This window comes from Planococcus halocryophilus (assembly GCF_022489025.1).
Classification (GTDB): Bacteria; Bacillota; Bacilli; order Bacillales_A; family Planococcaceae; genus Planococcus; species Planococcus halocryophilus_A.
The window spans coordinates 1-57105 of sequence record NZ_JAKVTG010000018.1 but is presented as its reverse complement, the minus strand read 5'-3'; the positions used below and the strand labels follow the sequence as shown (position 1 = coordinate 57105).

Sequence of the window (57105 nt, the reverse complement as noted above, 5' to 3'; positions counted from 1 at the left end):
GGTCATTCCAGGAGAAGATATGCATGTCGTGGTCATTAAAGACGGCAAAGAGCAAAATCAAGGTGTCGCTTATTTAGACGATGGGACAATGATTGTCATCGAGGGCGGTAAAGGATTTATTGGCCAAGCGATCAATGTTACCGTTACGAGTGTGTTGCAGACTTCTGCAGGCCGAATGATTTTTGCGAAACCGCGTGAAGGTAAATAAGGTGCAACATATGGATAAAGGATGTTTTTTATGAATTATACAGTCGTCTTGCCTGCTGCTGGCAGCGGGAAACGAATGAAAGCTGATAAAAATAAATTATTACTCGAACTTTTCGGTAAACCTATTTTTCTATATACATTAGAAGTTTTTCAACAAGATCCAAACTGTGATGCTATTTGGTTGGCGGTAAAAGAGCAGGAGCGGGAACTAATTGAAGGTTATGTAAAACGCTATAATCTGACAAAAGTACAAGGTTACGCTACAGGGGGAACGGAACGGCAAGATAGTGTAAGAGCTTGCCTTGAAGCGATTCCACCTTGTGGCGTTGTTTTGGTTCATGATGCAGCTCGGCCATTTATCGACAAAGAAGTCATTGTGAATTTAGTGGAAACAGCCCACACATCAGGTGCAGCAATAGCCGCTGTTCCGGTAAAAGATACCATTAAAAAAGCGGAAAACGGCATTATTTCAGAGACAGTAGACCGCGATCAATTGTGGATGATTCAAACGCCGCAAGCATTTCGCTATTCGTTAATTTTAGAAGCGGCTCAGAAAGCCCATAAAGATGGGTTTATGGGAACAGATGAAGCGATGCTTGTAGAACGTTTACATTACCCTGTCGCGATTGTTGAAAGTACATACGAAAATATTAAAATGACGACACCGGATGATTTGATTTATGGAAGAGCTATTCTGGAAAGTCGCTTACAGGAGGAACAAAAATGATTCGAATTGGACAAGGTTATGATGTGCATCAATTAGTAGAAGGACGCCCGTTTATTTTAGGTGGCGTTGAAATTGAACATGACCGGGGACTTCTTGGTCATTCAGATGCAGACGTATTATTGCATACCATTACAGATGCGGCACTTGGCGCAATTGGTGGAGGCGATATCGGTAAGCATTTCCCAGACACAGATCCGGAATTTAAAAATGCGGATTCTCGTAAATTATTGACGCATATTTGGCAGTACGTAAAAGAACAAGGCTATGAGCTTGGCAACGTGGATTGCACAGTGATTGCGCAAAAACCGAAATTGGCACCTTATATTGAACAAATGCGCGAATCAATTGCCAACTTGCTTGAAGCAGATATTTCGCAAGTTAGTGTCAAAGCAACAACTTCAGAACACCTTGGATTTGTTGGACGTGAAGAAGGAATTGCTGCGCTTGCAGTGATCCTACTAACGAAACACCCAGTTTCTCTTGATGTTCCAGAGTGATAGAATAGTAGAAGGATAAACGATATTTTAGGAGGAAATAAAATGACACAAGAAGTACGCGTACGTTACGCACCAAGCCCGACAGGACATTTGCATATCGGGGGCGCTCGTACAGCTTTATTTAATTATTTATTTGCACGCCATAACAACGGAAAATTCATTGTTCGCATTGAAGATACAGATACGGCTCGTAATATCGAAACAGGGATTATGTCTCAGTTGGATAACTTGAAATGGTTAGGCATTGAACATGACGAATCAATTGATGTTGGCGGAGAATACGGTCCTTATCGTCAAATGGAACGTTTGGATACGTACAAAAAACATTCAGACCAAATGCTTGAAAAAGGATTGGCTTTTAAATGTTTCTGTACACCTGAAGAGTTAGAAGTAGAACGTGATGCGCAAAAAGCAGCGGGTATTGCAGCTCCCCAATACAGCGGAATTTGCCGTAACTTGACGGCAGATGAAGTCGCTGAAAGAGAAGAGTCAGGTAAGACATTTAGTATTCGTGCAAAAGTTCCTACAAACGTAACTTATGAGTTTAATGATTTAGTACGTGGTCCAATTTCGTTTGAATCAAAAGATATTGGCGACTGGGTGATGGTTAAAACGACGGGTATTCCGACGTATAACTTTGCTGTTGTTATCGATGATTATTTGATGAAGATTTCTCATGTTTTCCGCGGAGAAGAGCATTTGTCGAACACACCAAGACAAATGATGATCTACGATGCATTTGGTTGGGATTACCCGAGCTATGGTCATATGACGCTAATCATTAACGAAGACCGCAAAAAATTATCGAAGCGTGACGAGTCGATCTTGCAATTTATTTCACAATATAAAGAATTAGGCTATATTCCTGAAGCATTGTTCAACTTCTTTGCGCTTCTTGGCTGGTCTCCAGAAGGAGAAGAAGAAATCTTCTCGAAAGAAGAATTTATTCGCATTTTTGATGTAGAACGTTTGTCTAAATCACCATCGATGTTCGATAAGCAAAAATTAATGTGGATGAACAACCAATACATTAAACAATTGCCGCTTGAAGAAGTCGTGAAATTATCACTTCCGCATTTGCAAAAAGCAGGGAAATTGCCAGAAGACATGACACTAGAACAAACAGAATGGGCGAACAAACTTGTTGCTTTGTATCACGATCAAATGAGCTATGGTGCTGAAATTACCGAGCTATCTGAACAGTTTTTCACTGATGACTTAACATACGGCGAAGCTGAAAAAGAAGTGTTAGCTGGAGAGCAAGTACCTGAAGTAATGGCTGCATTTAAAGAGCAATTAGCTGGATTAGAAAACTTTGAACCAGCTGAAATTAAAGCAGCAATCAAAGCTGTTCAAAAAGCAACAGGTCATAAAGGCAAAAACTTATTCATGCCAATCCGTGTTGTGATTACTGGACAAATGCACGGACCTGAATTGCCAGATGCGATTTCTTTATTAGGAAAAGACAAAGCAATTGCGCGCGTTGCACAATATGCAAGTGCGTAACGTTGACTTATTCGGCTGACGGTGTAAAATGAATTTACTATCATTAAAACGTTGACGAGAAGAAGTACATGCAGCAAGCTCTTTAGAGAAGATCCTCACCGGCTGAAAAGGATCTGTGCCGCTGTTACATGGAAATGCCTCTCCGAGTGCTGAGTCGAAATAAGTAGACCAGACGTTTTGCCTGCGTTATAGGCTTTCGAGAGAAAAGAACGTTTTGTTCTTTTAATCAGAGTGGAACCGCGCAATAATGCGTCTCTGTCATTTACATGACAGGGGCGCTTTTTATTTTGGAGCAGAAAGGAAGCGAGAAGAATGTTTAAGTTATTAAAAGACGATGTTGATGTTATTTTCGAACAAGATCCAGCAGCGCGCAATTATTGGGAAGTTATTCTCACGTATTCGGGTCTTCATGCCATTTGGTCGCACCGGCTGGCACATTTTTTCTTTAAGAATAAATTATTCTTTATTGCTCGTGTTATCTCACAGATTAGTCGTTTTTTTACCGGAATCGAAATTCATCCAGGTGCTGTAATTGGCAGTCGGTTCTTTATTGACCACGGCATGGGTGTTGTGATTGGAGAAACATGTGAAATCGGCGATAATGTGACGCTATACCAAGGCGTGACATTAGGTGGTACGGGAAAAGAACGAGGCAAACGTCATCCGACATTAGAAGACAATGTATTGGTTGCGACTGGAGCTAAAGTTTTAGGCTCTATCGTTATTGGTGCTAATTCAAAAGTTGGAGCGGGTTCGGTTGTTCTGAAAAATGTCCCAGTGAATTCCACAGTAGTTGGAATTCCAGGAAAAGTGGTTATGCAAAACGGCGTGAAAGTAAAGCAAGACTTAAATCACCAAAATATGCCCGATCCTGTCATGGACAAATGTGATGGCATGGAAGTGAAAATTGCTCAATTGCAGCAAGAAATAGAACAGTTAAAAACATCAACACAGAGAGAAGGGCGAGGTCTATGAGTATCCAAATTTTTAATTCGCTGTCACGACAAAAAGAAGAGTTTATTCCTTTAGAAGAAGGCAAAGTAAAAATGTATGTCTGCGGCCCGACGGTTTACAATTATATTCATATTGGCAATGCCCGTCCGGTTATCGTTTATGATACGGTGCGTCGTCATTTGCAATATCGCGGCTACGATGTGAAATATGTATCGAACTTTACAGACGTTGACGATAAATTGATCAAAGCGGCGAATGAACTTGGTCAAGAAGTGCCTGAAATTGCAGCGCGTTTTATCGCTGCATATTTTGAAAATACAAAAGCGCTTGGCTGCGCAGAAGCGGACGTCCATCCGTTAGTAACCGATCATATGGCACAAATTATTGAGTTTATCGTGGCATTGATTGAAAAAGGCTATGCCTATGAGTCGCAAGGCGATGTATACTACAGAACACGCAAATTTGAAGGCTACGGCAAATTGTCTCATCAATCCGTCGACGAATTAAAAGTGGGCGCGCGAGTTGAAACGGGCGATAAAAAAGAAGATGAGCTAGATTTCGTTTTATGGAAAACCGCAAAACCAAAAGAAATTTCTTGGGATAGCCCATGGGGCAAAGGACGTCCAGGTTGGCACATTGAATGCTCGGTGATGGCACGTGAGCATTTAGGTGATACGATTGATATTCACGCAGGCGGACAAGACCTAACGTTCCCGCATCACGAAAATGAAATTGCCCAATCCGAAGCGTTCACAGGAAAACCATTTGCGCATTATTGGATGCATAACGGGTATATTAATATTGATAACGAGAAAATGTCGAAGTCATTAAATAACTTTGTGTTAGTGAATGACATATTGAAAGAACTAGACCCACAAGTACTGCGCTTCTTCATGCTATCTGTTCATTACCGTCACCCAATTAATTACTCACAGCAATTGGTGGAAGATGCAGTGGCAGGGCTCGAGCGTTTACGTACAGCTTATGCAAACTTGAAACACCGTTTGAGTGCGTCTGCTGACTTAGGCGATCATTCGGATACTTGGGTTCATAAAATTGAAGAGATTAAAACAGCATTTATTGAGACAATGGACGATGACTTTAATACAGCAAATGCGATTTCAAGTTTATTCGATCTGTCTCGTTTGTCGAATACGTATTTACTCGAAAAACAAACGGCGACATCGGTTTTAGAAACGTTTATTGCCGTATTTGACGAATTATCAAGTATTTTAGGATTGCCGTTTAATCAACAAGAAGAATTATTGGATGAAGAAGTTGAAGCTTTAATGGCAGAACGCATTGAAGCACGGAAAAATCGTGACTTTGCTCGTGCTGATGAAATCCGTGATTTATTTAAAGAGAAAAACATAATTTTAGAAGATACAGCGCAAGGGACACGCTGGAAGCGAGGGCAATAAATTGAATGTTTTACGAAAAAATGATGTAGATCAATTAAATGCACTGGCTCTTGCTTATATGGGAGATGCGGTTTACGAGCAAGCGGTACGTGAGCATTTATTGCGTTCGGGACGTTCGAAACCGAATATTTTGCATCGCCAATCGACAACTTTTGTTTCAGCTAAAGCGCAAGCAGTGGTATTAAAGCGACTAACAGAAGAAGAATTTTTAACAGAAGCGGAACTGGCGATTATGAGACGCGGACGCAATGCCAAGTCGGGATCGGTTCCCAAAAATACGGATGTGCAAACCTATAATTTCAGTACTGCCTTTGAAGCGGTACTGGGATGGGTGTATTTAAAAGAAGAGCAAGCGCGTGTGGACGAAATCATTTCCTATGCGATTGAAATTATTGAAGAGCTGGGAGGCGTATTGAAATGACGGAAGAAGAGTTGGCACCAGAGATTATTGGCGGCAAAAATCCAGTACTCGAAGCATTAAGAGCAGACCGTGATATTAATAAAATCTGGATTGCTGAAGGCGTTCAGAAAAAAGGCATCACCGAGTTATTGCAATTAGCTAAAGACAAAGGCGTTATTGTTCAATCTGTTCCGAAGAAAAAAATTGATGGCTTAACTGACACCAATCACCAAGGCATCGCAGCAGCAGTAGCTGCTTATAACTACGCAAGCTTGGACGATTTGTTTGATGCAGCTTCGGCAAAGAGTGAAGATCCATTTTTCTTGATCTTAGATGAGCTAGAAGATCCGCATAACTTAGGTTCTATTATGAGAACTGCAGATGCAATTGGCGTACATGGATTAATTATTCCGAAGCGCCGAGCAGTTGGCTTAACGGGTGTTGTGGCAAAAGCTTCAACAGGCGCGATTGAACATGTGCCGGTTGTGCGTATTAATAACTTATCGCAAACTGTGGATGAACTGAAAAAACGCGGTGTATGGATTGCCGGTACTGATGCAAAAGAATCGGTCGATTACCGAAGAATGGATGCATCTTTGCCATTAGCCGTTATTATTGGCAGCGAAGGCAAAGGCATGAGTCGAATTTTACGTGAGAAATGTGATTTCTTGTATCAGTTGCCGATGATTGGACATGTGACGTCGCTCAATGCTTCAGTAGCAGCGAGCTTATTAATGTACGAAGTTTATAGAAAGCGCAATCCATTAGGTTGATGCGATGAATATTCTGCTAGTTGATGGATACAACATCATTGGAGACTGGGTAGAACTGCAAGAATTAAAAAAAGATAAATTGGCAAATGCTAGAGATCGCTTGATTGAGCGGATGGCTGAATACCGGAGCTACAAAGGATGGCGCGTTATTATTGTTTTTGATGCTCATCTTGTTCCGGGAATTGAAGCCAAAAATCTGCATCACGATGTGGAAGTCATTTACACAAAAGAAAGCGAAACAGCAGATGAACGGATTGAAAAACTGGTGTCAAGTTTACATACGCGCCGCGACCAGATTTATGTGGCGACTTCGGATTTAACCGAACAATGGGTCATTTTCGGCAAAGGAGCGTTGCGAATTTCAGCGCGTGAACTGGAAATTGAAATGGCTGAAATCCAGGAGAATATCACTAAAAAAGTAAAAGAAATCCAAGAGCAGCGCGGGATTTCTAAAATACCACTGTCTGGAGAAGTAGCGGAAATTTTCGAAAAATGGCGAAGAGGCTTAAAATGAACGGTTGACGCTCATTTTTTCCTTCATGTATACTGAGGATATCGAGGCTCACGCAATCGGAGGGATCACCCGTGGAAAATCATGAGCAAGTTCAGCTTCAACGATTCACCGACATGACAGATGAAGAACTTGTTAGTTTAGTCCACAGTGGAAACACGGAGGCACTGGATTTTTTGATAACGAAGTTCCGGCCTTTTGTTCGAATGAAAGCCCGGTCGTATTTTCTGATTGGTGCTGATAAAGAAGATATTATTCAAGAAGGCATGATTGGTTTATACAAGGCGATTCGGGATTTTAAGAGCGATAAATTATCTTCATTCCGTGCGTTCGCAGAATTATGCATTATCCGGCAAATCATTACCGCCATTAAAACGGCAACACGCCAAAAGCATATTCCGTTGAATTCATATATTTCCTTGGACAAGCCGATTTATGATGAAGAGTCTGACCGTACGTTAATGGATGTGTTAACTGGAAATGGCGTAGACGATCCGGAAGATTTAATTATTCATAATGAAGAGTTTCAGTATATGGAAGAGAAAATGGGCGAAGTACTCAGCGAATTAGAACGCGAGGTGTTAGCACTTTATCTCGATGGTCAATCCTATCAAGAAATCTCAGAAAAGCTTGAACGTCATGTGAAATCGATTGATAACGCCTTGCAGCGAGTCAAGCGAAAACTCGAACGTCACTTGCAGGTTAATGAGATGCCTAGCTCTTGATGCGCGGTTGACATGTCTGTTTTAAGGTGATAACCTTGAAAAAGCTGTAAACTTGAATAAGGTGATAAAATGGCTAAAAAAATTGCATTAAGCTGCTCAAAATGTGCAACTCGTAATTATACGGTTCCTGCGAAAGCAGAATCTAGCACACGTTTGGAACTCAAAAAATTCTGTGCTCATTGTAATGAGCATACCGTGCATAAACAAACGATATGAATTTTAACTGAATGCCGGACGATATAGAGTGATTTTGAAATTCGGAGGTTTTTTAAATAATGGGTAACATTGGCAGTTTCTTTAAAAACGTCGTTTCGGAAATGCGGAAAGTTAGCTGGCCAAAACGAAAAGAACTTACACGTTATACAATCGTTGTTCTTGCTACTTGTATTTTTATGGCTCTCTTTTTCACAGTAGTCGATGCAGGTATTTCTAAATTATTCCGTTGGTTCATAGCACTATAAGATCGATAAGAATAATGCATAAAAAATAGCCCGTTATTCTATGAGAACGGGTTTTTTCATTTGGTAAAAAAGGAGGGATGGACGTTTAGTCCGCACGATTATGGAGAAAAATTGGTATGTAGTCCACACCTATTCGGGATATGAAAACAAAGTTAAAGCAAACTTGGAAAAGCGAGTGGAAACAATGGGGATGGAAGATCTGATCTTCCGTGTCATCATTCCTGAAGAACAAGAAACAGATTTTAAAGACGGCAAGAAACGTACAGTGATGCGCAAAACTTTCCCGGGATATGTCCTGGTTGAGTTGATCATGACAGATGAGTCTTGGTATGTCGTTCGAAACACACCAGGAGTTACTGGATTTATCGGTTCATCGGGTGGAGGCGCAAAACCAACACCTTTGTTAGATGAAGAAGTTGAATTCATCTTGAAACAAATGGGAATGACAGAACGCAAAGTAGATATCGACTTTGCCGTTGCAGATACAGTTGAAGTAATGGAAGGACCGTTCGCTAACTTCCAAGGGAAAGTGGAAGAAATTGATGATACAAAAGGCAAAGTTAAAGTGTCGATTGACATCTTCGGACGCGAAACCAAAATGGAACTAGATTTCGAGCAAGTTCAAAAAGTATAAAAGCCACTTGCTATTCTAAATTATTAATGGTATTATTTCATAGGTCAGACTGTCATAGGACACTCTGTACAATTTAGCTAATTCTATCAACATCGTTGACAGACAGATATTGAGTGGGAGGGGAAACCCTATTACCACATCACGGACTTAAGGAGGTGTGTTTCGTGGCTAAAAAAGTTGTTAAAGTTGTAAAGTTGCAGATTCCTGCAGCAAAAGCTAATCCAGCGCCACCAGTTGGTCCAGCATTGGGTCAAGCAGGTGTTAACATCATGGGCTTCTGTAAAGAGTTCAACGCGCGTACGGCAGATCAAGCAGGACTGATCATTCCAGTTGAGATTTCAGTATTTGAAGATCGTTCATTTACATTCATTACGAAAACTCCACCCGCAGCTGTTCTATTAAAAGTAGCAGCCGGTATTGAATCAGGTTCAGGCGAACCGAACCGTAATAAAGTAGCGACTGTGAAACGCGACAAAGTTCGCGAAATCGCAGAAACTAAAATGCCAGATCTAAATGCTGCTTCAGTTGAAGCTGCAATGTTGATGGTTGAAGGTACTGCTCGCAGTATGGGAATCGTAATCGAAGACTAATTCGAGCAGTTGTTTTTGGATGGGTTGCGCAGTTCATCATGAACCGCGCAGCCTTTAATCGTGGGAGGTTCATTCCGTTATACCACAACAAGGAGGACGTTTAAAATGGCTAAAACAGGCAAAAAATTGCAAGACGCAGCAAAATTAATCGACCGTTCTAAACTATACGAAGCGAAAGAAGCTATCGAACTTGCTAAAAAAGCAAGCACAGTAAACTTCGACGCAACAGTAGAAGTGGCTTTCCGTCTAGGAATTGACACGCGTAAGAACGACCAGCAAATCCGTGGAGCAGTAGTACTTCCAAACGGAACTGGTAAAACTCAAAGCGTTTTAGTTTTCGCTAAAGGCGAAAAACTTAAAGAAGCTGAAGCAGCTGGTGCAGATTTCGTAGGCGACGCTGAATATATCCAAAAAATCCAACAAGGATGGTTTGACTTCGACGTGATCGTTGCAACTCCTGATATGATGGGTGAAGTTGGTAAACTTGGACGCGTTTTAGGACCAAAAGGCTTAATGCCAAACCCTAAAACAGGCACAGTTACATTTGATGTAACAAAAGCTGTTCAAGAAATCAAAGCTGGTAAAGTGGAATACCGTGCAGACAAAACAGGTATCATCCATGCGCCAATCGGGAAAGTTTCTTTTGATGACAGCAAACTTGCTGAAAACTTAGAAGCAATCTATGACGTAGTATTAAAAGCGAAGCCATCTTCTGCTAAAGGTACTTACATCAAATCATTAAACGTTACTACTACAATGGGACCTGCTGTTAAAGTAGATCCAACTAAAGTAGTTGCTAAATAAAATATTGACATCGCATTTTTGCTCTGCTATACTTGCGGAGTTGTGAAATACCCATTTGTACCGCAGACAGTAGGGGCGCTAGTCGCTTAATTTATCCCTGCCGAGGACATGATGAATTCAGTAAACATCTTTTTGATGCTGATTTTATGCCTCTGTGTCTGTAATGGACCAGAGGCTTTTCTTATGGACGGTATAAATGAAAAATCTATAGGAGGTGCCAAAATGAGCAAAGCAGTTGAAACGAAAAAAGTTGTCGTGCAAACAATCGCTGATAAATTCAATGCTGCAGCGTCAGTTGTAGTTGTTGATTACCGTGGATTGAACGTTGCACAATTAACAGAACTTCGTAAACAGCTTCGTGAAGCAGGCGTTGAGTTTAAAGTTTACAAAAACTCAATGACTCGTCGTGCGACTGAAATGCACGGACTTGAAGCAATCAACGAACACTTTACAGGACCAAACGCAATTGCATTTTCTAACGAAGATGTAGTAGCACCAGCACGTATCATCAATAACTTCGCTAAAGCGAATGAAGCGCTTGAAATTAAAGCGGGCGTTATTGAAGGTGTAGTCGCATCTGCTGAAGATATGAAAGCATTGGCAGAACTTCCATCACGCGATGGCTTGCTATCTATGCTACTCAGCGTACTACAAGCTCCAATACGCAACTTTGCAGCTACAACAAAAGCAGTTGCAGATCAAAAAGAAGAACAAGGCGCTTAATAAGTTAGCCGGCTAAGCACGACAAAAAAATTACCTATCAATAGGAGGAAACTATAATGACACAAGAACAAATCTTAGAATCAATCAAAGAAATGACAGTTCTTCAACTTAACGACCTAGTAAAAGCAATCGAAGAAGAGTTCGGCGTAACTGCTGCTGCTCCTGTTGCTGCAGCTGCTGCTGGCGGTGCTGCTGAAGAAGAACAAACTGAATTTGACGTTGTCCTTACTTCTGCAGGCGATTCAAAAATCAAAGTAATCAAAGCAGTACGCGAAGTAACTGGTCTTGGTCTTAAAGAAGCGAAAGCACTTGTAGACGAAGCTCCTAAAGCAATCAAAGAAGGCGTTTCTAAAGAAGACGCTGAAGAAATCAAAGGCAAACTTGAAGAAGTTGGCGCGTCAGTAGAAGTTAAGTAATTTCATGACTTTATAAAAAAAGGAGGAAAGTTCGTCAGTGTATACCGGCGGGCTTTTCTTCTTTTTAATTTATTTAGAAGACGAACAACTGTCTATAATAAGGTGAATGCAAGGAGGACTCTATATGTCTCAACATTATTATTCCAAAAATCCTCAAACAAAAAGCAATCCTCGAGAGTGGACAGACATACTACGAGGCGAGAAATTCCGATTCCAGACTGATGCGGGAGTTTTCAGCAAAAGTGAAGTCGATTTTGGATCACGGTTATTGATCGAGGCATTCCAAGATTCTACTATAGATGGACCGGTGCTGGATGTCGGCTGCGGTTATGGACCGATTGGAATGACGGTCGCAAAAATATCTCCTCAAAAACAAGTTCATATGGTCGATGTTAATACACGGGCTATTGAATTGGCCAAAACAAACGTAGAGAAAAATGATATTTCCAACGTTCAAATCTACGAAAGTGATGGATTGAGTGCGGTGGAGGCTAGTGGTTTTTCTGCGATTTTAACAAACCCGCCGATTCGAGCAGGTAAAGAAACTGTATTTCGCTTTTACGAAGAAGCTGCTAAGAAATTAGCGGATGGTGGATCGTTGTGGGTTGTTATCCAGAAAAAGCAGGGTGCTCCTTCTACACAGGTGAAATTAGAAGAACTTTTCGGTGAAGTAAAAGTGGTAGATAAGAAAAAAGGTTACTTTATTTTTGAAGCTCGAAAAGTTTGACTTGACAAAATGGCTGTGTTATTATAATGAAATGCAAAATTTATTATTTTGAGGTCGTTTGCCCTTTTTCGGGCTACGCATGGCGACATAGCTAATCAAGTGTAAACCGAAAATGAGCTGATTTTAGTCTCGTTTTCTTTTTGTCTTTTCGATATCATACACTATTTTGTATAAATCGCAAAGACCTATAATCGTTTTATTGAGGGGTGAATAAGTTGGTAGGTCAACTAGTTCAGTACGGTCAACATCGTCAACGCAGAAGTTTTTCGAGAATCAGTGAAGTGCTGGATCTTCCGAACTTGATTGAAATTCAATCATCATCTTATGAATGGTTTCTCGAAGAAGGACTTCGCGAAATGTTCCGAGATATCTCGCCGATTGAAGATTTCACAGGAAATCTATCGCTCGAGTTTGTTGATTACAGTCTCGCGGAACCGAAGTATCCAGTCGATGAATCGAAAGAGCGCGACGTAACTTATGCAGCACCTTTGCGTGTTAAAGTACGTCTGCACAACAAAGAAACAGATGAAGTAAAAGAACAAGATGTCTTCATGGGTGATTTCCCGTTAATGACAGAAACAGGTACTTTTGTTATCAACGGCGCAGAACGCGTTATTGTTTCTCAGCTAGTTCGTTCGCCGAGTGTTTATTTCCATGACAAGACAGATAAAAATGGTAAAAAAGGCTTTGGAGCAACTGTTATTCCAAACCGTGGAGCATGGTTAGAATACGAAACAGATGCAAAAGATGTTGTGTATGTCAGAATTGATCGCACACGTAAATTACCGGTAACGGTTCTTTTAAGAGCGCTTGGTTTCGGATCTGATCAAGAAATCATCGATCTACTTGGAGATAACGAGTATCTTCAAAATACACTTGAAAAAGATAACACAGAGAGCACAGAAAAAGCGCTTCTTGAAATTTATGAACGCCTGCGCCCTGGTGAGCCACCAACAGTTGAAAGTGCGAAGAGCTTACTATACTCACGCTTTTTCGACCCAAAACGCTATGACTTAGCAAATGTTGGTCGTTATAAAATGAATAAAAAGCTTCATATTAAAAACCGTCTTTTCAATCAGACAATTGCAGAAACATTAGCTGATCCTGAAACAGGCGAAATTTTAGTTGAAGCGGGTACATTAATTGATCGTCGTGTATTGGATCGCTTAATTCCAAACTTAGAAAATGGTGTTGGTTTCCACACTGTTTCTCAAGTAGGTGGCGTTCTAGAAGGTGAAGTTACTTTACAGTCGATCAAAATTTATGCGCCAAACAACGAAGATCAAAAAGAAATCACTGTTATTAGTAATGCCTATATAGAAGATAAGATTAAGCATGTAACACCAGCTGACATTATTTCTTCTATTAGTTACTTCTTTAACCTCCTTTACGGTGTCGGAAATACGGATGATATTGATCATCTTGGTAACCGTCGTCTACGTTCAGTAGGTGAGCTTTTACAGAACCAATTCCGTATCGGTTTATCACGTATGGAACGTGTAGTGCGTGAACGTATGTCGATTAACGATACACAGGCAATCGTACCTCAGCAATTGATCAATATCCGTCCGGTTATTGCATCAATTAAAGAGTTCTTTGGTAGTTCTCAGCTTTCTCAGTTTATGGATCAAACCAATCCACTTGCTGAATTGACACATAAACGTCGTCTATCGGCGCTTGGACCCGGTGGTTTAACACGTGAACGTGCAGGCTTTGAAGTACGTGACGTTCACTATTCACATTACGGTCGTATGTGTCCGATTGAAACGCCTGAGGGCCCGAACATTGGATTGATCAATACACTCTCAACATTTGCGAAAGTGAATAAGTTCGGTTTCATCGAAACTCCTTATCGTCGCGTTGATGCTGAATCAGGTGTTGTTACAAAACATATCGATTATTTGACTGCAGATGAAGAAGATAACTATGTAGTGGCTCAAGCCAATTCGAAATTGAATGATGATGGTTCATTTGTTGAAGAAGGCATTGTGGCACGTTTCCGCGGGGAAAACACGATTTATAAACGCGGCAGCATTGACTACATGGACGTTTCTCCAAAACAGGTTGTTTCTGTAGCAACAGCTTGTATCCCGTTCCTTGAAAACGATGACTCCAACCGAGCATTAATGGGAGCGAACATGCAACGTCAAGCAGTTCCGTTATTAAATCCGGAAGCTCCTTTTGTAGGAACTGGAATGGAACATTTGGCAGCGCGTGATTCTGGTGCAGCTGTTGTAGCAAAAAATGATGGTATTGTAGAATTAGTGGAAGCTAAAGAAATCGCAGTCCGCCGCATTGAAGTTGTGGATGGCAATGAAGTCCGAGGCGACCTTGATACTTACAAATTGCAGAAATTCGTTCGTTCTAACCAAGGAACAAGTTATAACCAACGCCCAATCGTTAAAGTTGGAGACCGGGTTTCTAAACGCGATATTCTAGCCGATGGACCTTCAATGGAACGCGGAGAGATGGCATTAGGAAGAAACGTATTGGTTGCCTTCATGACATGGGACGGCTTTAACTACGAAGATGCGATTATCATGAGTGAACGTTTAGTTAAAGACGATGTTTATACATCTGTTCATATTGAAGAGTACGAATCTGATTCACGTGATACAAAACTAGGACCAGAAGAAATTACGCGCGACATCCCGAACGTTGGGGAAGACGCATTACGTAACTTGGATGACCGTGGAATTATCCGTGTCGGAGCTGAAGTGAAAGATGGAGATATTCTTGTTGGTAAAGTAACACCTAAAGGCGTTACGGAACTAACTGCTGAAGAACGTCTTTTACATGCTATTTTCGGCGAAAAAGCACGCGAAGTTCGCGATACTTCATTGCGAGTGCCTCACGGTGCTGGCGGTATTGTATTGGATGTTAAAATCTTCAACCGTGAAGATGGAGACGAACTACCACCAGGTGTTAATCAGCTAGTCCGTGCATATATCGTTCAGAAACGTAAAATTTCTGTTGGTGATAAAATGGCCGGACGTCACGGAAACAAAGGTGTTATTTCAAGAATACTACCTGAAGAGGATATGCCATTTATGCCTGATGGCACGCCAGTCGACATTATGTTGAACCCACTTGGTGTACCTTCTCGTATGAATATCGGTCAGGTACTTGAATTACACCTTGGAATGGCTTCTCGTTCACTTGGAATTCATATGGCTTCGTCTGTATTTGATGGAGCAAATGAAGAAGATGTGTTGGAGACAATGGAAGAATCAGGTATGCCGCGCGATGGTAAAACGATTCTCTATGATGGCCGTTCTGGTGAAGCATTCGATAACCGTGTGTCTGTAGGAATCATGTATATGATCAAACTTGCCCACATGGTTGACGATAAATTGCACGCCCGTTCTACTGGACCTTACTCATTGGTTACTCAACAGCCATTGGGTGGTAAAGCACAATTCGGCGGACAGCGTTTTGGTGAGATGGAAGTATGGGCACTTGAAGCATATGGTGCTGCTCATACATTACAAGAAATCTTAACGGTGAAGTCGGATGATGTCGTAGGTCGCGTAAAAACTTATGAAGCAATTGTTAAAGGTGAAAGTGTACCGGAACCAAGTGTGCCGGAATCATTCAAAGTTTTAATTAAAGAGCTTCAAAGTTTAGGTATGGACGTTAAAATGTTAACGATTGATGATGAAGAAATTGAGTTGCGTGATTTGGATGAAGAAGAAGATCTTCAACCAGCTGACTCATTAAATATCTTACCGATTGCAGATACAGAAGCACCGGTTGGAACAATTGATTAATAATACTTGGAATCGAACGGCTTTAACCGGCCGTTCTCCAGTTATTCATTCAGCCATTACCGAGGAAGAGCCGTACAGAAACTCGAGACAAAAGGGAGGTAGGCTCCTTGATAGATGTTAATAATTTTGAGTATATGAAAATCGGATTAGCGTCACCCGATAAAATTCGCTCATGGTCTTATGGAGAAGTCAAAAAGCCAGAAACAATCAATTACCGTACACTAAAACCTGAAAAAGATGGTTTGTTCTGCGAACGTATTTTCGGTCCTACAAAGGATTGGGAATGTCATTGTGGTAAATACAAACGTGTTCGTTATAAAGGTGTTGTCTGTGATCGTTGTGGCGTTGAAGTTACACGTTCGAAAGTTCGCCGTGAGCGCATGGGACACATTGAATTAGCAGCTCCTGTTTCACACATTTGGTATTTCAAAGGAATTCCAAGCCGTATGGGACTTATCTTAGATATGTCTCCACGTTCACTTGAAGAAGTTATTTACTTCGCATCTTATGTAGTAATTGACCCTGCGGATACACCACTTGAAAAGAAACAGCTTCTATCTGAAAAAGAATACCGCGCTTACCGTGATAAGTTTGGTAAGAAATTCCAAGCCGCTATGGGAGCAGAAGCAATCAAACGTCTATTGCAAGAAATTGACCTTGAGCGCGAAACGGATTCTTTAAAAGAAGAGTTGAAAACAGCTCAAGGCCAACGCCGCACTCGTGCGATTAAACGCCTTGAAGTCGTTGAGTCATTCCGTAACTCAGGAAACAATCCTGATTGGATGATTTTAGATGTTTTACCTGTTATTCCACCTGAACTACGTCCGATGGTTCAATTAGATGGCGGTCGCTTTGCGACTTCTGATTTAAATGACTTGTATCGTCGTGTAATCAACCGGAATAATCGTTTGAAACGTCTTTTGGATCTTGGTGCGCCAAGCATTATTGTTCAAAACGAAAAACGCATGCTTCAAGAAGCTGTTGATGCTTTAATCGATAACGGTCGTCGTGGTCGTCCGGTTACCGGACCAGGTAACCGTCCATTGAAATCTCTTTCTCATATGCTAAAAGGTAAGCAAGGACGTTTCCGTCAAAACCTTCTTGGTAAACGAGTTGATTACTCAGGCCGTTCAGTAATTGTAGTTGGACCTAACCTGAAAATGTATCAATGTGGTTTGCCGAAAGGAATGGCAATCGAATTGTTCAAACCTTTTGTTATGAAGGAATTGGTTGAACGTGGATTGGCTCATAACATCAAGAGTGCAAAACGCAAAATCGAACGTCTTCATTCTGAAGTTTGGGATGTATTAGAAGATGTAATCAAGGAGCATCCGGTTCTATTGAACCGAGCACCAACTCTTCACAGATTAGGTATCCAGGCATTTGAGCCGACACTAGTTGAAGGTAAAGCGATCCGTCTACATCCACTTGTATGTACTGCATATAATGCCGATTTCGATGGTGACCAAATGGCTGTTCACGTACCTTTATCATCTGAAGCGCAAGCTGAAGCAAGATTATTGATGCTTGCAGCTCAAAACATTTTGAATCCAAAAGACGGAAAACCTGTTGTAACACCATCTCAGGATATGGTTTTAGGGAACTATTACTTAACACTTGAGCGTAAAGGTGCTACAGGAGAAGGCGCTACTTTCTCAGGACCTGAAGAAGTCATGATCGCTTATCAAACAGGCCATGTGCATTTGCATACACGTATTGCGATTCAAGCTGGAGCTGTAAACAACCCGACATTCACAGAAGAACAAAACAAAATGCTTTTATTAACAACTGTTGGTAAAATTATTTTCAATGAAATTCTGCCGAAGTCATTCCCGTATATTAATGAACCGACTGATTTCAACTTGCAGGTGGAGACGCCAGCGAAATATTTCGTTCCAACAACGACTAATATTCGTAAGCATATTGAAGAATCGGAACTTGTAACACCGTTTAAAAAGAAAATACTTGGTGAAATCATTGCGGAAGTGTTCAAACGTTTCCATATTACGGAAACTTCGAAAATGCTAGATCGCATGAAGAGCCTTGGATTTAAATATTCAACACAAGCCGGCATTACTGTTGGTGTGTCTGATATCGTAGTTCTTCCTGACAAGGGAGAAATTTTAATCAGTGCACAAGAAAATGTTGATAAAGTAATGAAACAATTCCGTCGCGGATTGATTACAGAAGAAGAACGATATGCTCGTGTCATTTCTTATTGGAGTAATGCAAAAGATATCATTCAGGGCAAACTGATGGCATCTCTTGATAACTTAAATCCAATCTTTATGATGAGTGATTCCGGAGCTCGTGGTAATGCTTCCAACTTTACACAGCTTGCTGGTATGCGAGGATTGATGGCCAACCCGGCTGGGCGAATTATCGAACTTCCGATTAAATCTTCCTTCCGTGAAGGTTTGACAGTACTTGAATACTTCATCTCTACTCACGGTGCTCGTAAAGGTCTTGCCGACACAGCACTGAAAACAGCCGATTCTGGTTACTTAACTCGTCGTTTAGTAGACGTTGCACAAGATGCAATTGTCCGCGAAAATGATTGTGGAACAGATAGAGGCTTATTGGTTGGAGCGTTGATGGAAGGCACAGAAGTAATTGAAGAGCTTGATGAGCGTATCGTTGGTCGTCATGCGAAGAAAACAATTCGCCATCCTGAAACAAAAGAAATTATTGTAGCAAAAGATGAATTAATCACACAAGATTTAACTCGTCTGATTGTAGAGGCTGGTATTAAAGAAGTTACAATCCGCTCTGCATTTACATGTAATACAAAACACGGTATTTGTAAGAAATGTTACGGCACGAACTTAGCAACTGGAGACGAAGTTGAAGTGGGCGAAGCAGTAGGTATTATTGCAGCTCAATCAATCGGTGAGCCAGGAACTCAGCTTACAATGCGTACATTCCATACAGGTGGGGTTGCAGGAGACGATATTACTCAAGGTCTTCCGCGTATCCAAGAAATATTTGAATCGCGTAATCCTAAAGGACAAGCAGTTATTTCTGAAATTACAGGTACAGTTACTGAAGTTGAAGAAATTCGCGAAGGTCAGAAGGAAGTAACGATTCAAGGTGATGTTGAAACACGTAAATATTTAGCTCCTTACAATGCACGTATCAAAGTTCAAGTAGATGATGCGATTGTACGAGGCGAAGTATTGACAGACGGTTCAATTGATCCGAAACAATTGCTTCAAGTAAAAGACGTTCAAGCTGTTCAAGTGTATCTATTGAAAGAAGTTCAAAAAGTATACCGTATGCAAGGCGTAGAAATCGGCGATAAGCACGTAGAAGTTATGGTTCGTCAAATGTTCCGTAAAGTTCGCGTAATTGAAGCCGGAGATACAGAATTGCTACCAGGTTCACTATTGGATATTCACCAATTTACTGAAGCTAATGTTAAAGCGGTTCTAGAAGGTAACTTACCAGCTACAAGCCGTCCTGTAATTCTAGGTATTACAAAAGCTTCTCTTGAAACAGAATCATTCTTATCAGCCGCATCTTTCCAAGAAACGACTCGCGTCTTAACAGATGCAGCGATTAAAGGAAAACGTGATGAGCTTCTAGGATTGAAAGAGAACGTTATTATCGGCAAACTTGTTCCGGCTGGAACAGGAATGCAGCGTTACCGTCAAATCAAAATTGCTCAAAGCGAAAAAGCAGCACAGCAAGAAATTGTCGGTACAGAATCATAAAATAGATTTCTTGGATTCCGGGGAGCTTGTAAAATCTCCCCGGGATTTTTCAAGAACTTTGTTGACAGCATTATCATAGGATGATAGTATGTTAAGGGTTGATGGTTAAAGGTTTGATGCTTTGGAGGATATGCAAATGTCTAATGAAAAAGTAGAACAGACAAGTAAAATAATCATCGGTACAAAGCAGACAGTAAAAGCATTAAAAAGCGGTATTGTCCAAGAAGTAATAGTGGCAAAAGACGCGAACGATCGAATGACCGAACAGATCGTCCATCTAGCTTTAGAAAAAGGTATTCGGATCGAACTTGCAGATTCACGATTAAAGCTTGGCAAAGCATATGGCATTAATGTCGGTGCAGCTGCAGTAGCTATTACTGGATAACAGTTTTTGTGTAAATCACAAAGACTTTGTTTTTTACCCAAAAATGAACCACCTGGATATGTGGTATTAGAACACCTTTTGAGAGGAGGAAAAATCGATGCCTACAATTAACCAATTAGTTAACAAGCCTCGTAAACCAAAGAGCACTAAATCAGGTTCACCAGCCCTAAACAAAGGGTACAACAGCTTTAAAAAGTCTCAAACTAACGTGACGTCACCACAAAAACGTGGAGTATGTACTCGTGTTGGTACGATGACACCTAAAAAACCAAACTCGGCATTGCGTAAATATGCGCGTGTACGTTTGACGAACCAAATTGAGGTTAATGCTTACATCGGCGGCGAAGGTCACAACCTTCAAGAGCACAGTGTAGTTCTTCTTCGCGGCGGACGCGTAAAAGATTTACCGGGTGTACGTTACCATATCGTACGTGGAGCACTTGATACAGCTGGAGTAACTGGCCGTATGCAAAGCCGTTCTAAATACGGAACTAAACGTCCTAAAGTAAAAAAATAATATCTTAAATTAACGAAGTGACTTCGTTGAAAGGAGGAACATACATGCCTCGTAAAGGTCCTGTAGCTAAACGTGATGTGTTGCCAGATCCAATTTATAATTCGAAATTGGTGACACGCTTAATTAATAAAATGATGGTTGACGGAAAAAGAGGTACTTCACAAAAAATCCTATACGGAGCGTTTGAGCTAGTTAAAGAACGCAGCGGTAAGGATCCAATTGAAGTATACGAACAAGCACTGACTAACATTATGCCAGTTCTTGAAGTTCGCTCTCGCCGTGTTGGTGGAGCTAACTACCAAGTGCCGGTTGAAGTTCGTCCTGAACGCCGTACAACTTTAGGTCTTCGCTTCCTTGTGAACTATTCACGTCTTCGTGGAGAGAAAACAATGGAAGAACGTTTGGCTAATGAAATTTTAGATGCAGCCAACAATACTGGTTCATCAGTTAAGAAACGTGAAGATTTGCATAAAATGGCAGAAGCTAACAAAGCATTCGCTCACTATCGCTGGTAATTTCTTTCGAGATGTTTTTAACATCTTAATCAGAAACGGAAGGAGAAAAACAACATGGCTAGAGAATTCTCCTTAGACAAAACACGTAATATCGGTATTATGGCACACATTGATGCCGGTAAAACGACTACTACGGAGCGTATTTTATACTACACTGGTAGAATCCACAAAATTGGTGAAACACATGAAGGTGCTTCTCAAATGGACTGGATGGAGCAAGAGCAAGAACGTGGAATCACAATCACTTCTGCTGCAACAACTGCTTCATGGAAAAACCACCGTGTTAACATCATCGATACTCCAGGACACGTAGACTTCACTGTTGAAGTTGAACGTTCATTGCGCGTACTTGATGGTGCAGTTACAGTTCTTGATGCTCAATCAGGTGTTGAGCCTCAAACTGAAACAGTTTGGCGTCAAGCTACAACATACGGAGTTCCACGTATCGTATTTATCAACAAAATGGATAAAATCGGTGCTGATTTCCTTTACTCTGTAGGTACATTACATGATCGCCTACAAGCAAATGCTCAACCGATCCAGTTGCCAATCGGCGCAGAAGATGAGTTCTCAGCTATCATCGATTTAGTTGAAATGAACGCACGTTTCTATGCAAACGATTTGGGAACTGAAATTACTGAAGGTGAAATTCCTGAAGAATATAAAGAACTTGCTGAGGAATGGCACACTAAATTAGTGGAAGCTGTTGCTGAGCTTGACGAAGACTTAATGGAAAAATACCTTAGTGGCGAAGAAATTACTGTTGAAGAACTTAAAGCTGGTATCCGCCAAGGAACGCTAGACGTTGAGTTTTACCCAGTAGTTTGTGGATCTGCATTCAAAAATAAAGGGGTTCAATTAATGCTTGATGCAGTAATTGATTACCTACCATCTCCATTGGATGTACCACCAATGACTGGTGTTCTTCCAGACTCAGATGAACAAGTAATACGTAAACCTAGCGAAGATGAACCGTTTTCTGCGTTGGCGTTTAAAGTAATGACGGATCCATACGTTGGGAAATTGACTTTCTTCCGTGTATATTCAGGTTCTCTTAAATCTGGTTCATATGTTCAGAACTCTTCTAAAGGCAAGCGTGAGCGCGTTGGACGTATCCTTCAAATGCACGCAAACTCTCGTGAAGAAATCGCTGAAGTATATTGCGGAGATATCGCTGCTGCTATCGGACTTAAAGATACATCAACAGGTGATACTTTAAGTGACGAGAAACATCAGGTAATTCTTGAGCGTATGGTATTCCCAGAACCAGTTATCTCTCTTTCTGTGGAACCTAAGTCTAAAGCAGATCAAGATAAAATGGGTCAAGCCCTTGCTAAATTGCAAGAAGAAGATCCAACTTTCCGTGCGCACACTGACCAGGAAACTGGCCAAACAATCATCGCGGGTATGGGTGAACTTCACCTTGATATCCTAGTTGACCGTATGCGCCGTGAATTCAACGTAGAAGCTAACGTGGGTGCACCTCAGGTATCTTACCGTGAGACATTCCGTGAGTCTGCTAAAGTTGAAGGTAAATTCGTACGTCAGTCTGGTGGACGTGGACAATTCGGACACGTTTGGATTGAATTCTCTCCAAACGAAGAAGGAGCAGGTTTTGAATTTGAAAATGGTATCGTCGGTGGTGTTGTTCCTCGTGAATACATCCCAGCAGTTGAAGCGGGTCTTCGTGACTCACTAGACAATGGTGTTATTGCCGGATATCCTTTGATTGATATCAAAGCTCGTTTGTTCGACGGATCTTACCATGATGTTGACTCGAATGAGATGGCATTTAAAGTTGCTGCTTCTATGGCACTTAAAAATGCGATTTCTAAAGTTCGACCGGTTCTTCTTGAACCAATTATGCGTGTTGAGGTTGTTATCCCTGAGGAATACCTTGGAGATATCATGGGTGACATTACGTCACGCCGAGGCCGCGTAGAAGGTATGGACGCTCGCGGAAACGCGCAAGTTGTTCGTTCTATGGTACCTCTTGCACAAATGTTTGGTTATGCAACTTCATTGCGTTCAAATACGCAAGGTCGTGGTGTGTTCTCAATGCACTTTGATCACTATGAAGAAGTACCGAAATCAATTTCTGAAGAAATCATCAAAAAAAATAAAGGTCAATAATTGAATTTTGATCTTTAATCAAGTATAAATAGTTTGTATGCCTGGAATAATAGGGCCCTATTATTCCGGCACTTCAAATGAACAATCACTTACATTTCGAGGAGGATTTTTCTAATGGGAAAAGCTAAATTTGATCGCTCTAAAACACACGCGAATATTGGTACAATTGGTCACGTCGATCACGGTAAAACTACTTTGACTGCAGCAATCGCTACAGTTCTTGCAAAACAATCAGGTGGGGAAGCTCGTTCGTACGCACAAATCGACAACGCTCCTGAAGAAAAAGAACGCGGAATCACTATCAACACTTCACACGTTGAATATGAAACTGCAAGTCGTCACTATGCACACGTTGATTGCCCTGGACACGCCGATTATGTTAAAAACATGATTACTGGTGCTGCTCAAATGGACGGCGGGATTTTAGTAGTATCTGCTGCTGATGGCCCAATGCCACAAACTCGTGAGCACATCCTTCTTTCACGTCAAGTTGGTGTTCCTTACTTAGTAGTATTTATGAACAAATGCGATATGGTAGATGACGAAGAACTTCTTGAACTAGTTGAAATGGAAGTTCGCGACCTTCTTTCTGAATATGACTTCCCTGGCGATGACATTCCTGTCATCAAAGGATCTGCTCTTAAAGCTCTTGAAGGAGAAGCTGAGTGGGAAGAAAAAATCGTTGAATTAATGAACGCTGTTGATGAGTATATTCCTACTCCACCACGTGACACTGACAAGCCATTCATGATGCCTGTTGAGGATGTATTCTCAATCACTGGACGTGGAACTGTTGCTACTGGACGTGTTGAACGTGGACAAATCAAAATCGGTGATAACGTTGATATCATTGGTCTTACTGAAGAACCAAAATCTACAACTGTAACTGGTGTAGAAATGTTCCGTAAATTACTTGACTATGCTGAAGCTGGCGACAACATTGGCGCACTTCTACGCGGAGTTTCTCGTGATGACGTACAACGTGGACAAGTATTGGCTAAACCAGGCACAATTACTCCACACACTGAGTTCAAAGCTGAAGTTTATGTTCTTTCAAAAGAAGAGGGTGGACGTCACACTCCATTCTTCACAAACTACCGTCCGCAGTTTTACTTCCGTACAACTGACGTAACTGGTGTTTGTAACCTTCCTGAAGGTGTAGAAATGGTTATGCCTGGAGATAACATCGAAATGATCGTTTCTCTAATCTCTCCTATCGCACTTGAAGAAGGAACTAAGTTCTCTATCCGTGAGGGTGGACGTACTGTAGGCGCTGGCGTTGTTGCTACAATCACGAAGTAAGAATTGCTAAGTGTTAATTTAAGACCCTGACTCATTATTTAATGAGTCAGGGTCTTTTTTGCGTTGTTTTCAATGATTCAGAAGGAAAAACGACGAAAGTATACTTCGTTCATAAAATATTCAAACTTTTTGAAAATTCTTTTAAACCTAGTGGTAGCAACAATGAAAACGGATACATGATTCTTGAATGTTCAAAATTGATAAAAAACTTGATGAAACTTGATTGACACGGTTCCCAATAGGCGATATGATAGCAACAATTTACAAAACAAATACAGAATTCGATATATTGCATATTATAAAACTTTCGAGAAAGAAGTGGACATCATGAGTGAACAAGTAATTTATATGAATGGTGAATTCGTGAAAAAAGAAGACGCTAAGATTTCAGTTTATGATCACGGTTTTTTATACGGTGATGGAGTGTTTGAAGGAATACGTTCTTATAACGGTAATGTCTTTCGACTGGAAGAACACCTTGAGCGACTTTACGATTCAGCAAAATCTGTGATGCTCGAGATTCCACATACTTTTGATGAAATGGTTGAAATTGTTGTCCGCACACTTAGAGAAAATAAGTTTAAAGATGCATATATCCGACTTATTGTTTCAAGAGGCGTAGGAAACCTTGGGCTAGATCCTTACAGCTGCTCACACCCAAGTGTGATTGTAATAGCCGAACCTTTATCATTGTTTCCAAAATCTATGTATGAAACGGGATTAGAGATTGTTTCTGTAGCTACAAGAAGAAGCAGATCGGACGTATTAAGCCCGAAAGTTAAATCATTAAATTATATGAACAATATTTTAGTGAAGCTTGAAGCTAATTTAGCAGGTGTTTCTGAAGCTCTTATGCTAAATGATCAAGGCTATGTAGCTGAAGGTTCAGCAGACAACATCTTCATTGTTCGTAAAAATAAAATAGTAACACCTCCAGGCTATGTAGGAGCGCTTGAAGGAATTACGCGTAATGCCATTATAGATATAGCGACTCAAAAAGGTTACGACATTCAAGAAGGTGTTTTCACAAGACACGATGTGTATGTAGCTGATGAAGTTTTCTTAACAGGAACTGCTGCTGAAGTCATTTCAGTAGTGAAAGTAGATGGCCGAGTGATAGGCGAAGGAAAGCCAGGACCGGTTACGAACGATTTGCTTGCATCATTTAGAGAGCTTGTTCAAAACGATGGTGTAAAAGTTTACTCAGATCAGTTAAATGTGGTTTAAGAAAACCGAATATTAGTTCAACTCAATGACGAGGTTAAAGTAAATGGAAGCTGTATTCACAGAGAGCCGGTATAGGTGGAAGCCGGCAATACAACCATTTGCGACATCCCCTCTGAGTGGATTGCTGAAAGGCTTAGGCCGTTTAGGTAGTCCCGGTGACTTGCAAGTTAAAAGTTATCGTTATCAGCGGATAAGCATTGCTTATCTATGAGGCTGCGGTTGCGCAGTAAAGTAGGGTGGTACCATGAAACTTTTTCATCCCTATGCAAAGAACAAGTTTCTTTGTGTAGGGATGGAAAAGTTTTTTTGTTTCAAAAGAGTTTTAGAAAAGGAGGCGGAAAGATTGGGAGTAGACGTAAAAGTTAGAGAAGAAGTTAAACAAGAGTTAACAGGCAGTGGGGCTGATGTACTAATTCAATCTTTGAAAAATCAAGGAGTAGAAATCATTTTCGGATATCCCGGAGGCGCGGTGCTACCAATTTACGATGCCTTGCACCAAAATCCGATACGCCACATATTGGCAAGGCATGAGCAAGGTGCGATTCATGCAGCTGAAGGATATGCAAGAGTGTCCGGTAAAACAGGTGTTGTGCTCGCTACATCGGGACCAGGAGCAACAAATTTGGTGACAGGTATAGCTGATGCCATGCTGGATTCTTTACCATTAGTCATCTTTACAGGACAAGTTGCAACTTCAGTAATTGGAACTGATGCGTTTCAAGAAGCGGACATCGTCGGAATCACTCAGCCGATTACAAAGCATAACTACCAAGTGAAGAAAGTTTCGGATCTACCAAGAATCGTGAAAGAAGCATTCTACATCGCTTCTACCGGACGCCCGGGGCCAGTTCTAGTAGACATCCCTAAAAATATTGCTACAGAATTATTTTTAACTACAAAAGACGAAGAGGAAGTTAATTTACCTGGTTATCAACCAACTACCAAACCGAATTTCCTGCAAATCCAAAAAGCTGCTCAACTATTATCGCAATCGAAAAAGCCGTTAATCTTAGCGGGAGCAGGAGTATTAGCGGCACAAGCGACAGAAGAGCTTAAAACCTTTTCGGAACGTCATCAAATTCCAATTACCAATACGCTACTCGGATTGGGCAGTATCGCTGGCGAACACGAACTATTCTTAGGAATGGCCGGCATGCATGGAACTTACACGGCGAATACGGCAATATGTGATTGTGATGTGCTGTTAAATATCGGTGCCCGGTTTGATGACCGGTTAACTGGAAATTTAGCTCACTTTGCACCTAATGCTCAAGTAATCCATATCGATATTGATCCAGCAGAAATTGGAAAGAATGTTCCAACTGCAATTCCGATTGTTGCAGATGCGAAAGAAGCATTGATTCAATTGTTAAATCAACCATTTAAAAGCCCTAATACAACAGAGTGGATAGCAAAATTATCTGGCGATAAAGCAGAATATCCACTTCAGTATCACGTGAAAGGTCGAGAAGGAATTCTTCCTCAACAAGCAGTTGAGCTGATTCACCGTTTGACTAAGGGAGATGCTGTTGTAACGACGGATGTCGGGCAACACCAGATGTGGGCGGCTCAATATTACCGTTTTAACAACCCGCATAATTGGGTGACTTCAGGCGGCTTAGGCACGATGGGCTTTGGTTTCCCAGCAGCTATCGGAGCACAACTAGCAAAACCTGATGAGAAGGTTATTTCCATCGTAGGAGATGCTGGTTTCCAAATGACGTTGCAGGAATTGTCACTACTTCAAGAGCTACGACTTCCAGTGAAAATCGTTATTTTAAACAATCAAAGTCTAGGAATGGTAAGACAGTGGCAAGAAACATTTTATGAATCGCGATATTCCCAATCATTAATGCCTGTTCAACCTGATTTTGTTAAATTGGCAGAAGCTTATAACGTTAAAGGTTATAAAGTAGAAACGATGGAAGAAGCAGAAGCTGTTTTTACAGAAGCATTTAATTCAAACGAGCCGGTTTTGATCGATTGTCGCGTAGTGCAATTGGAATGTGTGTATCCAATGGTTGCGCCTGGTAAAGGCTTGAATGAAATGATCGGAGTGAAAGGCGAATGAAACGAGTCATTACAACAACGGTGATCAATCAAAGCGGGGTGTTGAACCGAGTTACAGGATTACTGATGAAGCGACAGTTCAACATCGAAAGCATCTCAGTAGGTCACACAGAGCAGCCGGGAATGTCTAAAATGACTTTTGTCGTTAATGTAGAAGATAAAGGCAAATTGGAACAATTATTAAAACAATTACAAAAGCAAATTGATGTAATTAAAGTAAATGATATTACAGATAAAGCAATGGTGATGAGAGAGTTGGCATTGGTTAAAGTGGTCGTCCCACCAGCAATCAGAAGTGAAGTTCTCAGTATCGTTGAACCGTTCCGAGCAACAGTTGTTGATATGAGCAAAAATGTAACAACATTCCAAGTTACTGGCGATCCAGAGAAAATTGAAGCATTTATTGATCTGATGAGACCTTATGGTGTGAAAGAGTTGACCCGAACCGGTGTATCAGCTTTTGTCAGAGAAACACAAAAAACTCAAGTACCACAATTAAACATCCTATAAAAACCCAAACTCGAGGAGGAAATTAAAAATGGCAAAAATGTATTATAACCAAGACGTAAACGAACAGGTACTTAAAGGAAAGACAATCGCGGTAATCGGATATGGTTCTCAGGGTCACGCACACGCACAAAACTTAAAGGAATCTGGCTTTGATGTAGTAGTTGGCGTACGTCCAGGTAAATCATTCGAGCAAGCAGAAAATGACGGTATGAAAGTAATGACGGCTAAAGAAGCGGCAGAAGCGGCAGACGTGATCATGCTTTTAGTACCGGATGAAAAACAAACACAAATCTATAATGCAGATATCAAACCTTCATTAAAAGCAGGCAAGTCACTTGTTTTTGCTCATGGTTTTAATGTTCACTTTAATCAAATTGTTGCACCTACAGATGTAGATGTATTCTTAGTAGCTCCTAAAGGACCGGGACACCTTGTGCGTCGCACATACGAAGCGGGCGCTGGCGTACCGGGGTTAATTGCTATCCACCAAGATGTGTCAGGTCAAGCGAAAGAAGTAGCACTTGCATATGCAAAAGGAATTGGCGCGACACGTGCTGGCGTTTTGGAAACAACATTTAAAGAAGAAACAGAAACGGATCTATTTGGAGAACAAGCTGTTCTTTGTGGTGGTGTGACGTCTCTAGTAAAAGCTGGATTTGAAACGCTTGTCGAAGCTGGATACCAGCCTGAACTTGCATACTTCGAATGCATGCACGAATTAAAACTAATCGTTGACCTAATGTATGAAGGTGGCTTGTCAGGAATGCGTTATTCAATTTCAGACACAGCGCAGTGGGGAGATTTTGTATCAGGACCACGCATTGTTGATGCAGATACGAAAGCACGTATGAAAGACGTCCTTACGGATATCCAAACAGGGAAATTTGCAAAAGGCTGGTTGCTTGAAAACCAATTAAACCGTCCAGAATTTACCGCAATTGAAAAAGCGGAAGAATCACATCAAATCGAACAAGTTGGACGCGAATTGCGTGCGATGATGCCATTCGTTAATGAAGGCAAAAAGGCAAAACAAAAAGAGGTGGCTGCTAATGTCACAAATTGATATTTTCGATACGACATTGCGAGACGGAGAACAGTCGGCCGGGATCAACTTGAATACAGCAGAGAAAATCGAAATCGCCCGCCAGCTTGAACGTTTGGGAGTGACGATTATCGAATCAGGATTTCCTGCTTCATCCCCAGGAGATTTTGATGCTGTGCAACGAATTGCAGGCACAGTAAAGAATTCAATTGTAACGGGCCTTGCTCGTTCGATCCAAAGTGACATTGACAGAACGTGGGAAGCATTAAAAGGAGCGGAACAACCGCATATTCATATCTTTTTAGCAACATCCCCTATTCATATGGAAACAAAATTATTCAAAACGCCAGAGCAAGTGGTTGAACTTGCTGTGGAATCGGTAAAATATGCGCGTAAGTTCTTTCCGTTAGTCCAGTGGTCAGCGGAAGATGCTTCCCGTTCGGACCCTGAGTTCCTAGCACATATTATTCGTAAAGTAATTGAAGCAGGAGCAACAACCATTAACCTTCCAGATACAGTTGGTTATGCGACACCTCATGAATACGGTGCGATGTTCAAATACATGACCGACAATGTCGCAGGAATTGAAAAAGTAAAACTGTCTGCACATTGCCATAATGATTTGGGAATGGCGACAGCTAATACGCTAGCTGCCATCGAGAACGGCGCAACGCAAATTGAAGGAACGATCAATGGAATCGGAGAACGTGCTGGTAACGTTGCACTTGAAGAAATTGCAGTTGCCTTGCATATCCGCAAACAAATTTTCAATATCGAAACAGGCATCAAACTAAATGAAATTAAACGTACAAGCCAATTGGTGAGTCAATTGACAGGTAGTTTGATTCAACCTAACAAAGCTGTAGTTGGCAAAAATGCTTTTGCTCATGAATCGGGCATTCACCAAGACGGCATGCTGAAAAATCCGTTAACATACGAAATCATTACACCAGAATTGATCGGTGACGCAGCAACTGAATTGGTACTAGGTAAACATTCAGGGCGTCATGCTTTTAAAGACCGTGCTGTGAAAATGGGCTTTGATTTAACAGAAGAGAAGTTGAATAAAGCATTTGTTGAATTTAAGAAACTAGCCGACAGCAAAAAAGAAATCGTAGAAGCTGATTTGTATGTATTGCTAACAGATCAACAAATTCACGATAACGAAACACCGGTTTATAAACTGGAAAGTGTTCAAGTGCAATACGGTACAGCGAACATTCCGACGGCTACAGCTTCTGCTTATCATCCAAATGGAGAGTTAATCAATGAAGCGGCGACGGGAGCGGGATCGGTTGAAGCGATTTTCAACACGCTAGAGCGAATTGTAGAAGGCGAAGTTCATATATTAGATTACCGTGTGACGTCTATTGGCAAAGGACGCGACGCGCTAGGCGAAGCGGTTATCAATATGAGCTATAACGGAGAAACAGTTACGGGTCGAGACGTTGCACAAGATGTATTAGAAGCAACAGCAAAAGCATACTTAAATGCAGTCAACCGTCAAATTGTTCAAGTAGGTAAGAAGGTCAGAATCCCAGCCATTTAAAAGAACAGATCGAAAGAGGAGGAATTTAAAATGAAAAAAACAATAGCGGTATTGCCAGGAGACGGAATCGGACCGGAAGTAACAGATGCAGCGGTAAAAGTGCTGCAATCCATTGCAATGCGTTATGGACATACTTTTCATTTAAAGCACGCGGTAATCGGAGGTGAAGCGGTTGATCAATTTGGGAATCCGCTTCCCGAGCAAACGATTGAAGTTTGTGAAGCGAGTGACGCGATTCTCCTTGGTGCGGTCGGGGGAACAAAATGGGATAATAACCCAGCTCACTTGCGTCCTGAAAAAGGGCTTTTGAACATCCGGAAGCATTTCGATTTGTTTGCAAATATTCGTCCAGTAAAAGCCATCCCGGCATTGCTAGCATCTTCGCCGCTAAAAGAAGAAGTAGCGAAAGATGTAGATATGGTCATCGTGCGCGAATTGACAAGTGGTTTGTATTTTGGTGAACCGAAACGTCGCTCTGAAAAATCAGCTGTCGATACGTTGGTTTACACAAGGGAAGAAATTGAACGCATTGTAAATCAGGCGTTTGAAATCGCTCGTACTCGAAGAGGCAAAGTAACGTCGGTTGATAAAGCCAATGTATTGGAAACGAGTAAGCTATGGCGTGAAGTGGTAGAAGAACGTAAAGCTGCATATCCAGATATCGAAGTGGAACATATGCTAGTGGATTCAGCTGCGATGAAGTTGATCACAAACCCACGCACTTTCGATGTTGTCGTAACGGAGAATATGTTTGGAGATATCTTGAGTGATGAAGCTTCTGTTATTACCGGGTCACTTGGCATGTTGCCATCTGCTAGCGTGCGTTCAGACGGTTTTGGTCTTTACGAACCCGTACATGGTTCGGCTCCTGACATCGCTGGACAAAACAAAGCGAATCCATCGGCTGCTATTTTGTCAGCAGCGATGATGTTGAAGCATTCGTTTGGTCTGCATACAGAAGCTGCGGCGATTGAACAAGCTGTAATGGGTGTTCTAGAAGATGGTTATTGCACAGGAGACTTGGCTGGTAGCGGGAAACGTGTGGTTTCAACAGAGCAATATGTAACAAAAGTGATAGAAGAACTAGAAAGAGAATTTGTATCGGAACACATTATGTATTCTTATGTGTAAGTAAAAGGAGCGGTTCGCATGGCAAAAACAATCATAGAGAAAATTTGGGAACAACATGTCGTCTTCGAAGAGCAAGGGAAGCCGGACCTGCTATATATTGACCTCCACTTATTGCATGAGGTGACATCTCCACAAGCATTTGAAGGACTTCGGTTAAACGGACGCAAAGTTCGCCGACCAGATCTTTGTTTTGCGACAATGGATCATAACGTGCCTACGCGAAATCGGGATACCATTACAGATCCGATTTCGCGTAAGCAAATCAAAACTTTGCAAGACAATTGTGATGAGTTTGGGGTTCCACTTGCGGGCATCAACCACCCGGACCAAGGAATTGTACACGTCATTGGGCCAGAACTTGGATTGACTCAACCAGGTAAGACGATTGTTTGTGGTGACAGCCATACTTCGACGCATGGTGCGTTTGGTGCTTTGGCGTTCGGTATTGGTACAAGTGAAGTCGAGCACGTTCTATCAACGCAAACGCTATGGCAATCAACACCTAAAACGATGGAAGTTCGCATTGAAGGCAACTTGGGCTTTGGTGTTACCGCTAAAGATGTCATCCTGGCGATTATTTCGAAATTCGGTATCGATATGGGGACAGGATTTATTATGGAGTATACGGGCGAAGCAGTTCGTAACTTAACGATGGAAGAGCGTATGACCATTTGTAATATGTCAATTGAAGCTGGTGCGCGTGCAGGTTTAATTAGCCCAGATCAAACGACAATCGAATATTTGAGAGGGCGTAGAAACGTCCCTGAAGGAGACGCGTTTGAACAAGAAGCTAACCGTTGGCTAGCTCTTGCAACAGATGAAGGCGCAAAGTATGATGCGACCGTTTCAATTCATGCAGATGAAATTTCGCCATTCGTCACATGGGGTACGAACCCATCAATGGGTTCAGGTATTGCTGAACGTGTTCCGTCTGCGGCTGATTACGAGAAGCAGTCAGATAAAGACGCATTAAAACAAGCTTTAGCTTATATGCATCTAGAAGAAGGAATGCCGCTTTCTTCGATTTCGATTCAACATGTTTTTATCGGTTCTTGCACAAATGCGCGTCTTAGTGATTTGCGTGCAGCAAGTGAAATCATTAAAGGGAAAAAAGTGCATCCGTCTGTAACGGCAATTGTTGTTCCTGGATCTGAAACGGTAAAACGTGCTGCTGAACAAGAAGGATTGGATCAAGTATTCCTTGCGGCTGGCTTTGAGTGGCGCGAGACAGGTTGCAGTATGTGCTTAGCGATGAACGAAGACTCGGTTCCGGCTGGTGAACGTTGTGCGTCTACTTCTAACCGGAATTTCGAAGGTCGACAAGGAGCGGGCTCGATGACGCACCTAGTAAGCCCTGTAATGGCAGCTGCCGCTGCGATTGAAGGTCATTTAACAGATGTCCGTAACTACATGGAAGAACCTGTAGCATCTGTATGACAAACGAAAGTGAGGAGAGCCTTCGATGAAACCGATTAATAAAATTTCAAGCGTTCTGACGCCGTTAGAACGAAAAAATGTAGATACGGACCAAATCATTTCAAAAGAATTTCTAAAACGTATTGAACGAACGGGATTCGGCAAGTATTTATTTTATCATTGGCGCTTTCATGCAGATGGTACACCAATAGAAGACTTTGTTTTGAATAACCCTCGATTCGAAAACTCCGAAATTCTAGTCGCACAAGAAAATTTCGGCTGCGGTTCTTCTCGGGAACATGCTCCGTGGGCAATTTTAGATTATGGATTTCGTGTAGTGATTGCACCTAGTTATGCAGACATCTTCTATAATAACTGTGTTAAAAATGGTATTTTGCCAATCCGCTTGAAAGACCAAGAAGTAGATGAGTTGATTAGCAAAGGTCAACAACAAAACTTTAAGTTAGAGATCAACTTGGAAGACCAGTCTGTTACCGGACAAGATGGTACGCGTTATGAATTTGAAATTGATCCTTATTGGAAAGAAATGCTGTTAAAGGGCTGGGATGAAATTGCGTTGACAGTCCAGTATGATTCGTATATTGCGGCTTACGAAGAAAAACAGCGCGCTTAATATGTAGGTAAGACCTTTTACGTAACTGTAAAAGGTCTTTTTTCATTTTAAGTAAATTAATCATCAGCTGTTGACAACTATTTTTTATTTTGTTAATTTAAAAAAGGTACTTTAACGCTTTAGCAAACTAAAGGAGAGTTTATTTATGAATGCAGTTATTATTGCCGTCTTAGTCATGCTCGTATTGAGCTTATTGCGGGTGAATGTCGTATTTGCTTTATTGATCGGCGCGCTTGCAGGTGGACTAAGTGGCGGATTATCTTTTTCTGATACAATCACCTCATTTACAGATGGTTTAGGAGCAGGGGCGACCATTGCATTGAGTTATGCCATGCTTGGTGGATTTGCCGTAGCCATATCGCGTACAGGGATTCCGGAGTTACTTGTCTCAGGAGTGCTTAAGTTAGTAAATAAAGATGGCAAAGCAACGCGACAAAATTTAGCGAAGGCTCTTATTGTTCTTGCTTTGTTGGCAATGGCCATCTTCTCGCAAAACTTAATTCCGATTCACATTGCGTTTATTCCATTATTGGTTCCACCGATTTTGCATATTTTAAACGAACTACGAATTGATCGCCGCTTGATCGCTGCTGTCTTGACATTTGGTTTGACAGCGCCATATATTTTGCTACCATATGGCTTTGGATTGATTTTCCACGAAATTGTTTTTACACAAATGGAACTGGCGGGATTGACGATTGACATGGCGGATATTCCAAAAGCAATGGCGATTCCAGTATTGGGCTTATTAGTAGGTCTAATCATTGCTGTGTTCTTTTCTTACCGAAAGCCACGTGATTACAAAACAGTTCGTTCTTCTTCTATAGAAGGAACGTTGAAAAAGACAGCTTCTGCAAAAGACGTAATCGTGACGATTGTTGCGTTAGTTGCGGCACTGTTTGCCCAAGTGCAAACAGGTTCGATGATCATCGGTGCGCTTGCTGGTATTTTAGTGCTTTACATCTTCGGCGCAATGAAATGGCGTGAAGCTGACGAAGTCTTAACAGAAGGAATGCGCATGATGGCGTTTATCGGTTTTGTTATGATCACGGCAAACGGTTTTGCTTCGGTCATACAAGCGACAGGAGCGATTGCACCACTAGTCGACAGCGTATCAGATTTATTTGCAGGCAATAAAGGCATTGCTGCGCTAGCGATGTTAATTGTCGGTTTGTTTGTAACGATGGGCATCGGTTCATCATTTGCAACGATTCCGATTATTGCTGCGATCTTTGTTCCATTAAGTCTTGAGTTCGGCTTCTCGACGATGGCTATCATTGCTTTAATAGGAACTGCGGGTGCGTTAGGTGACGCTGGTTCGCCAGCTTCTGACTCAACACTCGGACCAACAGCTGGACTGAACGTAGATGGACAGCACAATCACATCTGGGATACATGTGTTCCGACCTTCCTTCACTACAATATTCCATTAGTGATTTTCGGTTGGGTTGCTGTTATGTTCTTGGGATAAGCGTGAAGTGTTCCGACTATTATCATCTGGCTTGAAGTTCTAAAATATCCTGTTATACTAATAAAAGCGAATTAAAAAGAATTTCGTGGAACCACTTGCGGAATTCTTTTTTATTGTGTATAATATCTAATGTTGGTCTTTTGACTGCGATGAAGCGAGAGGTTACCGATACACCCGGCCGCTTTGCCATGGCGAGTGATTGGAAAATTTTCGTGGAGAATGTCTATCAAAAATAGGCGAAAAGGAGGGAAAATAATGGCAAAACAAAAAATTCGTATCCGTTTAAAAGCATATGATCATAGAATTCTTGATCAGTCTGCTGAGAAAATTGTTGAAACTGCTAAACGTTCAGGTGCAAGCGTATCGGGTCCGATACCGTTACCAACTGAAAGATCGGTTTACACAATCTTGCGTGCTGTTCATAAATACAAAGATGCTCGTGAGCAATTTGAAATGCGCACACACAAACGTCTAATCGATATCGTTAACCCAACACCACAAACTGTTGATGCGTTAATGAAACTTGATTTACCGTCAGGCGTTGACATTGAAATTAAACTTTAATCGGCAACGAAATAGAAAAACACAAATAACCACAGGAGGTGTGACAACATGACCAAAGGAATCTTAGGTAGAAAAATCGGTATGACGCAAGTTTTTGCTGAGAACGGTGATTTAATCCCTGTAACTGTTATTGAAGCTTCTCCAAACGTAGTTCTTCAAAAGAAAACAGTTGAGGTTGACGGCTACGAAGCTATCCAATTAGGTTTTGAAGACAAGCGCGATAAGCTTTCTAACAAACCTTCTAAAGGACACGTAGCAAAAGCTAACACTGCTCCTAAGCGCTTCATTCGCGAACTTCGCAATGTAAACTTAGCTGATTACGAGATTGGTCAAGAAGTCAAAGTAGATGTATTCGCAGAAGGCGATGTAGTAGATGTCACAGGAACAACAAAAGGTAAAGGTTTCCAAGGTGTTATTAAACGCCACGGACAATCTCGCGGACCAATGACACACGGTTCACGTTACCACCGTCGTCCTGGTTCAATGGGTCCGGTTGCTCCTAACCGCGTATTCAAACAGAAGAAATTACCTGGTCAAATGGGTGGAACAACAATTACGATTCAAAACCTTTCAATCGTGAAAGTAGATCTTGAACGTAACTTGCTACTTGTTAAAGGTAATGTTCCTGGTTCTCGCAAAGCGTTGATCCGTGTTAAATCGGCAACTAAAGCGAAATAATATATTTTTAGAGAAAGGAGGAAACAAGAATGACTAAAGTAGCTTTATTAAATCAAACAGGTTCACAAGTTGGCGAAATCGAATTGAACGACCATGTATTCGGTATCCAACCAAACGAATCAGTGTTATTCGACGCAGTAGTGTCTCAACGCGCTTCACTTCGTCAAGGTAACCATAAAGTAAAAAATCGTTCTGAAGTTGCTGGTGGTGGTAAAAAGCCATGGCGTCAAAAAGGAACTGGACGTGCTCGTCAAGGGTCGATCCGTTCACCACAATGGCGCGGAGGCGGTATCGTATTCGGACCAACTCCACGTAGCTACAGCTACAAACTTCCTAAGAAAGTACGTCGTTTAGCTCTACGCTCTGCACTTTCATCTGCAGTAGTTGGAGAAAACTTGATGGTACTTGAAGGATTAACATTTGATGCGCCAAAAACAAAATCTTTCAACCAGTTGATCGCAGATCTTTCAATTGGCAAAAAAGCTTTGTTCGTAACTGCTGACCTTGATGAGAACGTTGCAAAATCCGCACGTAACCTTAAAGGCATGACAGTAGTAGCAGCAGATGGTATTAACGTATTAGACTTGCTTGGACATGACAAAATTGTTATGACTAAAGCAGCTGTCGAGAAAATTGAGGAGGTGCTTAGTTAATGGAAGCACGTGATGTAATTAAACGTCCGGTCATTACTGAGCAATCGTCTGAAGTAATGGCAGAGAAAAAGTACACTTTTGAAGTGGACACTCGCGCAAATAAAACACAAGTTAAACAAGCCGTACAAGAAATCTTTGGCGTGAAGGTTGAGAAAGTCAACATCATGAACTACAAAGGCAAATTCAAACGTATGGGCAAACACGCAGGATACACTAACAAACGCCGTAAAGCGATTGTGAAATTGACTGCTGAATCTAAAGACATCGAGTTATTCGAAATTTAATTTTCTATAAGTTCTTATAGGACTGTTAAAGAAGGAGGGAACTAACGTGGGGATCAGAAAATACAAACCTACCACTAACGGTCGTCGTAATATGACGAGTTCAGATTTCGCTGAAATCACTACGAACAAGCCTGAAAAATCGCTTCTACAACCTGTAAAGCGCAAAGGCGGCCGTAATAACCAAGGTAAAATTACTGTACGCCATCACGGTGGTGGACATAAACGTCAATACCGCGTGATCGATTTCAAACGTAACAAAGACGGCATTCCAGGACGCGTTGCTACAATCGAGTACGATCCTAACCGTTCTGCAAACATCGCATTGATTAATTATGCTGATGGTGAAAAACGTTACATCTTAGCTCCTAAAGGAGTAGAAGTTGGAACTCAAATCATGTCAGGTATCGAAGCAGATATTAAAGCAGGTAACGCATTGCCATTATCTAACATCCCAATGGGTTCTACAATCCATAACATTGAATTGAAGCCAGGTGGCGGCGGACAACTAGTTCGTTCTGCAGGAACTTCAGCTCAAGTATTGGGTAAAGAAGGTAAATACGTAACAGTTCGTTTGCAATCAGGCGAAGTTCGCATGATCCTTGCTACTTGCCGCGCAACTATCGGCGCAGTAGGGAATGAGCAACACGAATTAATCAATATTGGTAAAGCAGGTCGTAACCGTTGGAAGGGCAATCGCCCAACTGTACGTGGATCTGTAATGAACCCTAACGATCACCCACACGGTGGTGGTGAAGGACGTTCGCCAATCGGACGTAAATCACCAATGTCTCCATGGGGCAAACCAACTCTTGGATACAAGACACGTAAGAAAACGAATAAATCCGATAAATTTATCGTGCGTCGTCGTAAAAAATAATTTGATTCCGCTACGGTTCGCCAAAAGAACCGTGGTGCAATCACGAAGGGAGGATCCCACATGGGCCGCAGCTTGAAAAAAGGACCTTTTGTTGATGATCATCTTATGAAAAAAGTTGAAGCACAAAAGGACTCTGAGAAAAAACAAGTGATCAAAACTTGGTCTCGCCGTTCTACAATTTTCCCGACATTCATCGGACAAACAATCGCAGTATATGATGGTCGCAAGCACATTCCTGTATACGTGACTGAAGACATGGTGGGCCATAAACTAGGCGAATTCGCTCCAACGCGTAAATACGCTAGTCATGGTGCAGACGATAAGAAAACAAGACGTTAATTGAGAGGAGGATTTCCCTATGCAAGCAAAAGCTGTCGCTAGAACAGTACGTATTGCTCCTCGTAAAGTCCGTTTAGTAGTAGATTTGATCCGAGGCAAGCAAATTGGCGAAGCTGTTGCGATTTTGAACCATACTCCAAAAGCAGCAACTGTTGTTATTGAGAAGTTATTGAAATCTGCAGCTGCTAACGCTGAACACAACTACGAAATGGACCTGAATGACTTAGTCATCAGCGAAGTATTCGTTGACGAAGGACCAACACTTAAACGTTTCCGTCCCCGTGCAATGGGACGCGCAAGCGCAATTAATAAACGCACAAGCCACATCACACTAGTGGTATCTGACCAGAAGGAGGGATAATTCGTGGGACAAAAAATACATCCAATTGGGATGCGTATCGGAATCATTCGTGATTGGGAATCTAAATGGTACGCTGAGAAAGATTATGCTACGCTTCTTCACGAAGATATTAAAATCCGTGAATATGTTGAAGCACGTTTGAAAGAAGCATCAGTTTCTAAAATTGAAATTGAGCGCGCTGCAAACCGTGTTAACGTAACTATTCATACTGCGAAACCAGGTATGGTAATTGGTAAAGGTGGATCTGAAGTAGAAGTACTTCGCAAACAGCTTAACTCTATGACTGGCAAGCGTGTACACATCAACATTATTGAAATCAAAAGAGCTGATCTTGATGCAAGATTAGTAGCTGAAAGTGTTGCGCGTCAATTGGAAAACCGAGTGTCTTTCCGTCGTGCACAAAAACAAGCGATCCAACGCACTATGCGTTCTGGCGCTAAAGGAATCAAAACTCAAGTATCTGGACGTCTAGGCGGCGCTGACATTGCGCGTGCTGAACACTACAGTGAAGGTACTGTTCCGCTCCATACGCTCCGCGCTGATATCGATTATGCGCATGCTGAAGCAGACACAACTTATGGTAAGCTTGGCGTAAAGGTATGGATCTACCGCGGTGAAGTCCTTCCAACTAAGAAGAAATCTGAGGAAGGAGGCAAATAATATGTTAATGCCTAAACGCGTTAAATATCGTAGAGAGCACCGTGGCAAGATGCGCGGAGAAGCTAAAGGCGGTAAAGAAATCGCATTCGGCGAATTTGGTCTCCAAGCATTAGAATCATCTTGGATCACTAACCGTCAAATCGAAGCAGCACGTATTTCCATGACTCGTTACATGAAACGTGGCGGTAAAGTCTGGATTAAAATTTTCCCGCATAAACCATATACGAAAAAGCCTCTAGAGGTTCGTATGGGATCTGGTAAAGGTTCACCTGAAGGCTGGGTAGCCGTTGTCAAAACTGGTAAAATCATGTTCGAACTTGGTGGAGTATCTGAAGAAGTGGCGCGTGAAGCATTACGCCTTGCATCTCACAAACTTCCGATTAAAACGAAGTTCGTAAAACGAGAAGAAATTGGTGGTGAATCGAATGAAAGCTAATGAAATCCGTGACTTAACCACTGCTGAGATAGAACAAAAAGTGAAATCACTGAAAGAAGAGCTTTTCAACCTTCGCTTCCAATTGGCTACTGGTCAATTAGAAAATACTGCTCGCATCCGCGAAGTACGTAAAGCGATTGCCCGTATGAAAACTGTGATTCACGAAAGAGTACTCAGTGGCAATAACTGATAAATCGAGAGGAGGTTTGCAAGTATGACTGAGCGTAACCAACGCAAAGTATACACAGGCCGTGTTGTGTCTGACAAAATGGACAAAACCGTTACAGTAATGGTTGAAACTCAAAAGAAGCACGCATTCTATGGCAAACGTGTAAAATACTCTAAGAAATATAAAGCTCATGATGAGCTAAACGAAGCGAAAATGGGCGACGTAGTTCGCATCATGGAAACTCGTCCGCTATCAGCTACTAAACGTTTCCGCGTATTGGAAATTGTACAAAAAGCGGTTATCATTTAATTTAAATAATTTCGGAATCTAAGAAATTCCGAAGGGAGGTTACCTAAGTGATCCAACAGGAAAGTCGTTTAAAAGTTGCAGACAACTCGGGTGCTCGTGAAGTACTAACGATTAAAGTGCTTGGTGGTTCTGGTCGTAAGACTGCAAACATCGGTGACGTAATCGTTTGTACCGTGAAAAAAGCAACACCAGGTGGCGTTGTTAAGAAGGGTGAAGTCGTTAAGGCTGTCATCGTTCGCACGAAAAGCGGAGCTCGCCGTAAAGACGGTACTTATATCAAATTTGATGAAAATGCATGTGTCATTATCCGTGACGACAAAGGTCCACGCGGAACTCGTATTTTCGGACCTGTTGCGCGCGAACTTCGCGATAACAGCTTCATGAAAATCGTATCACTTGCTCCTGAAGTTCTTTAATAAATCAATGTGCCATACCAAGGAGGTGCGACAGAATGCATGTTAAAAAAGGCGATACAGTTAAGGTAATCTCAGGTAAAGACAAAGGCAAAACAGGTGTTGTTTTGACAGCTTTACCTAAGAAAGACCGTGTGCTTGTTGAAGGTGTAAACATCGTGAAAAAGCATACAAAACCGAACCAGGCAAATCCACAAGGTGGAATTGTCAGCCAAGAAGCAGCAATTCACGTTTCTAACGTAATGTTACTTGACCCTAAATCAGGCGAGCCGACTCGTGTAGGTTATAAGGTTGAAGATGGTAAAAAAGTTCGTGTTGCAAAAAAATCCGGCGAAAAATTAGATAAATAAAATTCCTGAATGAAGGGAGGTACACACATGAACCGCCTAAAAGAAAAATATGTCAATGAAATCACTCCTGCTCTAGTGAGCAAGTTTGAATATAAATCGGTAATGCAGGCACCTGAAGTAAACAAAATCGTCATCAACATGGGTGTAGGCGAAGCTGTTCAAAACACTAAGTCACTTGACTCTGCTGTTGAAGAATTACAAACTATCACTGGTCAAAAACCAGTTATTACTAAAGCTAAGAAATCTATCGCTGGCTTCCGTCTTCGTGAAGGTATGCCAATCGGATGTAAAGTTACACTACGCGGAGAGCGTATGTACGACTTCCTGGATAAATTGATTGCTATCTCACTTCCACGTGTACGTGACTTCCGTGGCGTATCGAACAAATCGTTCGACGGACGCGGTAACTACACACTTGGCGTGAAAGAACAATTGATCTTCCCTGAAATCGATTATGATAAAGTTACAAAAGTACGCGGTATGGACATCGTGATTGTAACAACTGCGAACTCTGATGAAGAAGCTCGTGAGTTATTAACACAATTCGGAATGCCGTTCCAAAAGTAAACGTGAGGGAGGCGTAAACGTGGCTAAAAAATCTATGATCGCAAAACAAAAACGCACGCCAAAGTTTAAAGTACAAGAGTACACACGCTGTGAACGATGCGGACGTCCGCATTCAGTATTACGCAAATTTAAACTTTGCCGTATTTGTTTCCGTGAACTTGCATATGTGGGACAAATTCCTGGCGTCAAAAAAGCCAGCTGGTAATCCCCTAATTTGGGAAGGAGGTAAAAGTAATGACAATGACAGATCCGATTGCAGATATGCTGACACGCATTCGTAATGCAAACATGGTTCGTCACGAAAAATTAGAGCTTCCGGCTTCTAATGTGAAAAAAGACATCGCTGAAATCCTTAAGCGTGAAGGTTTCGTTCGTGACGTAGAATATGTTGAAGATGATAAACAAGGCATGATCCGGATTTTCCTTAAATACGGAGCTAACAACGAACGCGTTATTACTGGATTGAAACGTATTTCAAAACCAGGATTACGTGTTTACGCTAAAACTAACGAGGTGCCACGTGTACTAAACGGTCTTGGAATCGCTTTAGTCTCAACATCACAAGGTTTAGTAACTGATAAAGAAGCCCGCGCGAAACAAATCGGCGGAGAAATCATAGCATACGTTTGGTAATAAGCAACAAACGAATGGAGGTGCAAAAGAATGTCACGTGTAGGTAAAAAACCAATTGAGGTTCCTGCAGACGTTACAATTACTCTTGGAGACAAGAATGCTGTAACTGTTAAAGGACCTAAAGGCGAGTTAACTCGCGAATTCCATAAAGATATTACAATCGCTCTAGAAGATAACGTGCTAACATTGACACGTCCTTCAGATTCTAAAGACCACCGCACAAACCACGGTACAACTCGTGCTTTGCTTGCAAACATGGTTACTGGAGTTTCAGAAGGATTCTCACGCACACTTGAATTAGTGGGTGTAGGTTACCGTGCTCAGTTGCAAGGTGAAAAATTGGTTCTTAACGTAGGCTACTCTCACCCGGTTGAATTCATACCGGAAAACGGAGTTACAGTTGAAGTTCCAGCTAACACTAAAGTTATTGTTAAAGGTATCGATAAAGAACGTGTTGGAGCTCTTGCTTCGAACATTCGCCAAGTACGTCCACCAGAGCCATATAAAGGCAAAGGTATCCGTTACGAAGGAGAAGCAGTTCGTCGTAAAGAAGGTAAAACAGGTAAATAATGCTGCTTAGGCAGGCTGAAAGGAGTGACCTCAGTGATTACGAAACTCGATAAAAACGCATCTCGTAAAAAACGTCATGCACGCGTACGTTCTAAAATTTCGGGTACAGCACAACGCCCACGTTTAAACGTATTCCGTTCAAATAAATACATTTACGCTCAATTGATCGACGATATGAATGGCGTTACACTTGCAAGTGCATCATCTATGGAGAAAGATTTTTCTGTAGAATCTACTGGCAACGTGGAAGCAGCAACTAAAGTCGGCGAAACAATCGCAAAACGCGCTACTGAAAACGGCTTGAAATCGGTTGTATTCGACCGCGGTGGTTATTTATATCATGGACGTGTAAAAGCGTTAGCAGAAGCTGCACGTGAAAATGGTTTACAATTTTAAAAGAAGGAGGGACACATTTCATGCGTCGTATTGATCCAAACAAACTTGAACTTGAAGAACGCGTAGTTACGATTAACCGCGTAGCGAAAGTTGTAAAAGGTGGACGTCGTTTCCGTTTCTCCGCATTAGTTGTTGTAGGCGACAAAAATGGTAATGTTGGTTTTGGTACTGGTAAAGCTCAAGAAGTTCCAGATGCTATCCGCAAAGCTATTGAAGATGCGAAGAAAAACCTTATTGAAGTACCAATGGTTAAGGGTACAACTCCACACTTAGTAATCGGTCGTTTTGGTGCAGGCCAAATCTTAATCAAACCTGCTTCTCCGGGTACTGGTGTAATTGCTGGCGGACCTGTTCGTGCGGTACTTGAATTAGCTGGGGTACAAGATATTTTATCTAAATCTCTAGGTTCAAGCACACCAATCAACATGGTACGTGCAACTATTAACGGTTTAACTCAATTGAAAAGTGCTGACCAAGTTGCAAAACTTCGCGGTAAATCAATAGAAGAACTGTTAGGATAGGAGGGAAAATCACATGGCAACTAAATTGGAAATTACCCTCACAAAATCTGTGATTGGCGCTAAACCGTCACAACGTAAAACTGTTCAGTCATTAGGATTGCGCAAAATGCATCAAACTGTTGAGCACCAAGACAATGCAGCCGTTCGCGGAATGATTGATAAAGTCGCTCACTTAGTAACTATTAAAGAAGTTTAATTACGGATTTCTATAGAAGGAGGTGCCAACCAAATGAAACTTCATGAATTAAAACCGGCAGAAGGTTCACGCAGCTCGAGAAAGCGTATCGGACGCGGTATCGGTTCAGGTACTGGTAAAACAGCAGGTAAAGGTCATAAAGGTCAAAACGCACGTTCAGGCGGCGGTGTTCGTCCTGGATTTGAGGGTGGTCAAAACCCATTATTCCGTCGTTTACCAAAACGTGGATTTACCAACATTAACCGTAAAGACTATGCAGTCGTGAATGTGGAAGTGTTAAATCGTTTCGACGAAGGCACAGAAGTAACACCTGCATTGTTGATTGAAACAGGTGTTGTGAGCAACGAACGTTCTGGAATCAAAATTCTCGGCAATGGTAGCTTAGAAAAGAAATTGACAGTAAAAGCTCACAAATTCTCTGGATCAGCTAAAGAAGCGATCGAAGCTGCCGGCGGACAAACCGAGGTGGTTTAATGTTTCAGACAATCTCTAATTTTATGCGCGTGACTGATATTCGAAATAAAATATTCTTTACATTATTGATGCTCATCATTTTCCGTATTGGAACTTTTGTTCCAGTACCGAATGTTGACGCTTCGGTTTTGCAAGCTACTGACCAGATGGGTCTGGTTGGATTCTTAAATACTTTCGGTGGAGGTGCCCTTGCTAACTTTTCGATTTTAGCGATGGGAATTATGCCATACATTACCGCATCAATCATCGTGCAATTATTGCAGATGGATGTTGTACCGAAATTTGCAGAGTGGGCGAAACAAGGAGAAGTCGGAAGACGGAAACTTGCTCAATTCACTCGCTACTTCACAATCGTTCTTGCCTTTATTCAAGCAATCGGTATGTCTTATGGGTTTAACCAAATGTACGGAGGTTCTTTAATCCAGAACGACACGATTTCAACTTACGTTGTCATCGCCATTGTATTGACTGGGGGTACAGCGTTTCTACTGTGGCTTGGTGAGCAGATTACGGCAAAAGGTGTGGGGAACGGTATTTCGATTATCATCTTCGCAGGGATTGTCGCTGCAATACCAGGTGCTATTAACCAATTATATGCACAGCAGATTCAAGGGGCTGGAGATCAGCTTCCAATCAATATTGCCATCATGGCATTGCTTGCATTAGCAGTTGTTGCCATTACGGTTTTGGTCATTTACGTTCAACAAGCGTTGCGTAAAATACCAATTCAGTATGCAAAACGAGTTGCTGGCCGTGGCCAGACAACAAGTGGGCAGCAAACGCATTTACCTTTGAAAGTGAACGCGGCCGGAGTTATACCGGTAATCTTTGCAGTAGCGTTTATTATTACGCCACAAACTATTGCTTCTTTCTTTGGTGCCAACGCGTTTACAGAAGCGATTCAGAATACGTTTGATTATACGCGCCCAGTCGGCATGATTATTTATGTCGCTTTGATCGTAGCATTTACGTATTTCTACGCATTTATTCAGGTTAATCCTGAAAACGTGTCGGATAACTTGAAAAAGCAGGGTGCATATATTCCGGGAATCCGTCCGGGTAAAAATACGCAGGATTATTTAACAAGTGTGTTATATCGATTGACATTCGTTGGCGCTATCTTCCTGGCAATTATTGCTGTTCTTCCGATTTTCTTCATTAACGTAGCTAATTTACCGCAATCGGCGCAAATCGGTGGAACAAGTCTTTTGATTGTTGTAGGTGTAGCACTAGAAACGATGAAACAATTAGAATCACAACTTGTAAAACGTCATTACAAAGGCTTTATGAAATAATCAGTGGGATATTAAGGGACGTGAAAGCGTCTCTTGTCCAATTGTTTGAGGGGGAAAACGTATGAATATCGTATTAATGGGTCTACCGGGTGCCGGAAAAGGTACTCAAGCAGACGAAATTGTTAAGAAGTACGACATCCCTCATATTTCTACAGGTGATATGTTTCGCGCTGCTATAAAAGGCGGAACGGAACTGGGCTTGAAAGCAAAGTCATTCATGGATCAAGGTGCTTTAGTGCCTGATGAAGTGACAATCGGCATTGTCCGAGAGCGACTAAGTGAGAAGGACACGGAGAAAGGCTTCTTATTAGATGGCTTTCCACGTACTGTCCCTCAAGCTGAAGCGTTAGAATCTCTTCTGGCCGATCTTGATAAGCGAATCGAGCATGTCGTAAATATCCAAGTCGAACAAGACGAATTGATTGCACGTTTAACAGGCCGATGGATCTGTAAAGTTTGTGGAACTGCTTACCATACTGTGTTTAACCCACCAGCAACAGCTGGAGTGTGCGACAAAGATGGTGGAGAACTCTACCAGCGCGAAGATGATAAGCCTGAAACGGTCACTAAGCGTCTAGAAGTAAATATGCAACAAACACAGCCGCTTCTTGATTTCTATGAAAGCAAAAACGTGCTGGAAAATATAGATGGACAGCAGGATATCAAAAAAGTATTTGCTGACATTGATGCTCTTCTAAAGGGCGACCGAGGATAATCCCCGGCGCCGGGCGCAGTTAGTTGCCTCCATGTGGCTTTAAGGAGCACCGGAGATATGAATTTTCGAGAGCTGCAAAAGCATACAAGGCTCAGGATATGAACGTCGATGTAAACGCACTTTAGTGCAATTATTTATCGAAACTAGTATAATGGGTTTCGTGGAAGCATCTGTGTAACGGGTTTGGAACTCATCCAAGGCAGTCCGGGCAGTCGAGGATACATGAGACAGACTGGCTTTGCTGGATTAATGCCGCCCCGCTAATCTGCGGAGCTCGGATAATGTCTTTCAAATGTCACTCATGCATTTCTCGTGAATGAATGTACTACTACTATTCAATCAGCAAATACTGTTTGAAGATGAGATCCTGATTTGTATACAGAAGGGAGACTGGGTCGATGGCGAAAGACGATGTAATCGAAATCGAAGGAACTGTCGTTGAGACTTTGCCTAACGCGATGTTTAAAGTGGAATTGGAAAACGGTCATACGATTCTTGCGCACGTATCAGGCAAGATTCGCATGCATTTCATCCGCATTCTGCCAGGAGATAAAGTGACAGTGGAACTTTCTCCTTATGATTTAACACGCGGTCGTATCACATACCGTTTTAAATAATCTTTTGCACTCCGGACTACTAAGGAGGTTGGGTTAGATGAAAGTGAGACCATCTGTAAAACCGATCTGTGAAAAATGTAAAGTTATTCGCAGAAACGGTAAAGTAATGGTAATCTGTGAAAATCCGAAACACAAACAAAGACAAGGCTAATATGAAGGAGGTGCATCGCACACATGGCACGTATTGCTGGTGTTGACATTCCGCGCGATAAACGCGTTGTTATTTCATTAACATATATTTTCGGTGTTGGTAAAACAACTGCTCAGAAAGTTCTTTCTGCTGCTAGTATCTCTGAAGAAACACGAGTTCGTGATCTTACAGAAGATGAGTTGAACAATATCCGTGAACAATTAGATCAATACAAAATCGAAGGTGACCTTCGCCGTGAAGTTTCAATGAACATCAAACGCTTGATGGAAATTGCTAGCTTCCGAGGAATTCGCCATCGTCGTGGACTACCTGTTCGCGGACAAAATACGAAGAATAATGCGCGTACGCGTAAAGGTCCTCGTAAAACTGTAGCTAACAAGAAAAAATAATCAGTAAAGGAGGTTTCTTCTTAACATGGCACGTAAACAACAAACTCGTAAGCGTCGTGTGAAAAAGAATATCGAATCTGGTATTGCTCACATCCGCTCAACATTTAATAACACAATCGTTACTATCACTGATATGCAGGGTAACGCTGTTTCATGGTCAAGTGCAGGTGCATTAGGATTTAGAGGTTCACGTAAATCTACTCCTTTCGCTGCTCAAATGGCTGCTGAAGCTGCTGCTAAAACATCAATCGAACACGGTCTTAAAACTCTAGAAGTTACAGTTAAAGGTCCTGGTTCAGGACGTGAAGCTGCTATCCGTGCGCTTCAAGCTGCTGGACTAGAAGTTACAGCGATTAAAGATGTAACTCCAGTACCTCATAACGGTTGCCGTCCGCCAAAACGCCGTCGCGTATAATCGTTAATCTGAATAGGATTTTTGAACATCACGACTTACTGGATGGGTTCTGAATCGTAGCGAAAGTCTGTGACTATCGAATTCTTGATGAAACGAAAAAAAACCGACGTTTTGAAGGAGGGTAAAATGAATGCTTGAAATAGAAAAACCAAAGATTGAAACGGTTGAGATCGATAATAATGCCAAGTTTGGTAAATTTGTTATTGAACCTCTTGAGCGTGGATATGGAACCACTTTAGGAAACTCCTTACGTCGAATCTTACTTTCATCTTTACCTGGCGCAGCTGTTACTTCTATTCAAATTGATGGCGTACTACACGAATTCTCCACTGTTGAAGGTGTAGAAGAAGATGTAGCAACAATTATTTTGAATATCAAGAAGCTTGCTTTGAAAATTTACTCTGACGAAGAAAAAGTCATTGAAATTGATGTAAAAGGTGATGGAACGGTTACGGCTGCAGATATCACGCACGATAGTGACGTGGAAATTCTGAATCCGGATCTATATATTGCAACAATCGCTAAAAATGGTCACTTACGTATGCGTATGTATGCGAACAGAGGCCGTGGATATGCTCGTGCAGATCAGAACAAACGTGAAGATCTTCCGATTGGCGTTATCCCGATTGACTCTATTTACACTCCAGTTTCACGCGTTAATTTCCAAGTGGAAAACACTCGTGTGGGTCAACTAGCTCATTTTGACAAATTATCTCTTGATGTTTGGACAGATGGCAGCATTGGTCCAAAAGAGGCAATTGCACTAGGGGCAAAGATTTTTACTGAGCATTTAAATATCTTCGTAGGATTAACTGATGAGGCACAAACGGCTGAAATCATGGTTGAAAAAGAAGAAGACCAAAAAGAGAAAGTATTAGAGATGACTATCGAAGAACTTGATCTTTCGGTTCGATCTTACAACTGTTTAAAACGTGCGGGTATCAACACGGTACACGAACTGGCAAGCAAGTCGGAAGACGACATGATGAAAGTACGCAACCTCGGACGCAAATCACTTGAAGAAGTTAAAGTGAAGTTGGAAGATTTAGGCCTTGGCCTTCGTAAAGAAGACTGAGAGTTAAGATCGGATCCGAACTATTGAACAAAGGAGGGAAACTTCAATGAGAAAGCTTCAACGTACAAGTTCTCAACGTAAAGCACTATTACGTGACCTTACAACAGACTTAATCGTACATGAACGCATTCAAACGACTGAAGCTCGTGCGAAAGAAGTGCGTTCGACTGTAGAAAAAATGATTACACTTGGTAAACGTGGAGATCTTCACGCTCGCCGTAAAGCAGCAGCATGGATGCGCCGTGAGTTGGTAACAACTGCAGACGCTGAAGGCAACGAAACTACAACTTATGCATTGCAAAAATTGTTTGATGATGTTGCACCACGTTACGCTGACCGTCAAGGCGGTTACACACGCATTATGAAAATGGGGCCTCGTCGCGGAGATGGCGCACCTATCGTTATTATCGAATTGGTTTAATCACTTGAAGGGGGTTAATAGCCCTCTTCTTTTAACATTATGATTTATACGACAATATGAAAAGCTGAGTGTTATGATGAGCGAGCCGAAAGGCGGCGTCTCGTCTAGCTCTACGCACCTCATTCAACCCTGGCTTAAGCAACCGGGGAAGCCATAGAGACAGAAAAGCGCATTTCTCTGAATGAGGTGCGCGCTTTTTTTATTTATTTACCGTTTTACAAACGCGCATAAAAACCAGTAGAGTAGAGATGAGAAGAGCAAAGCACGTGTTAGAGGAGGTCAGTTTAGATGAATTCGATTATTTTGTCATTCGAAAATGTGACATTTACATATATGCAAGAAGACGAGTCGGTAAAACCGGCCGTAAAAGATTTGTCGTTTTCCATTCAAGATGGAGAGTGGATTGCCTTAGTGGGCCATAATGGTTCAGGGAAATCGACTATCGCCAAATTAATGAATGGCTTATTGTTTCCACAGATTGGTAAAGTGGAAGCGATGGGGAAATTAATGACAGAAGAAAGTTTATGGGATATCCGTTCTCAGATGGGCATGGTATTTCAAAATCCAGACAATCAATTTGTAGGAGCGACGGTTCAAGATGATGTAGCTTTTGCGTTAGAAAATAATGGTGTACCACATGAAGAAATGGTGGTTCGTGTAAAAGAGGCTCTGCAACAAGTAAAAATGGCAGATTACCTCGATCATGAACCCCATCATTTATCAGGTGGCCAAAAGCAACGTGTGGCAATCGCAGGTGCGCTTGCGATGCGCCCGCGGCTGTTGATATTAGATGAGGCAACATCTATGCTCGACCCTCAAGGCCGTATGGAAGTGATTGAGACCATTCGTGAACTTCGAAAAGCAACAGGGTTGACGGTCATCTCCATTACGCATGATTTAGAAGAAGCGGCGCTCGCTGATCGTATTTTGGTAATGAATGCAGGCGAGAAACAATTAGAAGGCAAGCCGGAAGCTGTATTTCGTTCAGGTAACGAATTAACGAACTTAGGATTAGATTTGCCATTTTCAATGCGCATGACACATTTATTGCGCGAAGTTGGTGTTGAGCTACAAGGGGAACATATGACAGAAGACGAATTGGTGGATGAACTATGGACATTTTACTCCAGGAAGTAGGATATAGTTACGCAAAAGATACGCCGTTTGAAAAACGAGCTTTAACGGATGTATCGCTGCATATCCCTTCTGGTTCCTATACTGCAATTATTGGCCACACCGGATCTGGCAAATCGACGGTTCTTCAGCATTTAAATGCGTTGTTAAAACCAACAGAAGGTTCGGTCATGATTGGTGAGCGTAAAATCAAAGCGGGAGTGAAAGCGAAAAATTTACGTGATGTCCGTCGTCAGGTCGGGATTGTTTTTCAATTTCCTGAACAACAACTGTTTGATGAAACCGTATTAAAAGATATTATGTTCGGACCATTAAATTACGGCGTATCAGAAGAAGAAGCAAGTCGACGAGCGCATGAGCTAGTTGACCAACTAGGGTTACCGCCAGAAGTATTAACAAAATCACCGTTTGATTTGTCGGGTGGGCAAATGCGCCGTGTAGCAATTGCCGGTGTTTTGGCAATGGAACCAGATGTTTTAGTGCTTGATGAGCCAACAGCGGGACTAGATCCGCGCGGACGCCGTGAAATCATGGATTTGTTTCATAGGCTTCATATTGAAAAAGGACTGACGACAGTTTTAGTGACTCATAGCATGGAAGATGCAGCGCGTTACGCAGATAACGTTGCAATCATGCACAACGGCCGCTGTGTGGTTACAGGCGAGCCTGTAGAAATCTTTTCAAATGAAGAGCAGTTACGAGACTACCGGCTAGAACCACCACGGTCTATTCGTCTTCAACAGAAGTTCGAAGAAAAATTGGGCATTAAGCTCGATTCAATTTCATTGACGGAAGAAGCATTGGCTAAAAACATTGCGCTTGCTTTATCGGAAGGACGTGATTCCGAATGATGGAGAAAATGATTTTTGGCCGTTTTATTCCTGGAGACTCCTTGATTCATCGAATGGACCCGCGAGCAAAGATTTCGTTTGTTTTTGTCTTTATCGCTATTGTCTTTATCGCAAATAGTGCAGAAACTTACGGTATTCTACTAGGTTTTACTTTATTGGTCGTATTCTTATCTAAAATTCGCTTGTATTTTTTAATAAACGGCTTAAAACCGGTCTTTATTTTACTGATTTTCACGTTTCTTCTTCATATATTCTTTACACGCGAAGGGGAGTTATTAGTGGATATCGGGTTTATTAAAATTTACGAAGAAGGATTGCGGCAAGGGATATTCATTTCGATTCGCTTTTTAGTATTGGTATTTGTCACGAGTATTTTAACGTTGACGACCTCTCCAATTTCAATCACAGATGGCATTGAAGTGTTGCTTGGGCCATTTAAGCGAGTTAAATTGCCTGTCCATGAACTGGCCTTAATGATGTCTATTTCGTTGCGCTTTATCCCGACTTTAATGGATGAAACCGGAAAGATCTTAAAGGCACAAATGGCTAGAGGTTCAGATATCGGCTCAGGTCCAGTGAAAGAGCGTATAAAAGCAGTTGTTCCATTATTGATCCCATTGTTTGTTAGTGCCTTTAAACGAGCAGAGGACCTTGCTACGGCAATGGAAGTTCGCGGTTATCGCGGTGGCGAAGGCAGAACGCGTTATCGTCAGTTAAATTGGCGCTTAATAGATAGCTTAAGTTTAGTGGTACTGGCGGGTCTTGCGGGAATACTAGTCTATTTCCGTTTATAAGGAGAGTAATTATGAAACGATTAAAAGCGACCATTGCATATGATGGTTCGGGATTTGCAGGTTATCAAGTACAGCCCGATTCACGTACGGTACAACTTGAATTAATGAAAGTGTTAGAGACCATCCATAAAGGAAAAGTAGTTCAAGTGGTAGCGAGTGGCCGAACAGATGCTAAAGTTCATGCGACGGGTCAAGTTATTCATTTTGATACAGAATTGTCGATCCCGATAAGTGGCTGGTTAAAGGCACTTAATGTCTTGTTGCCGGAGGATATTCGGGTCAACTCGATTGAAGAAGTAGATACATCTTTTCATGCGCGTTATCATACGACGGGCAAAACATACCGTTACAAATGGGATCGCAGTCAAATCATCAGTCCATTTACGCGTAGTTTGATGGTTCATGTTAAGCAACCATTAAATGTCGAAGCTATGAAAAACGCTTCACAAGCAATCATTGGTACGCATGACTTTTCTAGTTTTTGTGCAGCCAATACAGCCGTAGTTGACAAAGTTCGAACAATAAGGCGATTAGACTTTGAAGAACACGGCAATGAGCTGCACATGATTATAGAAGGAACTGGATTTTTATACAACATGGTTCGAATTATTGCGGGGACCTTAGCGGAAGTTGGCATGGGCAGAAGAAAAGCTGAAGAGCTCGAGGAAATTGTAGCTGCAGCCGACAGAGATGCTGCTGGAATAACAGCTCCAGCTCATGGTCTTTACTTGGAAAACGTGATGTATAGGAGCTGAAGCAACTTTTCCTGGTGTTTTTAGAAAAGCCCTTGACTTTTGTTGGTTTTCGTTATAACATGATGTATGGTATTTTCATTACCCCCACGATATGCCCCGGAAGGTTATTTGTGTTAAGGGATAACGAAAAAACGGAACAGCGGAACACTGTAAATGATATTAAAAAGAGACGATTTATTAGGAGGACAATATACATGCGTACAACATTCATGGCTAAAGGTCACGAAGTAGAGCGTAAATGGTTGGTTGTCGATGCAGAAGGGCAAACTCTTGGACGTTTAGCTTCTGAAGTCGCTTCAATCTTACGTGGAAAATACAAACCAACATTCACACCAAACGTTGACACTGGTGATCACGTAATCATCATCAACGCTGAAAAGATTCACCTTACAGGTAAAAAACTTACTGACAAAATCTACTACCGTCACACACAATACACGGGTGGATTGAAACAACGTACTGCACTTGAAATGCGCACAAAATACCCAACAAAAATGCTTGAATTGGCTATTAAAGGGATGCTTCCTAAAAACTCTTTAGGTCGTCAAACGTTCAAAAAGCTACATGTCTATGCTGGCTCTGAACATAACCATCAAGCACAACAACCGGAAACTTACCAGCTTCGCGGTTAATAATTAGTAAATAAGAGGAGGATACACCTTTGGCACAAGTTCAATATATTGGCACAGGTCGTCGTAAAAACTCAACAGCTCGCGTACGTTTAGTACCGGGTGACGGCACAATTACAATTAACAACCGTGACGTAGCAGACTACGTTCCTTACGAAACATTACAACAAATCATCAAACAGCCACTAGTTGCTACGGAAACTCTAGGAAGCTACAACATCCTAGTAAACGTAAACGGTGGTGGATTCACAGGCCAAGCCGGAGCAATCCGTCACGGTATCGCACGCGCTCTACTAACTGTAGACCCTGCATTCCGTCCTGCGTTGAAATCTGCTGGGTTGTTAACACGTGACCCACGTATGAAAGAACGTAAGAAACCAGGTCTTAAATCAGCACGTCGTGCACCTCAGTTCTCAAAACGTTAATTTCGATTTTCGTTTACAAAGCACTTTCCGAAGAAATTCGGGAAGTGCTTTTTTTATTGAGGTTTTTTCGATTTATTTGAATGTAGAAATGGAAATAGGTTTTCAAATCAGAGAGCAATTAATGCTCTATTCTTATAAGGCTGAATAGATTAAAAATAGTATTTGCTGTGCTATACTTTATGTTGAGCAAAATTGATAGGGAGTGTATCGATATGTTAACTGAAGAACAAGTACGCGAATTACTCGGAACATTAGAAGATCCGTTTTTACATAGATCGTTAACGGAAACAGACGGTATTACGTCTGTAACAATCAAAGAAGAGAAAAAACACGTCAGTGTGAAAGTGGCAATTGCCAAAACGAATACACCAGAACAAATGCAACTTCAGATGAAAGTTGTCGAGGTATTAAAAGGAGCAGGAGCGGGATCTGTTGGTATCCGTTTTGAAGAGCTTCCCCCTGAAGCGTTAGCGAAGTTCCGCGGAACGGCGAACGAATCAGAAGCACAAGATTTATTGTCTCCATTAAACAAAGTAGAATTTATTTCGATCGCTAGTGGTAAAGGCGGCGTTGGTAAATCAACCGTGTCTGTCAACTTAGCGGTTGCGTTAGCGCGTCTCGGTAAAAAAGTGGGATTGATCGATGCGGATATCTACGGATTTAGTGTGCCGGATATGATGGGGATTGATAAATCACCAGTTGTTCGCGGCCAAACGATTATTCCGGTTGAGCGATTCGGCGTAAAAGTTATTTCGATGGGCTTTTTCGTAGAAGACAATATGCCAGTTGTATGGCGTGGACCAATGCTTGGGAAAGTATTGGATCAATTCTTCCGCGATGTAGAATGGGGAGAATTGGATTACCTTCTATTGGACTTACCACCGGGCACAGGAGATGTCGCACTCGACATTCACCAAATGCTGCCGGCTTCTAAAGAAATCGTTATCACGACACCGCACCCGACTGCAGCATTCGTCGCAGCACGTGCTGGAGCGATGGCAATTCAAACCGACCATGAAGTATTGGGTGTTATCGAAAACATGTCATGGTTTGAGAGCGCAGAGACTGGTAAGAGAGAATACCTCTTTGGTCAAGGAGGCGGACCAAAACTTTCAGAAGAATTACGTACACCGCTACTCGGACAGATTCCAATGGGACAGCCTGACTGGAACGAAGAAGACTTTGCTCCATCGGTCTACCTAGAAGATCATCCGACAGGGAAAATTTATGAAGACATCGCAAATCAAGTGATTAAACAATTTGCTGATAAAAAATAAAAGCTTGAACAGCCCGGAAGCCTCTATTGGTTTCCGGGCTTTTATTTTTAAGTGAGTAAATATAGGATGTGGCGATTCAGTAACAAAGCTTTGATATTCGAGGTTTGTTCACAATCTATCGGTTACAGTGAATGGATTTTTCAATAGCCGGTTGGTACAATCTTAAAAGAACTTTAAATAACGGAGGCATTCAATTGACAATACGAAACTGGGTTAAGTTTTTCTTTAAAGCTCTTTTAATAGGTGGAATTGTAACAGGGGTACTTGGATTATTCGTTCGCTGGGAAGATATATTTGCAGAACCATTTAGTAATGGACAATGGGGAGAATTTTTAGCGGGATTTGTTTGGCTAGTCATTATCGGTTTAACGATGAGTATCATTAGCCAACTCTGTTTCTTTGCTTACTTAACGGTCCACCAAATCGGGATGAACATTTTCCGCACGTTGCGCTTGTGGAACTGGGTGCAAGTTTTAATTATTGTAGTGGTTATTGCGGATTTAATTTTATTCCGCTTTGCTCCTAATGCGCAAACAGCAGAGCAAGTTTGGTTATATGGAATTCTATTGACGATTCTAATCGTTACTGGAGTTGTGACAGCTTATGTTAAAGCGAAATGGACAAACAAGGAAACGTTTATTTCTGCGTTGTTCTTTATGATTGTAATAACAACAGTAGAATGGCTTCCTGCGTTAATGGTAGAAGCAGGGAATATTGACAGCTGGGTTACGTTATTACTATTTCCATTCTTAGCGGTAAATGCTTATCAGCTTTTGATATTGCCGAAATACAACGCACAGTCGGATGTGGATCGTCAAAAACTAGAAGAGCGCCGCGCCGCAAGAAAAGTAAAAGCATAGGAAAGTTTTTTGGGAAAATCATCTGACCACTAGTTTTAGCGAAGTGGACAGATGATTTTTTGTTTTTTTAAAAGTTATCTTGTTCTTAAGAGAAGTCAGGCGGCTGTAGGGGTGGAGAACTTTCGGTAGGGTTGGGGAAATCGGAATACAGAAGGGAAAAGAGGTTTTCGAGAAAAACTTTCACGAAAGTGTTGACAGGAATATAAACATGCTTTAATATAGTAAAAGTCGCCAAGCAACAACGAACAACATAAACAAAACGGCGGCACACAACATCAACAATTTGAACCTTGAAAACTGAACAGCAAAACGTCAACAAATAGCAACGGTCGCGCAAAACGGCCCGCGCAAAACTTACTGATCAGCATTACGCAGATCAAAGCGAATCGTA

At 41.7% G+C, this 57105-nt stretch carries 71 protein-coding genes and 2 other annotated features (1 of these 73 only partly in view); all 71 genes read left to right on the top strand.

Going from position 1 to position 57105, the window contains the following annotated elements; genetic code table 11:
- A protein-coding gene (locus tag MLE13_RS15895; protein WP_240750699.1) for a PIN/TRAM domain-containing protein crosses the window boundary here: on the top strand, positions 1-208 show its final stretch. The gene continues 872 nt to the left of window position 1, outside the view; the window shows 208 of its 1080 coding nt (coding positions 873-1080); its start codon lies beyond the left edge, outside the window; its stop codon occupies positions 206-208.
- 30 nt (positions 209-238) lie between these two features.
- The gene (ispD, locus tag MLE13_RS15890; RefSeq protein WP_240750698.1) at positions 239-934 is read left to right on the top strand and encodes a 2-C-methyl-D-erythritol 4-phosphate cytidylyltransferase; all 696 of its coding nucleotides are present in this window, start codon (positions 239-241) and stop codon (positions 932-934) included.
- Entirely contained in the window at positions 931-1431 is a 501-nt protein-coding gene (gene ispF / locus MLE13_RS15885; RefSeq protein WP_240750697.1) for a 2-C-methyl-D-erythritol 2,4-cyclodiphosphate synthase, read from the top strand. The genes ispD and ispF overlap by 4 nt, the downstream gene beginning before the upstream one ends.
- A 42-nt stretch (positions 1432-1473) precedes the next feature.
- Positions 1474-2937, top strand: coding sequence for a glutamate--tRNA ligase (gltX, locus tag MLE13_RS15880; protein WP_240750695.1), 1464 nt, complete (start codon positions 1474-1476; stop codon positions 2935-2937).
- Positions 2938-2979: 42 nt separating this feature from the next.
- Positions 2980-3197 (top strand) — a binding site (T-box leader).
- 52 nt (positions 3198-3249) lie between these two features.
- Positions 3250-3912, top strand: a complete 663-nt coding sequence (gene epsC, locus MLE13_RS15875) for a serine O-acetyltransferase EpsC (protein WP_240750693.1) — start codon at positions 3250-3252, stop codon at positions 3910-3912.
- Positions 3909-5312, top strand: coding sequence for a cysteine--tRNA ligase (cysS, locus tag MLE13_RS15870; protein WP_240750691.1), 1404 nt, complete (start codon positions 3909-3911; stop codon positions 5310-5312). Before epsC ends, cysS begins: the two co-directional genes overlap by 4 nt.
- Position 5313: 1 nt before the next feature.
- Positions 5314-5733, top strand: coding sequence for a Mini-ribonuclease 3 (locus MLE13_RS15865; protein WP_276323969.1), 420 nt, complete (start codon positions 5314-5316; stop codon positions 5731-5733).
- Entirely contained in the window at positions 5730-6485 is a 756-nt protein-coding gene (gene rlmB / locus MLE13_RS15860) for a 23S rRNA (guanosine(2251)-2'-O)-methyltransferase RlmB (RefSeq protein ID WP_240750689.1), read from the top strand. Before MLE13_RS15865 ends, rlmB begins: the two co-directional genes overlap by 4 nt.
- A 4-nt stretch (positions 6486-6489) precedes the next feature.
- Entirely contained in the window at positions 6490-6999 is a 510-nt protein-coding gene (locus tag MLE13_RS15855; RefSeq protein ID WP_240750687.1) for an NYN domain-containing protein, read from the top strand.
- A 71-nt stretch (positions 7000-7070) separates the two neighbouring features.
- A complete protein-coding gene (gene sigH, locus MLE13_RS15850; protein WP_240750685.1) occupies positions 7071-7721 on the top strand; it encodes an RNA polymerase sporulation sigma factor SigH in 651 nt (216 codons plus the stop codon).
- A 69-nt stretch (positions 7722-7790) separates the two neighbouring features.
- Entirely contained in the window at positions 7791-7937 is a 147-nt protein-coding gene (gene rpmG / locus MLE13_RS15845; protein ID WP_008432466.1) for a 50S ribosomal protein L33, read from the top strand.
- A 59-nt stretch (positions 7938-7996) separates the two neighbouring features.
- Positions 7997-8182 (top strand): preprotein translocase subunit SecE, encoded by a 186-nt coding sequence (gene secE / locus MLE13_RS15840; RefSeq protein WP_008432468.1) that lies wholly within the window; start codon positions 7997-7999, stop codon positions 8180-8182.
- A gap of 100 nt (positions 8183-8282) precedes the next feature.
- Positions 8283-8816, top strand: a complete 534-nt coding sequence (gene nusG, locus MLE13_RS15835; RefSeq protein ID WP_008432469.1) for a transcription termination/antitermination protein NusG — start codon at positions 8283-8285, stop codon at positions 8814-8816.
- 164 nt (positions 8817-8980) lie between these two features.
- Complete coding sequence (rplK, locus tag MLE13_RS15830; RefSeq protein WP_008432470.1) at positions 8981-9406, top strand: 50S ribosomal protein L11; 426 nt, start codon at positions 8981-8983, stop codon at positions 9404-9406.
- Positions 9407-9511: 105 nt separating this feature from the next.
- Entirely contained in the window at positions 9512-10210 is a 699-nt protein-coding gene (rplA, locus tag MLE13_RS15825) for a 50S ribosomal protein L1 (RefSeq protein ID WP_240750683.1), read from the top strand.
- 42 nt (positions 10211-10252) lie between these two features.
- Positions 10253-10401: a sequence feature (ribosomal protein L10 leader region), on the top strand.
- Positions 10402-10432: 31 nt separating this feature from the next.
- On the top strand, positions 10433-10933 hold the full coding sequence (gene rplJ, locus MLE13_RS15820; RefSeq protein WP_240750682.1) for a 50S ribosomal protein L10: 501 nt from the start codon (positions 10433-10435) through the stop codon (positions 10931-10933).
- A gap of 56 nt (positions 10934-10989) precedes the next feature.
- Entirely contained in the window at positions 10990-11349 is a 360-nt protein-coding gene (gene rplL / locus MLE13_RS15815; protein WP_008497415.1) for a 50S ribosomal protein L7/L12, read from the top strand.
- A 124-nt stretch (positions 11350-11473) separates the two neighbouring features.
- A complete protein-coding gene (locus MLE13_RS15810) occupies positions 11474-12076 on the top strand; it encodes a class I SAM-dependent methyltransferase (RefSeq protein ID WP_240750681.1) in 603 nt (200 codons plus the stop codon).
- Positions 12077-12291: 215 nt separating this feature from the next.
- Positions 12292-15846, top strand: a complete 3555-nt coding sequence (gene rpoB, locus MLE13_RS15805; protein WP_008497418.1) for a DNA-directed RNA polymerase subunit beta — start codon at positions 12292-12294, stop codon at positions 15844-15846.
- 107 nt (positions 15847-15953) lie between these two features.
- A complete protein-coding gene (rpoC, locus tag MLE13_RS15800; RefSeq protein WP_240750679.1) occupies positions 15954-19559 on the top strand; it encodes a DNA-directed RNA polymerase subunit beta' in 3606 nt (1201 codons plus the stop codon).
- A 136-nt stretch (positions 19560-19695) separates the two neighbouring features.
- Positions 19696-19944, top strand: coding sequence for a ribosomal L7Ae/L30e/S12e/Gadd45 family protein (locus tag MLE13_RS15795; protein WP_240750677.1), 249 nt, complete (start codon positions 19696-19698; stop codon positions 19942-19944).
- 97 nt (positions 19945-20041) lie between these two features.
- Positions 20042-20461 (top strand): 30S ribosomal protein S12, encoded by a 420-nt coding sequence (rpsL, locus tag MLE13_RS15790; protein WP_065528391.1) that lies wholly within the window; start codon positions 20042-20044, stop codon positions 20459-20461.
- A 44-nt stretch (positions 20462-20505) separates the two neighbouring features.
- Positions 20506-20976: a 30S ribosomal protein S7 gene (gene rpsG / locus MLE13_RS15785; RefSeq protein WP_008497422.1), complete on the top strand. Its 471-nt coding sequence runs from the start codon at positions 20506-20508 to the stop codon at positions 20974-20976.
- A 54-nt stretch (positions 20977-21030) separates the two neighbouring features.
- Positions 21031-23109, top strand: a complete 2079-nt coding sequence (gene fusA, locus MLE13_RS15780) for an elongation factor G (protein ID WP_065528392.1) — start codon at positions 21031-21033, stop codon at positions 23107-23109.
- 114 nt (positions 23110-23223) lie between these two features.
- On the top strand, positions 23224-24411 hold the full coding sequence (gene tuf, locus MLE13_RS15775) for an elongation factor Tu (protein ID WP_240750676.1): 1188 nt from the start codon (positions 23224-23226) through the stop codon (positions 24409-24411).
- Between the two features lie 327 nt (positions 24412-24738).
- Complete coding sequence (ilvE, locus tag MLE13_RS15770) at positions 24739-25638, top strand: branched-chain-amino-acid transaminase (protein ID WP_240750675.1); 900 nt, start codon at positions 24739-24741, stop codon at positions 25636-25638.
- A 343-nt stretch (positions 25639-25981) separates the two neighbouring features.
- Complete coding sequence (gene ilvB / locus MLE13_RS15765; RefSeq protein ID WP_240750674.1) at positions 25982-27709, top strand: acetolactate synthase large subunit; 1728 nt, start codon at positions 25982-25984, stop codon at positions 27707-27709.
- Positions 27706-28218 (top strand): acetolactate synthase small subunit, encoded by a 513-nt coding sequence (gene ilvN / locus MLE13_RS15760; protein ID WP_240750673.1) that lies wholly within the window; start codon positions 27706-27708, stop codon positions 28216-28218. Before ilvB ends, ilvN begins: the two co-directional genes overlap by 4 nt.
- A 28-nt stretch (positions 28219-28246) precedes the next feature.
- Positions 28247-29281, top strand: a complete 1035-nt coding sequence (gene ilvC, locus MLE13_RS15755) for a ketol-acid reductoisomerase (RefSeq protein ID WP_240750672.1) — start codon at positions 28247-28249, stop codon at positions 29279-29281.
- Positions 29268-30809 carry a 2-isopropylmalate synthase gene (locus MLE13_RS15750; RefSeq protein ID WP_008497428.1) on the top strand — a complete coding sequence of 514 codons (1542 nt, stop codon included), beginning with the start codon at positions 29268-29270 and terminating at the stop codon, positions 30807-30809. The genes ilvC and MLE13_RS15750 overlap by 14 nt, the downstream gene beginning before the upstream one ends.
- A gap of 30 nt (positions 30810-30839) precedes the next feature.
- Positions 30840-31940 carry a 3-isopropylmalate dehydrogenase gene (gene leuB, locus MLE13_RS15745; RefSeq protein WP_008497429.1) on the top strand — a complete coding sequence of 367 codons (1101 nt, stop codon included), beginning with the start codon at positions 30840-30842 and terminating at the stop codon, positions 31938-31940.
- A gap of 18 nt (positions 31941-31958) precedes the next feature.
- The gene (gene leuC, locus MLE13_RS15740; RefSeq protein WP_240750671.1) at positions 31959-33377 is read left to right on the top strand and encodes a 3-isopropylmalate dehydratase large subunit; all 1419 of its coding nucleotides are present in this window, start codon (positions 31959-31961) and stop codon (positions 33375-33377) included.
- Between the two features lie 25 nt (positions 33378-33402).
- Positions 33403-33990 carry a 3-isopropylmalate dehydratase small subunit gene (leuD, locus tag MLE13_RS15735; protein WP_240750669.1) on the top strand — a complete coding sequence of 196 codons (588 nt, stop codon included), beginning with the start codon at positions 33403-33405 and terminating at the stop codon, positions 33988-33990.
- 145 nt (positions 33991-34135) lie between these two features.
- Complete coding sequence (locus MLE13_RS15730; RefSeq protein WP_240750668.1) at positions 34136-35461, top strand: Na+/H+ antiporter family protein; 1326 nt, start codon at positions 34136-34138, stop codon at positions 35459-35461.
- A 255-nt stretch (positions 35462-35716) separates the two neighbouring features.
- Complete coding sequence (rpsJ, locus tag MLE13_RS15725; RefSeq protein WP_006828927.1) at positions 35717-36025, top strand: 30S ribosomal protein S10; 309 nt, start codon at positions 35717-35719, stop codon at positions 36023-36025.
- 48 nt (positions 36026-36073) lie between these two features.
- Positions 36074-36703, top strand: coding sequence for a 50S ribosomal protein L3 (gene rplC, locus MLE13_RS15720; RefSeq protein ID WP_008432504.1), 630 nt, complete (start codon positions 36074-36076; stop codon positions 36701-36703).
- A 29-nt stretch (positions 36704-36732) separates the two neighbouring features.
- On the top strand, positions 36733-37356 hold the full coding sequence (gene rplD / locus MLE13_RS15715) for a 50S ribosomal protein L4 (protein WP_008432506.1): 624 nt from the start codon (positions 36733-36735) through the stop codon (positions 37354-37356).
- Positions 37356-37640, top strand: coding sequence for a 50S ribosomal protein L23 (gene rplW / locus MLE13_RS15710; RefSeq protein WP_006828930.1), 285 nt, complete (start codon positions 37356-37358; stop codon positions 37638-37640). Before rplD ends, rplW begins: the two co-directional genes overlap by 1 nt.
- A 46-nt stretch (positions 37641-37686) precedes the next feature.
- Entirely contained in the window at positions 37687-38517 is an 831-nt protein-coding gene (gene rplB, locus MLE13_RS15705; RefSeq protein ID WP_008497435.1) for a 50S ribosomal protein L2, read from the top strand.
- Between the two features lie 60 nt (positions 38518-38577).
- Complete coding sequence (rpsS, locus tag MLE13_RS15700) at positions 38578-38856, top strand: 30S ribosomal protein S19 (RefSeq protein WP_006828932.1); 279 nt, start codon at positions 38578-38580, stop codon at positions 38854-38856.
- Between the two features lie 19 nt (positions 38857-38875).
- Positions 38876-39217, top strand: coding sequence for a 50S ribosomal protein L22 (rplV, locus tag MLE13_RS15695; protein WP_008497437.1), 342 nt, complete (start codon positions 38876-38878; stop codon positions 39215-39217).
- A 3-nt stretch (positions 39218-39220) separates the two neighbouring features.
- On the top strand, positions 39221-39877 hold the full coding sequence (rpsC, locus tag MLE13_RS15690; RefSeq protein WP_006828934.1) for a 30S ribosomal protein S3: 657 nt from the start codon (positions 39221-39223) through the stop codon (positions 39875-39877).
- Position 39878: 1 nt separating this feature from the next.
- Positions 39879-40313 carry a 50S ribosomal protein L16 gene (gene rplP / locus MLE13_RS15685; RefSeq protein ID WP_038701916.1) on the top strand — a complete coding sequence of 145 codons (435 nt, stop codon included), beginning with the start codon at positions 39879-39881 and terminating at the stop codon, positions 40311-40313.
- A complete protein-coding gene (rpmC, locus tag MLE13_RS15680; protein WP_006828936.1) occupies positions 40303-40503 on the top strand; it encodes a 50S ribosomal protein L29 in 201 nt (66 codons plus the stop codon). The genes rplP and rpmC overlap by 11 nt, the downstream gene beginning before the upstream one ends.
- Before the next feature lie 24 nt (positions 40504-40527).
- Entirely contained in the window at positions 40528-40791 is a 264-nt protein-coding gene (rpsQ, locus tag MLE13_RS15675; protein WP_240750666.1) for a 30S ribosomal protein S17, read from the top strand.
- A gap of 47 nt (positions 40792-40838) precedes the next feature.
- Positions 40839-41207 carry a 50S ribosomal protein L14 gene (gene rplN / locus MLE13_RS15670; protein ID WP_006828938.1) on the top strand — a complete coding sequence of 123 codons (369 nt, stop codon included), beginning with the start codon at positions 40839-40841 and terminating at the stop codon, positions 41205-41207.
- Positions 41208-41242: 35 nt separating this feature from the next.
- Positions 41243-41554 carry a 50S ribosomal protein L24 gene (rplX, locus tag MLE13_RS15665; RefSeq protein WP_008432514.1) on the top strand — a complete coding sequence of 104 codons (312 nt, stop codon included), beginning with the start codon at positions 41243-41245 and terminating at the stop codon, positions 41552-41554.
- A gap of 27 nt (positions 41555-41581) precedes the next feature.
- Positions 41582-42121 carry a 50S ribosomal protein L5 gene (gene rplE / locus MLE13_RS15660; protein ID WP_240750664.1) on the top strand — a complete coding sequence of 180 codons (540 nt, stop codon included), beginning with the start codon at positions 41582-41584 and terminating at the stop codon, positions 42119-42121.
- Between the two features lie 19 nt (positions 42122-42140).
- Positions 42141-42326, top strand: coding sequence for a 30S ribosomal protein S14 (rpsN, locus tag MLE13_RS15655; protein ID WP_006828941.1), 186 nt, complete (start codon positions 42141-42143; stop codon positions 42324-42326).
- Positions 42327-42355: 29 nt separating this feature from the next.
- Positions 42356-42754 (top strand): 30S ribosomal protein S8, encoded by a 399-nt coding sequence (gene rpsH, locus MLE13_RS15650; protein WP_006828942.1) that lies wholly within the window; start codon positions 42356-42358, stop codon positions 42752-42754.
- Between the two features lie 30 nt (positions 42755-42784).
- Positions 42785-43324 carry a 50S ribosomal protein L6 gene (rplF, locus tag MLE13_RS15645; RefSeq protein WP_240750662.1) on the top strand — a complete coding sequence of 180 codons (540 nt, stop codon included), beginning with the start codon at positions 42785-42787 and terminating at the stop codon, positions 43322-43324.
- 33 nt (positions 43325-43357) lie between these two features.
- Positions 43358-43720: a 50S ribosomal protein L18 gene (gene rplR / locus MLE13_RS15640; protein WP_240750660.1), complete on the top strand. Its 363-nt coding sequence runs from the start codon at positions 43358-43360 to the stop codon at positions 43718-43720.
- A gap of 20 nt (positions 43721-43740) precedes the next feature.
- On the top strand, positions 43741-44241 hold the full coding sequence (gene rpsE, locus MLE13_RS15635) for a 30S ribosomal protein S5 (protein ID WP_008497444.1): 501 nt from the start codon (positions 43741-43743) through the stop codon (positions 44239-44241).
- Between the two features lie 13 nt (positions 44242-44254).
- Positions 44255-44437: a 50S ribosomal protein L30 gene (gene rpmD / locus MLE13_RS15630; RefSeq protein ID WP_008497445.1), complete on the top strand. Its 183-nt coding sequence runs from the start codon at positions 44255-44257 to the stop codon at positions 44435-44437.
- Positions 44438-44470: 33 nt separating this feature from the next.
- Positions 44471-44911: a 50S ribosomal protein L15 gene (gene rplO / locus MLE13_RS15625; RefSeq protein WP_008432523.1), complete on the top strand. Its 441-nt coding sequence runs from the start codon at positions 44471-44473 to the stop codon at positions 44909-44911.
- Entirely contained in the window at positions 44911-46206 is a 1296-nt protein-coding gene (gene secY, locus MLE13_RS15620) for a preprotein translocase subunit SecY (protein WP_240750658.1), read from the top strand. The genes rplO and secY overlap by 1 nt, the downstream gene beginning before the upstream one ends.
- Positions 46207-46267: 61 nt before the next feature.
- Positions 46268-46921, top strand: coding sequence for an adenylate kinase (locus MLE13_RS15615; protein ID WP_008497447.1), 654 nt, complete (start codon positions 46268-46270; stop codon positions 46919-46921).
- 398 nt (positions 46922-47319) lie between these two features.
- Positions 47320-47538, top strand: coding sequence for a translation initiation factor IF-1 (infA, locus tag MLE13_RS15610; RefSeq protein ID WP_006828950.1), 219 nt, complete (start codon positions 47320-47322; stop codon positions 47536-47538).
- Positions 47539-47575: 37 nt separating this feature from the next.
- On the top strand, positions 47576-47689 hold the full coding sequence (gene rpmJ / locus MLE13_RS15605; RefSeq protein ID WP_006828951.1) for a 50S ribosomal protein L36: 114 nt from the start codon (positions 47576-47578) through the stop codon (positions 47687-47689).
- A gap of 23 nt (positions 47690-47712) precedes the next feature.
- Positions 47713-48078, top strand: coding sequence for a 30S ribosomal protein S13 (gene rpsM, locus MLE13_RS15600; RefSeq protein ID WP_240750657.1), 366 nt, complete (start codon positions 47713-47715; stop codon positions 48076-48078).
- Between the two features lie 25 nt (positions 48079-48103).
- Positions 48104-48493, top strand: coding sequence for a 30S ribosomal protein S11 (gene rpsK, locus MLE13_RS15595; protein ID WP_008497448.1), 390 nt, complete (start codon positions 48104-48106; stop codon positions 48491-48493).
- A gap of 130 nt (positions 48494-48623) precedes the next feature.
- Positions 48624-49568, top strand: a complete 945-nt coding sequence (locus tag MLE13_RS15590) for a DNA-directed RNA polymerase subunit alpha (RefSeq protein WP_008432529.1) — start codon at positions 48624-48626, stop codon at positions 49566-49568.
- A gap of 46 nt (positions 49569-49614) precedes the next feature.
- Entirely contained in the window at positions 49615-49989 is a 375-nt protein-coding gene (gene rplQ / locus MLE13_RS15585; RefSeq protein WP_008432531.1) for a 50S ribosomal protein L17, read from the top strand.
- 288 nt (positions 49990-50277) lie between these two features.
- On the top strand, positions 50278-51126 hold the full coding sequence (locus MLE13_RS15580) for an energy-coupling factor ABC transporter ATP-binding protein (RefSeq protein WP_240750656.1): 849 nt from the start codon (positions 50278-50280) through the stop codon (positions 51124-51126).
- Positions 51102-51974, top strand: a complete 873-nt coding sequence (locus MLE13_RS15575) for an energy-coupling factor ABC transporter ATP-binding protein (RefSeq protein ID WP_240750654.1) — start codon at positions 51102-51104, stop codon at positions 51972-51974. Before MLE13_RS15580 ends, MLE13_RS15575 begins: the two co-directional genes overlap by 25 nt.
- Positions 51971-52768 (top strand): energy-coupling factor transporter transmembrane component T family protein, encoded by a 798-nt coding sequence (locus MLE13_RS15570; protein WP_240750652.1) that lies wholly within the window; start codon positions 51971-51973, stop codon positions 52766-52768. Before MLE13_RS15575 ends, MLE13_RS15570 begins: the two co-directional genes overlap by 4 nt.
- An 11-nt stretch (positions 52769-52779) precedes the next feature.
- Complete coding sequence (gene truA, locus MLE13_RS15565; protein WP_240750651.1) at positions 52780-53523, top strand: tRNA pseudouridine(38-40) synthase TruA; 744 nt, start codon at positions 52780-52782, stop codon at positions 53521-53523.
- A gap of 194 nt (positions 53524-53717) precedes the next feature.
- The gene (rplM, locus tag MLE13_RS15560) at positions 53718-54155 is read left to right on the top strand and encodes a 50S ribosomal protein L13 (RefSeq protein ID WP_008497451.1); all 438 of its coding nucleotides are present in this window, start codon (positions 53718-53720) and stop codon (positions 54153-54155) included.
- Between the two features lie 29 nt (positions 54156-54184).
- Positions 54185-54577 carry a 30S ribosomal protein S9 gene (gene rpsI / locus MLE13_RS15555; RefSeq protein WP_008432543.1) on the top strand — a complete coding sequence of 131 codons (393 nt, stop codon included), beginning with the start codon at positions 54185-54187 and terminating at the stop codon, positions 54575-54577.
- A gap of 212 nt (positions 54578-54789) precedes the next feature.
- Positions 54790-55854 carry an Mrp/NBP35 family ATP-binding protein gene (locus MLE13_RS15550; protein WP_240750650.1) on the top strand — a complete coding sequence of 355 codons (1065 nt, stop codon included), beginning with the start codon at positions 54790-54792 and terminating at the stop codon, positions 55852-55854.
- 194 nt (positions 55855-56048) lie between these two features.
- Positions 56049-56714 carry a KinB-signaling pathway activation protein gene (locus MLE13_RS15545; RefSeq protein ID WP_240750649.1) on the top strand — a complete coding sequence of 222 codons (666 nt, stop codon included), beginning with the start codon at positions 56049-56051 and terminating at the stop codon, positions 56712-56714.
- Positions 56715-57105 lie beyond the last annotated feature (391 nt).

Bases quoted from the DNA above. Each gene is read 5' to 3' on its own strand.
- ispD (WP_240750698.1), top strand. From the start codon at position 239: ATGAATTATACAGTCGTCTTGCCTGCTGCTGGCAGCGGGAAACGAATG.
- ispF (WP_240750697.1), top strand. From the start codon at position 931: ATGATTCGAATTGGACAAGGTTATGATGTGCATCAATTAGTAGAAGGA.
- gltX (WP_240750695.1), top strand. From the start codon at position 1,474: ATGACACAAGAAGTACGCGTACGTTACGCACCAAGCCCGACAGGACAT.
- epsC (WP_240750693.1), top strand. From the start codon at position 3,250: ATGTTTAAGTTATTAAAAGACGATGTTGATGTTATTTTCGAACAAGAT.
- cysS (WP_240750691.1), top strand. From the start codon at position 3,909: ATGAGTATCCAAATTTTTAATTCGCTGTCACGACAAAAAGAAGAGTTT.
- rlmB (WP_240750689.1), top strand. From the start codon at position 5,730: ATGACGGAAGAAGAGTTGGCACCAGAGATTATTGGCGGCAAAAATCCA.
- MLE13_RS15855 (WP_240750687.1), top strand. From the start codon at position 6,490: ATGAATATTCTGCTAGTTGATGGATACAACATCATTGGAGACTGGGTA.
- rpmG (WP_008432466.1), top strand. From the start codon at position 7,791: ATGGCTAAAAAAATTGCATTAAGCTGCTCAAAATGTGCAACTCGTAAT.
- secE (WP_008432468.1), top strand. From the start codon at position 7,997: ATGGGTAACATTGGCAGTTTCTTTAAAAACGTCGTTTCGGAAATGCGG.
- nusG (WP_008432469.1), top strand. From the start codon at position 8,283: ATGGAGAAAAATTGGTATGTAGTCCACACCTATTCGGGATATGAAAAC.
- rplA (WP_240750683.1), top strand. From the start codon at position 9,512: ATGGCTAAAACAGGCAAAAAATTGCAAGACGCAGCAAAATTAATCGAC.
- rplJ (WP_240750682.1), top strand. From the start codon at position 10,433: ATGAGCAAAGCAGTTGAAACGAAAAAAGTTGTCGTGCAAACAATCGCT.
- rplL (WP_008497415.1), top strand. From the start codon at position 10,990: ATGACACAAGAACAAATCTTAGAATCAATCAAAGAAATGACAGTTCTT.
- MLE13_RS15810 (WP_240750681.1), top strand. From the start codon at position 11,474: ATGTCTCAACATTATTATTCCAAAAATCCTCAAACAAAAAGCAATCCT.
- MLE13_RS15795 (WP_240750677.1), top strand. From the start codon at position 19,696: ATGTCTAATGAAAAAGTAGAACAGACAAGTAAAATAATCATCGGTACA.
- rpsL (WP_065528391.1), top strand. From the start codon at position 20,042: ATGCCTACAATTAACCAATTAGTTAACAAGCCTCGTAAACCAAAGAGC.
- rpsG (WP_008497422.1), top strand. From the start codon at position 20,506: ATGCCTCGTAAAGGTCCTGTAGCTAAACGTGATGTGTTGCCAGATCCA.
- fusA (WP_065528392.1), top strand. From the start codon at position 21,031: ATGGCTAGAGAATTCTCCTTAGACAAAACACGTAATATCGGTATTATG.
- tuf (WP_240750676.1), top strand. From the start codon at position 23,224: ATGGGAAAAGCTAAATTTGATCGCTCTAAAACACACGCGAATATTGGT.
- ilvE (WP_240750675.1), top strand. From the start codon at position 24,739: ATGAGTGAACAAGTAATTTATATGAATGGTGAATTCGTGAAAAAAGAA.
- ilvN (WP_240750673.1), top strand. From the start codon at position 27,706: ATGAAACGAGTCATTACAACAACGGTGATCAATCAAAGCGGGGTGTTG.
- ilvC (WP_240750672.1), top strand. From the start codon at position 28,247: ATGGCAAAAATGTATTATAACCAAGACGTAAACGAACAGGTACTTAAA.
- MLE13_RS15750 (WP_008497428.1), top strand. From the start codon at position 29,268: ATGTCACAAATTGATATTTTCGATACGACATTGCGAGACGGAGAACAG.
- leuB (WP_008497429.1), top strand. From the start codon at position 30,840: ATGAAAAAAACAATAGCGGTATTGCCAGGAGACGGAATCGGACCGGAA.
- leuC (WP_240750671.1), top strand. From the start codon at position 31,959: ATGGCAAAAACAATCATAGAGAAAATTTGGGAACAACATGTCGTCTTC.
- leuD (WP_240750669.1), top strand. From the start codon at position 33,403: ATGAAACCGATTAATAAAATTTCAAGCGTTCTGACGCCGTTAGAACGA.
- MLE13_RS15730 (WP_240750668.1), top strand. From the start codon at position 34,136: ATGAATGCAGTTATTATTGCCGTCTTAGTCATGCTCGTATTGAGCTTA.
- rpsJ (WP_006828927.1), top strand. From the start codon at position 35,717: ATGGCAAAACAAAAAATTCGTATCCGTTTAAAAGCATATGATCATAGA.
- rplC (WP_008432504.1), top strand. From the start codon at position 36,074: ATGACCAAAGGAATCTTAGGTAGAAAAATCGGTATGACGCAAGTTTTT.
- rplD (WP_008432506.1), top strand. From the start codon at position 36,733: ATGACTAAAGTAGCTTTATTAAATCAAACAGGTTCACAAGTTGGCGAA.
- rplW (WP_006828930.1), top strand. From the start codon at position 37,356: ATGGAAGCACGTGATGTAATTAAACGTCCGGTCATTACTGAGCAATCG.
- rpsS (WP_006828932.1), top strand. From the start codon at position 38,578: ATGGGCCGCAGCTTGAAAAAAGGACCTTTTGTTGATGATCATCTTATG.
- rplV (WP_008497437.1), top strand. From the start codon at position 38,876: ATGCAAGCAAAAGCTGTCGCTAGAACAGTACGTATTGCTCCTCGTAAA.
- rplP (WP_038701916.1), top strand. From the start codon at position 39,879: ATGTTAATGCCTAAACGCGTTAAATATCGTAGAGAGCACCGTGGCAAG.
- rpmC (WP_006828936.1), top strand. From the start codon at position 40,303: ATGAAAGCTAATGAAATCCGTGACTTAACCACTGCTGAGATAGAACAA.
- rpsQ (WP_240750666.1), top strand. From the start codon at position 40,528: ATGACTGAGCGTAACCAACGCAAAGTATACACAGGCCGTGTTGTGTCT.
- rplX (WP_008432514.1), top strand. From the start codon at position 41,243: ATGCATGTTAAAAAAGGCGATACAGTTAAGGTAATCTCAGGTAAAGAC.
- rplE (WP_240750664.1), top strand. From the start codon at position 41,582: ATGAACCGCCTAAAAGAAAAATATGTCAATGAAATCACTCCTGCTCTA.
- rpsH (WP_006828942.1), top strand. From the start codon at position 42,356: ATGACAATGACAGATCCGATTGCAGATATGCTGACACGCATTCGTAAT.
- rplF (WP_240750662.1), top strand. From the start codon at position 42,785: ATGTCACGTGTAGGTAAAAAACCAATTGAGGTTCCTGCAGACGTTACA.
- rpsE (WP_008497444.1), top strand. From the start codon at position 43,741: ATGCGTCGTATTGATCCAAACAAACTTGAACTTGAAGAACGCGTAGTT.
- rpmD (WP_008497445.1), top strand. From the start codon at position 44,255: ATGGCAACTAAATTGGAAATTACCCTCACAAAATCTGTGATTGGCGCT.
- rplO (WP_008432523.1), top strand. From the start codon at position 44,471: ATGAAACTTCATGAATTAAAACCGGCAGAAGGTTCACGCAGCTCGAGA.
- secY (WP_240750658.1), top strand. From the start codon at position 44,911: ATGTTTCAGACAATCTCTAATTTTATGCGCGTGACTGATATTCGAAAT.
- MLE13_RS15615 (WP_008497447.1), top strand. From the start codon at position 46,268: ATGAATATCGTATTAATGGGTCTACCGGGTGCCGGAAAAGGTACTCAA.
- infA (WP_006828950.1), top strand. From the start codon at position 47,320: ATGGCGAAAGACGATGTAATCGAAATCGAAGGAACTGTCGTTGAGACT.
- rpmJ (WP_006828951.1), top strand. From the start codon at position 47,576: ATGAAAGTGAGACCATCTGTAAAACCGATCTGTGAAAAATGTAAAGTT.
- rpsM (WP_240750657.1), top strand. From the start codon at position 47,713: ATGGCACGTATTGCTGGTGTTGACATTCCGCGCGATAAACGCGTTGTT.
- rpsK (WP_008497448.1), top strand. From the start codon at position 48,104: ATGGCACGTAAACAACAAACTCGTAAGCGTCGTGTGAAAAAGAATATC.
- MLE13_RS15590 (WP_008432529.1), top strand. From the start codon at position 48,624: ATGCTTGAAATAGAAAAACCAAAGATTGAAACGGTTGAGATCGATAAT.
- rplQ (WP_008432531.1), top strand. From the start codon at position 49,615: ATGAGAAAGCTTCAACGTACAAGTTCTCAACGTAAAGCACTATTACGT.
- MLE13_RS15580 (WP_240750656.1), top strand. From the start codon at position 50,278: ATGAATTCGATTATTTTGTCATTCGAAAATGTGACATTTACATATATG.
- MLE13_RS15575 (WP_240750654.1), top strand. From the start codon at position 51,102: ATGGACATTTTACTCCAGGAAGTAGGATATAGTTACGCAAAAGATACG.
- MLE13_RS15570 (WP_240750652.1), top strand. From the start codon at position 51,971: ATGATGGAGAAAATGATTTTTGGCCGTTTTATTCCTGGAGACTCCTTG.
- truA (WP_240750651.1), top strand. From the start codon at position 52,780: ATGAAACGATTAAAAGCGACCATTGCATATGATGGTTCGGGATTTGCA.
- rplM (WP_008497451.1), top strand. From the start codon at position 53,718: ATGCGTACAACATTCATGGCTAAAGGTCACGAAGTAGAGCGTAAATGG.
- MLE13_RS15550 (WP_240750650.1), top strand. From the start codon at position 54,790: ATGTTAACTGAAGAACAAGTACGCGAATTACTCGGAACATTAGAAGAT.